At 66.1% G+C, this 57671-nt stretch carries 45 protein-coding genes and 4 tRNA genes (1 of these 49 running past the window's edge); 19 read left to right on the plus strand and 30 right to left on the minus strand.

Annotated features, from left to right (window positions below; translation table 11 throughout):
- Positions 1-127: 127 nt before the first annotated feature.
- The 6 genes from QRN11_RS14075 to QRN11_RS14100 all read right to left on the minus strand — a co-directional run bounded on the left by QRN11_RS14075 (position 128) and on the right by QRN11_RS14100 (position 4498).
- Positions 128-203 (minus strand) — tRNA-Glu (locus QRN11_RS14075).
- A 138-nt stretch (positions 204-341) separates the two neighbouring features.
- A tRNA-Gln gene (locus QRN11_RS14080) sits at positions 342-413 on the minus strand.
- Positions 414-574: 161 nt separating this feature from the next.
- Positions 575-1312, minus strand: a complete 738-nt coding sequence (locus tag QRN11_RS14085) for an HAD family hydrolase (RefSeq protein ID WP_285313260.1) — start codon at positions 1310-1312, stop codon at positions 575-577.
- On the minus strand, positions 1312-2826 hold the full coding sequence (gltX, locus tag QRN11_RS14090; protein ID WP_285313261.1) for a glutamate--tRNA ligase: 1515 nt from the start codon (positions 2824-2826) through the stop codon (positions 1312-1314). Before gltX ends, QRN11_RS14085 begins: the two co-directional genes overlap by 1 nt.
- 48 nt (positions 2827-2874) lie before the next feature.
- Positions 2875-3651: a fumarylacetoacetate hydrolase family protein gene (locus tag QRN11_RS14095; protein WP_091415848.1), complete on the minus strand. Its 777-nt coding sequence runs from the start codon at positions 3649-3651 to the stop codon at positions 2875-2877.
- Between the two features lie 43 nt (positions 3652-3694).
- Positions 3695-4498 (minus strand): MBL fold metallo-hydrolase, encoded by an 804-nt coding sequence (locus tag QRN11_RS14100; protein ID WP_285313262.1) that lies wholly within the window; start codon positions 4496-4498, stop codon positions 3695-3697.
- Positions 4499-4586: 88 nt separating this feature from the next.
- On the opposite strand from QRN11_RS14100, the gene QRN11_RS14105 reads away from it, so the two are divergent.
- Entirely contained in the window at positions 4587-5195 is a 609-nt protein-coding gene (locus tag QRN11_RS14105; protein WP_285313263.1) for a hypothetical protein, read from the plus strand.
- A gap of 102 nt (positions 5196-5297) precedes the next feature.
- On the opposite strand, the gene QRN11_RS14110 is transcribed toward QRN11_RS14105, so the two are convergent.
- From QRN11_RS14110 to ilvD, 10 genes are all read right to left on the minus strand, one after another.
- Positions 5298-6410, minus strand: coding sequence for a branched-chain amino acid aminotransferase (locus QRN11_RS14110; protein ID WP_091415840.1), 1113 nt, complete (start codon positions 6408-6410; stop codon positions 5298-5300).
- 103 nt (positions 6411-6513) lie between these two features.
- Positions 6514-7566 carry a 3-isopropylmalate dehydrogenase gene (locus QRN11_RS14115; RefSeq protein WP_285313264.1) on the minus strand — a complete coding sequence of 351 codons (1053 nt, stop codon included), beginning with the start codon at positions 7564-7566 and terminating at the stop codon, positions 6514-6516.
- A 70-nt stretch (positions 7567-7636) separates the two neighbouring features.
- Complete coding sequence (metG, locus tag QRN11_RS14120) at positions 7637-9196, minus strand: methionine--tRNA ligase (protein WP_285313265.1); 1560 nt, start codon at positions 9194-9196, stop codon at positions 7637-7639.
- Positions 9197-9229: 33 nt separating this feature from the next.
- The gene (locus QRN11_RS14125; RefSeq protein WP_091415831.1) at positions 9230-9985 is read right to left on the minus strand and encodes an ABC transporter ATP-binding protein; all 756 of its coding nucleotides are present in this window, start codon (positions 9983-9985) and stop codon (positions 9230-9232) included.
- On the minus strand, positions 9982-12780 hold the full coding sequence (locus QRN11_RS14130) for an ABC transporter permease (RefSeq protein WP_285313266.1): 2799 nt from the start codon (positions 12778-12780) through the stop codon (positions 9982-9984). The genes QRN11_RS14125 and QRN11_RS14130 overlap by 4 nt, the downstream gene beginning before the upstream one ends.
- Positions 12781-12991: 211 nt before the next feature.
- Complete coding sequence (serA, locus tag QRN11_RS14135) at positions 12992-14581, minus strand: phosphoglycerate dehydrogenase (RefSeq protein WP_142057899.1); 1590 nt, start codon at positions 14579-14581, stop codon at positions 12992-12994.
- 128 nt (positions 14582-14709) lie between these two features.
- Positions 14710-15735, minus strand: coding sequence for a ketol-acid reductoisomerase (gene ilvC / locus QRN11_RS14140; RefSeq protein ID WP_091415822.1), 1026 nt, complete (start codon positions 15733-15735; stop codon positions 14710-14712).
- Positions 15736-15822: 87 nt separating this feature from the next.
- The gene (ilvN, locus tag QRN11_RS14145) at positions 15823-16335 is read right to left on the minus strand and encodes an acetolactate synthase small subunit (protein WP_050054685.1); all 513 of its coding nucleotides are present in this window, start codon (positions 16333-16335) and stop codon (positions 15823-15825) included.
- Positions 16336-16337: 2 nt separating this feature from the next.
- The gene (locus QRN11_RS14150) at positions 16338-18245 is read right to left on the minus strand and encodes an acetolactate synthase large subunit (protein WP_142057897.1); all 1908 of its coding nucleotides are present in this window, start codon (positions 18243-18245) and stop codon (positions 16338-16340) included.
- Between the two features lie 359 nt (positions 18246-18604).
- Positions 18605-20326, minus strand: a complete 1722-nt coding sequence (gene ilvD, locus QRN11_RS14155; RefSeq protein WP_285313267.1) for a dihydroxy-acid dehydratase — start codon at positions 20324-20326, stop codon at positions 18605-18607.
- Between the two features lie 328 nt (positions 20327-20654).
- On the opposite strand from ilvD, the gene QRN11_RS14160 reads away from it, so the two are divergent.
- The 3 genes from QRN11_RS14160 to QRN11_RS14170 all read left to right on the plus strand — a co-directional run bounded on the left by QRN11_RS14160 (position 20655) and on the right by QRN11_RS14170 (position 23113).
- Positions 20655-21815: a sunset domain-containing protein gene (locus QRN11_RS14160; RefSeq protein WP_285313268.1), complete on the plus strand. Its 1161-nt coding sequence runs from the start codon at positions 20655-20657 to the stop codon at positions 21813-21815.
- 43 nt (positions 21816-21858) lie between these two features.
- Positions 21859-22923 (plus strand): PQQ-dependent sugar dehydrogenase, encoded by a 1065-nt coding sequence (locus QRN11_RS14165; protein WP_502935036.1) that lies wholly within the window; start codon positions 21859-21861, stop codon positions 22921-22923.
- A gap of 114 nt (positions 22924-23037) precedes the next feature.
- A tRNA-Lys gene (locus tag QRN11_RS14170) sits at positions 23038-23113 on the plus strand.
- 548 nt (positions 23114-23661) lie between these two features.
- Here the strand turns inward: QRN11_RS14170 and QRN11_RS14175 are convergent.
- Positions 23662-24120, minus strand: a complete 459-nt coding sequence (locus QRN11_RS14175) for a MarR family winged helix-turn-helix transcriptional regulator (RefSeq protein WP_091416069.1) — start codon at positions 24118-24120, stop codon at positions 23662-23664.
- Between the two features lie 96 nt (positions 24121-24216).
- On the opposite strand from QRN11_RS14175, the gene bcp reads away from it, so the two are divergent.
- The 8 genes from bcp (at position 24217) to QRN11_RS14215 (ending at position 34306) form a co-directional block, all read left to right on the plus strand.
- Positions 24217-24690 (plus strand): thioredoxin-dependent thiol peroxidase, encoded by a 474-nt coding sequence (gene bcp, locus QRN11_RS14180; RefSeq protein ID WP_091415811.1) that lies wholly within the window; start codon positions 24217-24219, stop codon positions 24688-24690.
- 116 nt (positions 24691-24806) lie between these two features.
- Positions 24807-24888 (plus strand) — tRNA-Leu (locus QRN11_RS14185).
- Between the two features lie 275 nt (positions 24889-25163).
- On the plus strand, positions 25164-25856 hold the full coding sequence (locus tag QRN11_RS14190; RefSeq protein WP_285313270.1) for a fasciclin domain-containing protein: 693 nt from the start codon (positions 25164-25166) through the stop codon (positions 25854-25856).
- A gap of 177 nt (positions 25857-26033) precedes the next feature.
- Complete coding sequence (locus tag QRN11_RS14195; RefSeq protein ID WP_285313271.1) at positions 26034-27704, plus strand: ABC transporter substrate-binding protein; 1671 nt, start codon at positions 26034-26036, stop codon at positions 27702-27704.
- Between the two features lie 79 nt (positions 27705-27783).
- Positions 27784-29286 carry a malate:quinone oxidoreductase gene (locus QRN11_RS14200; RefSeq protein WP_285313272.1) on the plus strand — a complete coding sequence of 501 codons (1503 nt, stop codon included), beginning with the start codon at positions 27784-27786 and terminating at the stop codon, positions 29284-29286.
- A 69-nt stretch (positions 29287-29355) separates the two neighbouring features.
- Positions 29356-32568, plus strand: coding sequence for an efflux RND transporter permease subunit (locus QRN11_RS14205; protein WP_285313273.1), 3213 nt, complete (start codon positions 29356-29358; stop codon positions 32566-32568).
- A gap of 116 nt (positions 32569-32684) precedes the next feature.
- The gene (locus tag QRN11_RS14210) at positions 32685-33845 is read left to right on the plus strand and encodes an LLM class flavin-dependent oxidoreductase (protein WP_285313274.1); all 1161 of its coding nucleotides are present in this window, start codon (positions 32685-32687) and stop codon (positions 33843-33845) included.
- A complete protein-coding gene (locus tag QRN11_RS14215) occupies positions 33845-34306 on the plus strand; it encodes a MarR family winged helix-turn-helix transcriptional regulator (RefSeq protein WP_091415795.1) in 462 nt (153 codons plus the stop codon). Before QRN11_RS14210 ends, QRN11_RS14215 begins: the two co-directional genes overlap by 1 nt.
- A 10-nt stretch (positions 34307-34316) precedes the next feature.
- On the opposite strand, the gene QRN11_RS14220 is transcribed toward QRN11_RS14215, so the two are convergent.
- Positions 34317-35123, minus strand: coding sequence for a transglutaminase-like domain-containing protein (locus QRN11_RS14220; RefSeq protein ID WP_091415792.1), 807 nt, complete (start codon positions 35121-35123; stop codon positions 34317-34319).
- Positions 35124-35197: 74 nt separating this feature from the next.
- The gene (locus QRN11_RS14225) at positions 35198-36013 is read right to left on the minus strand and encodes a hypothetical protein (RefSeq protein WP_285313275.1); all 816 of its coding nucleotides are present in this window, start codon (positions 36011-36013) and stop codon (positions 35198-35200) included.
- 133 nt (positions 36014-36146) lie between these two features.
- Here QRN11_RS14225 and QRN11_RS14230 point away from each other — a divergent pair, with 133 nt between their 5' ends.
- Positions 36147-36833, plus strand: a complete 687-nt coding sequence (locus QRN11_RS14230; RefSeq protein WP_091415788.1) for a DUF1684 domain-containing protein — start codon at positions 36147-36149, stop codon at positions 36831-36833.
- 59 nt (positions 36834-36892) lie between these two features.
- The gene (locus QRN11_RS14235; RefSeq protein ID WP_091415785.1) at positions 36893-37741 is read left to right on the plus strand and encodes a fumarylacetoacetate hydrolase family protein; all 849 of its coding nucleotides are present in this window, start codon (positions 36893-36895) and stop codon (positions 37739-37741) included.
- Between the two features lie 30 nt (positions 37742-37771).
- On the opposite strand, the gene QRN11_RS14240 is transcribed toward QRN11_RS14235, so the two are convergent.
- Genes QRN11_RS14240 through QRN11_RS14260 form a run of 5 tightly spaced genes read right to left on the minus strand, consistent with a single transcriptional unit; the run spans position 37772 to position 43750 of the window.
- Positions 37772-38926 carry a cysteine desulfurase family protein gene (locus QRN11_RS14240; RefSeq protein WP_285313276.1) on the minus strand — a complete coding sequence of 385 codons (1155 nt, stop codon included), beginning with the start codon at positions 38924-38926 and terminating at the stop codon, positions 37772-37774.
- A 4-nt stretch (positions 38927-38930) separates the two neighbouring features.
- Complete coding sequence (nadC, locus tag QRN11_RS14245; RefSeq protein WP_285313277.1) at positions 38931-39863, minus strand: carboxylating nicotinate-nucleotide diphosphorylase; 933 nt, start codon at positions 39861-39863, stop codon at positions 38931-38933.
- A complete protein-coding gene (locus QRN11_RS14250) occupies positions 39856-41739 on the minus strand; it encodes an L-aspartate oxidase (protein ID WP_285313278.1) in 1884 nt (627 codons plus the stop codon). Before QRN11_RS14250 ends, nadC begins: the two co-directional genes overlap by 8 nt.
- A complete protein-coding gene (gene nadA, locus QRN11_RS14255) occupies positions 41739-43043 on the minus strand; it encodes a quinolinate synthase NadA (protein ID WP_285313279.1) in 1305 nt (434 codons plus the stop codon). Before nadA ends, QRN11_RS14250 begins: the two co-directional genes overlap by 1 nt.
- Entirely contained in the window at positions 43040-43750 is a 711-nt protein-coding gene (locus QRN11_RS14260; protein WP_142061982.1) for an NUDIX hydrolase, read from the minus strand. The genes nadA and QRN11_RS14260 overlap by 4 nt, the downstream gene beginning before the upstream one ends.
- 282 nt (positions 43751-44032) lie before the next feature.
- Here QRN11_RS14260 and QRN11_RS14265 point away from each other — a divergent pair, with 282 nt between their 5' ends.
- From QRN11_RS14265 to QRN11_RS14275, 3 genes are all read left to right on the plus strand, one after another.
- Positions 44033-45436 carry an amino acid permease gene (locus tag QRN11_RS14265; protein WP_285313280.1) on the plus strand — a complete coding sequence of 468 codons (1404 nt, stop codon included), beginning with the start codon at positions 44033-44035 and terminating at the stop codon, positions 45434-45436.
- A gap of 67 nt (positions 45437-45503) precedes the next feature.
- Complete coding sequence (locus tag QRN11_RS14270; RefSeq protein WP_285313281.1) at positions 45504-46331, plus strand: alpha/beta fold hydrolase; 828 nt, start codon at positions 45504-45506, stop codon at positions 46329-46331.
- Positions 46332-46426: 95 nt separating this feature from the next.
- A complete protein-coding gene (locus QRN11_RS14275) occupies positions 46427-47074 on the plus strand; it encodes a phosphoribosyltransferase (protein WP_285313282.1) in 648 nt (215 codons plus the stop codon).
- Positions 47075-47154: 80 nt separating this feature from the next.
- Here QRN11_RS14275 and QRN11_RS14280 read toward each other — a convergent pair whose 3' ends face one another.
- A complete protein-coding gene (locus tag QRN11_RS14280) occupies positions 47155-48486 on the minus strand; it encodes an MFS transporter (protein ID WP_091415765.1) in 1332 nt (443 codons plus the stop codon).
- Between the two features lie 244 nt (positions 48487-48730).
- Here QRN11_RS14280 and QRN11_RS14285 point away from each other — a divergent pair, with 244 nt between their 5' ends.
- Positions 48731-49465: an IclR family transcriptional regulator gene (locus QRN11_RS14285; RefSeq protein WP_091415764.1), complete on the plus strand. Its 735-nt coding sequence runs from the start codon at positions 48731-48733 to the stop codon at positions 49463-49465.
- Positions 49466-49495: 30 nt separating this feature from the next.
- On the opposite strand, the gene QRN11_RS14290 is transcribed toward QRN11_RS14285, so the two are convergent.
- The 4 genes from QRN11_RS14290 to QRN11_RS14305 all read right to left on the minus strand — a co-directional run bounded on the left by QRN11_RS14290 (position 49496) and on the right by QRN11_RS14305 (position 56252).
- Positions 49496-50785 (minus strand): MFS transporter, encoded by a 1290-nt coding sequence (locus QRN11_RS14290; RefSeq protein ID WP_285313283.1) that lies wholly within the window; start codon positions 50783-50785, stop codon positions 49496-49498.
- 190 nt (positions 50786-50975) lie between these two features.
- Positions 50976-54077 carry an AAA family ATPase gene (locus QRN11_RS14295; protein ID WP_285313284.1) on the minus strand — a complete coding sequence of 1034 codons (3102 nt, stop codon included), beginning with the start codon at positions 54075-54077 and terminating at the stop codon, positions 50976-50978.
- Positions 54074-55258, minus strand: a complete 1185-nt coding sequence (locus QRN11_RS14300) for an exonuclease SbcCD subunit D (RefSeq protein WP_285313285.1) — start codon at positions 55256-55258, stop codon at positions 54074-54076. Before QRN11_RS14300 ends, QRN11_RS14295 begins: the two co-directional genes overlap by 4 nt.
- A gap of 67 nt (positions 55259-55325) precedes the next feature.
- A complete protein-coding gene (locus tag QRN11_RS14305; protein WP_285313286.1) occupies positions 55326-56252 on the minus strand; it encodes an aquaporin in 927 nt (308 codons plus the stop codon).
- Positions 56253-56445: 193 nt separating this feature from the next.
- On the opposite strand from QRN11_RS14305, the gene QRN11_RS14310 reads away from it, so the two are divergent.
- Complete coding sequence (locus QRN11_RS14310; RefSeq protein WP_285313287.1) at positions 56446-57528, plus strand: ADP-ribosylglycohydrolase family protein; 1083 nt, start codon at positions 56446-56448, stop codon at positions 57526-57528.
- Here QRN11_RS14310 and QRN11_RS14315 read toward each other — a convergent pair.
- Positions 57509-57671: the end of a DUF4395 domain-containing protein gene (locus tag QRN11_RS14315; protein WP_285313288.1), read on the minus strand. It continues 317 nt past the right edge of the window; the window shows 163 of its 480 coding nt (coding positions 318-480); its start codon lies beyond the right edge, outside the window; its stop codon occupies positions 57509-57511. The two genes, QRN11_RS14310 and QRN11_RS14315, sit on opposite strands and share 20 nt — an antisense overlap.

A 57671-nucleotide genomic window follows, 5' to 3' on the forward strand; every position in this document is an offset into this window, starting at 1 on the left:
GGCGGACGACGCAGATGACACGCCCAAGCCGTACACACATTTTGGCCGCTAACCCTGAAAGAGGGCACGCACAGGTTCTCGCGGGAAACGCAAAACGGTCCCGGGCGTTTACCCGGGACCGTTTCGTTGGTGACCCCAGCGGGATTCGAACCCGCGTTACCGCCGTGAGAGGGCGGCGTACTAGGCCGCTATACGATGGGGCCGTGTACTTTACCGTACTTCTGACCGGCGTTTCCGCTGGTCAAGCTCAGTGATTGTTTCATACACTTCGCTGTGGTTTCAAATCGGCGGACCGGCTGAAACCGTCTGCTTTCCTGCCCGTTAGCGGGCTCTGAACAGAGCTGGGATACCAGGACTCGAACCTAGAATGACGGTACCAGAAACCGTAGTGTTGCCAATTACACCATATCCCAATGATACTTTCGGGCCGGATTTCAGGGCTTTTGCCCTGCTCCGTGCCCCTCAGCACGAGAAATTACTTTACCCGAGACTTCCGGCTCGCACAAATCGGCCCCTCCCCCGGGGCAGTGGCGTGTGCGGGCCGCCGTCTCCGGCGGCACGCACACACCAAGTCCTAAAGGATCAATTCCTGGAGCGAAGACACCGAGTTGCCCTCGAATCCGTGCACCAGCTCCCCCGCCCGGTTGAGCCAGACGCCAAGGAGGCCGGCCGCCGTCGAGCCCTCAGCATCGAGCAGGCGGTTGTCACCGACATACAACGTGTGGGCAGGGTCCGTGCCCAGCAGCCGGACTCCTTCGAGGTAAATCGCCGGATCAGGTTTAGCCACGCCCAGGGTGTCTGTTCCCACGAGGCGGCGCACGCGTTCAAGTCCTGCCCCATCAAGCTTTGCCCGCTGGTAGTCATGGACGTTGTTGCTGACCGCACCGTACGGAATGCCTGCCCGGTCCAGCCTGTCCAGCAGCGGCATCACATCCGGAAATTGCTTCACGTAGGCGGGCTGTTTCTCCATGTACGCGTTCAGCCACTGGTGGGATTGCTCCCCTTCCCCCAGCTCCACCCCGAAGTGTCCCAGCGCAGCGCGGCCGCGGAGCAGCCTCTGTTCGTTGAACGTCAATTCACCGGCCAGGTACCTGTCGTAATAGTGCGTGGTTTCGTGCGTGAAGATCCGCCCGAACCGCTCCCACCCGGCCTGGTCGAGGCCGGGCAGGAGGTGTTCGCTGACCTCGCGCAGGGCGGTGGTCATCGAATATTCGAGGTCAACCAGGGTGTCGTCGATGTCGAACAGCACCCCGCGGACTGCGCCGAAGGGCGTCTCCAGGACGGCGCCCTCTGCCTGGCTGGGAGCTGTCATCAGCCGCGGAAGCTCTTGAGCCGGCGGAGGGAGGACTCCTTGCCGAGGATCACCATGGACTCGAACAGCGGCGGCGAGATGCGCCGGCCGGAAACGGCGGTCCGCACGGGCCCGAAGGCAAGGCGGGGCTTGAGGCCCAGCTCCTCGACCAGTGCCTGCTTCAGGGCAGCCTGGATGTTGTCCGGCGTCCAGTCCTCCACGGGTTCGAGGACAGCGATAGCAGCGTCCAGGACCTCGGTCAGGTTCTGCGGCAGGCCCTTCAGGGCGTCAGCGGCGACGTCGATGGCGTCATCTGCCTTGAAGAGGAAGGCCAGCATTTCGGGCGCCTCCCCCAGCAGCGTGATGCGCTCCTGGATCAGCGGCGCGGCCTCGGTGAGGATCTGCTCTTCCCGGTCGGTCAGGATCTCGCCCACGAGATCCGCGGCGCGCAGGTACGGCGCCAACCGCTCCCGGAAAACCTCCGGTGCAAGCATCCGGACGTGCGTTCCGTTGATGGCTTCGGCCTTCTTGAGGTCGAAACGCGCCGGGTTGCCCAGGACATCGTGGATGTCGAAGTGCTCCACCAGCTGTTCAACGGTGAAAATGTCCTCGTCAGCGCTGAGCGACCAGCCCAGCAGGGAGAGGTAGTTCAGCAGGCCCTCGGGGATGAAGCCGCGCTCCCGGTGCAGGAACAGGCTGGACTCGGGATCGCGCTTGGAGAGCTTCTTGTTGCCCTGCCCCATCACGTACGGCAGGTGGCCGAACTCCGGCATGTACTGTGCCACGCCCACGGCGTAGAGGGCACGGTACAGGGCGATCTGCCGGGGCGTGGAGCTGAGCAGGTCTTCCCCGCGGAGCACGTGGGTGATGCCCATCAGGGCGTCGTCCACGGGGTTGACCAGGGTGTACAACGGCGCGCCGTTGGCACGAACCACTGCAAAGTCCGGCACGGATCCGGCGCGGAAGGTGATGTCGCCGCGCACCAGGTCGGTGAAGGTGATGTCCTCGTCCGGCATGCGGAGCCGCAGGACAGCGTCGCGGCCTTCGGCCTTGTACTGGGCGAGCTGCTCGTCCGTCAGGTGGCGGTCAAAGCCGTCGTAGCCCAACTTCGGATCACGGCCCGCGGCGCGGTGGCGGGCCTCGATCTCCTCGGGAGTGGAATAGGACTCATAAATGAATCCGCCCTCGAGCAGCTTTGCGATCACGTCCTGGTAGATGCCGCTGCGCTGCGACTGCCGGTAGGGTTCGTGCGGGCCGCCCACCTCAACACCCTCGTCCCAGTCGATGCCCAGCCACTTCAGCGCATCGAGCAGCTGGTGGTAGCTTTCCTCGCTGTCACGGGCTGCATCGGTGTCCTCGATCCGGAACACCATGGTGCCCTTGGTGTGGCGGGCGTAGGCCCAGTTGAACAGGGCGGTACGGATCAGCCCCACGTGCGGGGTGCCGGTGGGTGAAGGGCAGAAGCGCACCCGTACGGGCGTCTCCGCGGTGACGGGCGGGATGGAGGCAGCATTCGACGCAGAAGCAGTAGTCATAGTGGCTTCAACTTTACCGTCTGCCGCCTGCCGCCACCGCGGCAGGGGTCAGCGGCGGACGATGGGGTTGGACAGGCGGCCGATGCCCTCGATCTCCACCTCAATGCGGTCGCCGGCACTGACCAGGCCAACCCCTGCCGGTGTTCCGGTCATGATGACGTCGCCGGGCAGGAGGGTGAACGCCTGGGAGACCAAGGACACGAGTTCCCGCACGCCCCTGATCATCTGGCTGGTGCTGCCGTCCTGCCGCAGCTCACCGTTGAGCCGGGCCTGGATCTGCACGTCCTCGGGATCAAGTTCCGTCTCGATCCAGGGCCCCAGCGGCGCTGAGGTGTCAAAGCCTTTGGCGCGGGTCCACTGGAGGTCGCTTTTTTGGACATCCCGCGCAGTGAGGTCATTGCCGCACGTGTAGCCGAAGATGACGTCATCAACGCGTTCCTCCGGCACGTCCTTGCAGATCCGGCCGATCACCACGCACAGTTCCGCTTCAAAGGAGACTTCCTCCGAGAACTCCGGGAGCACCACGGGATCGTTCGGGCCCACGACGGCGGTGTTGGGCTTAAGGAAGAGGAGCGGCTGGGCGGGAACTTCGTTGCCGAGCTCGTGCGCGTGCTCCACGAAGTTGCGGCCTACGCCCACTACCTTGCTGCGGGGGATGATGGGCGCCAGGAGCCGCACATCTTCCAGCTTGTGCCGGACGGAGGTGCGCTCTACCCCGTTGAAGAAGGGGTCTCCTTGGATAACAGTGACAACTTCACTGCCTGGGTCACCTTCGACGACGCCGTACAGGGGATCAGAATCAACAACAAACCTGGCAATACGCATGGCTCCTACCCTACCGCCTCGCCCTATCCCCTCCGGGGCAGCGCTACTGCCGCGCCGCTTCGCCGCGCAGGTAGTCAAGCTGCGCCGCAACAGAGGTCTCAGCGGCCCGCCGGACGGAACGGTCGACGTCGGAATAGACGGCGTCTGTCACCTCACCCACGGCTGCGTCCCGGCCCAGTCCGTCAAGGACGGCGCGGATCTGCGCCAGCCGTTCGAGGCGGTGGCTGCGATAGGCCCGGGCGATGTCCACCAGGGACGGCAGCACCGGACCATGGGCGGGAAGGACGACGGCGGGTCCCAACTCCTCCAGCCGGTCCAGCGACGCGAGGTAGTCAGCCAGTTTGCCGTCAGGGTAATCAAGCACGGTGGTGCCGCGGCCAAGGATGGTATCCCCGGAAAGCACTGAACCATGCGGGCCGTCACCGGGAAGGTGGAAGCACACTGAATCGGAAGTGTGCCCCGGCGTGGCCACAACCCTGATTCCGAGCCCGCCTGCCGAGATTACCTCGCCGCCCTGCAGAGCCGTGCCGCTTCCGTGGCAGTGGGTGGGATCTGCGGCACGGACAGGAGCCCCGGTGAGCTGGTGCAGCCGCGACGAACCGGCGGTGTGGTCGGCGTGGCGGTGGGTGATGAGGATGAGTTCCACGGGCCCCGCTGCGGCAAGGGCTTGGAGGTGCGGCTCGTCCAGCGGCCCCGGGTCCACTACCACGGCACCGGGGGATCCGGGGGCACGCAGGATGTAGGAGTTGGTTCCCTCCAGGCTCATGGGCCCGGGGTTGGGGGCCAGGATGAACTGCGTGAGGGCCGAGCTGCGCTGAAGGACGGGGCCGGAAGCTGAAGTCACCATCCCATCTTTGCAGTCCGGCGGAATAAGCGGGACCCTGCGGCGGGTTGTGGCTACAGATCACCACCTCCCTACCGAAAGCACCGCCATCATGAGCACCGCACCATCACCCGCCCTGTCAGAGCTCCTTGCCGGTGCTGCCGCGGCCGGAAACGACCACGCAGGAACCGAGAAGAACACCGGCCTCCGGCACATCCACAACCACGCGACCGGCGCCGTGGTCTGGTTCCCCACCTGGCAGGCATTCCGCCGTACAGAAGACTGGGCGGAGGCGGTGGCCGAACAGGAAGCCGTGCTGGCCAGGGCCACCGAGGAGGGGACGTCAGTTGCAGAGGCAGCCGCGGAACACCTGGAGCAGCAGCTCGAGATCCTGCTCGAGAGGGCTGCCGTATCCGCCGACCCGAACGCGTTTGTGGGAGCCAACCTGGTGCCCCACCTGACCGAAACGTGGGCGCTAGCGGATGCCGTGGCCCGGTCCTCCGGGGAACAGCTTCCTAACGGCACTCCCCCGGCCGGGTTTGCCTCGTATCCCTATGAGTTGTACACCCAGGACGGCGGAGTTTTCGCTACCGCACTGTGGAACGACCTCCTTGATGCCCGGCGCCGGCGGGCCCTGGAGGAGGAAGCGGCCAGGAAGGCCCTGAAGCCTGTTTCCCGCAAGGCGTTGAAGAATGCCGCACGGAAGGCTGCCCGGCGCTAATCTTCCCCGGGCTGGTCCTCCACATTGCAATGAAAGACGACGGCGCCTGCCGGGAATGAGCCCGGCAGGCGCCGTCGTAATTTGCAGTCAGGAAAAAGCGGACTAGGCGAGGCGGGTGAGCCAGCCGTGGGTATCGGGAACCGCTCCGGTCTGGATGCCGAGCAGCTGTTCGCGGATGGCCATGGTGGTCTCCCCTGCCTTGGCATCTTCTGAGCCGATGAACTCGGTGGCGTCCTTCAATACACCGATGGGCGTGATGACTGCCGCCGTGCCGCAGGCGAAGACTTCCGCGATGTCACCGGAAGCAACGCCGTCGCGCCACTCATCGAGGGTGATCTTCCGCTCGGTGACTTCGCGGCCCATGTCCTTGGCCACCTGGATGACGGACATCCGGGTGACGCCTTCGAGGATGGTGCCGGTCAGTGCGGGGGTGACCAGTGAGCCGTCCTTCATGACGAAGAAGACGTTCATGCCGCCCAGTTCTTCGACGGCGTCGTCATTGAAGTGGTCCAGGAAGAGGACCTGCTTGCAGCCATTGGCTTCAGCCTCCTGCTGGGCGATGAGCGAGGCCGCGTAGTTGCCGCCGCACTTGGCATCGCCTGTTCCGCCGCGGCCGGCGCGGGCGTATTCACGGGAGATCCAGATGGACACGGGCTTCAATTCGCCGCCGAAGTAGTTGCCGGCCGGGGAGGCGATCACGCGGAAGGAGACCTCGCGGGCTGCACGGACACCCAGGAACGCTTCGGTGGCGATCATAAACGGCCGCAGGTACAGTGCCTCGCCGTCGCCGCTGGGAACCCATTCCTTGTCGGCTGCGACCAGTTCCCGGATGGCGCCCAGGAAGTACTCCGCGGGCAGCTCGGGCAGGGCAAGCCGGCGGGCGGACTTGTTCAGGCGGGCGGCGTTGGCCTCGGGCCGGAAGGTCCAGATGGATCCGTCGGCGTGGCGGTACGCCTTGAGCCCCTCGAAGATCTCCTGGCCGTAGTGGAAAACAGCGGCGGAGGGATCCAGTACGATCGGCCCGTACGCTTCAATCCGGGCGTTGTGCCAGCCGCCGTTGCCGTGCTCGTCCACGCGGTAGTCGACGATGGCGGTGTTGTCGGTGAAGTAGTTGCCGAATCCCGGGTTCGCCAGGATGGCTGCACGCTCTTGCGCAGATTTCGGGTTGGCCGAAAGCTGCTGGCTGAATTCGACGCCGTGGGCAGTCTGGGTCATGGTTCCTCCACGATCGGCCGCCCTGGCTTCAGCGTTGAACGGCAAGGCGGCATTTGGTGATTCGAGACAAGCTTACGCCCGTTGCCGGCCGGCCCTGGCGCGGCTAGAGGCCTGCGGCGATGGCGTCGCCCACAGCGCTGGTGCTGCGCGCAACGCCGTCGCGCTTTTCGACGTCGGCAACCACTGCTGCCTCGATCCTGCGGGCCGCGGTGGTGTAACCGAGGTGGTCCAGCAGGAGGGCCGCGGAGAGGATCGCCGCGGTGGGATCTGCCTTGCCCTGGCCGGCGATGTCCGGTGCGGATCCGTGGACCGGCTCGAACATGGACGGCGCGGTGCGGTCCATGTTGATGTTGCCGGAAGCGGCCAGGCCGATGCCGCCGGTAATGGCCGCGGCGAGGTCGGTGATGATGTCGCCGAACAGGTTGTCGGTCACGATGACATCGAAACGGGACGGGTCCGTGACCATGAAGATGGTGGCCGCGTCCACGTGCAGGTAGTCGTGGGTGACCTCCGGGAATTCCTGGGCCACCGCTTCGACGGTGCGCTTCCACAGGTGTCCGGCGAAGACCAGGACGTTGTGCTTGTGCACCAGGGTGACGTGCTTGCGCTCCCTTGCGCTTGCCCGGCGGAAAGCGTCGCGGACCACGCGCTCCACGCCGTGGGCGGTGTTCAACGAGACCTCGGTGGCAACCTCGTGCGGGGTTCCTGCGCGCAGGGTGCCGCCGTTGCCGACGTAAGGGCCTTCGGTTCCTTCGCGCACCACGATGAAGTCTATGGTGCCCGGGTTGGCCAGGGGGCTGCCGACGGTGCCGTAGAGCCGGGAAGGCCGCAGGTTGACGTAGTGGTCCAGGCTGAACCGGAGCTTGAGGAGCAACTCACGCTCGATAATTCCGGACGGGATCCGGGTGTCGCCGGGTGCCGCCCCCACGGCGCCGAAGAGGATGGCGTCGCGCGTCTTCAAGTCAGCCAGGACCTCATCCGGCAGGGTCTCGCCGGTGCGGAGCCAGTGCTCGGCGCCGAGTTCGTAATGCGTTGGCTTGAGCTCCACGCCCTCCGCGGCCACAGCCTTTTCCAGCACCTTAAGTGCCTCCGCGATGACTTCGGGGCCGATGCCGTCGCCGGGGATAACTGCAAGATCGATGGAGGATGCGCTCATGTTTTCAGGGTAGCCAAGACATCCATATGCTGGTCAAGCTGTCTCATTATGCGAACACGGCAGCACCGCTTCAGGACTCGGCCGGCTCCTCGTACTTCGGGAACACCGGTGCCGGTGCCGGCAGTGCCGTCCCGGCCGCAATGGGCGTACCGATGGCGGAGAACTGGCGGGCTTCCCCTTCGGCCTGGCCCAGGGTGTCCAAAAGTGCAGCAGTTGCCGTGGGCATTACCGGCTGGGCCAGGATGGCCACGATGCGAAGGACTTCCAGGGTGACGTACAGCACCGTATTCATGCGTTCGACGTCGGTCTTCCGCAGCACCCAGGGGGCCTGCTCGGCGAAGTAGGCGTTGGTGTCGCCCAGCACGGCCCAGATTGCTTCGAGGGCGCGGCTGAATTCCTGCTTGTCAAAGGCGGCCCGTGCAGCTTCAAGGAGGCCGCCGGCCTGGGCAAGGATTGCGTTGTCTTCGGCGGTGAACACGCCGGGAACGGGCACCTTCGCATCGCAGTTCTTCGCCACCATGGACAGTGAACGCTGTGCCAGGTTCCCGAAGTTGTTGGCGAGGTCGGCGTTCATCCGGCCAACGATCGCCTCATGGTTGTAGCTGCCGTCTGCGCCGAACGGCACTTCACGCAGGAAGAAGAACCGCACCTGGTCAAGGCCGTACTGTGCAACGAAGTCGGCCGGGGCCACCACGTTGCCCAGCGACTTGGACATCTTCACGCCGTTGTTGTGCAGGAACCCGTGGATCATCACGCGTTTGGGCAGCTCCAGCCCCGCGCTCATCAGGAAGGCGGGCCAGTAGATGGCGTGGAAGCGGGAGATGTCCTTGCCGATGACGTGGACATCGGCCGGCCAGAACTTCCGGAACTTCTCGGATTCGACGTCGGGGTAGCCCACACCGGTGAGGTAGTTGGTGAGCGCGTCCACCCAGACGTACATGACGTGCTGTTCGTTGCCCGGGACGGGGACGCCCCAGTCGAACGTGGTGCGGCTGATGGACAGGTCCTCCAGGCCGCGCTTGACGAAGCTGATGACTTCATTGAAGCGGTACTGCGGGGCGCCGAACTCCGGCTGCGCCTCGTAGAGCGCCAGGAGCTTGTCCTGGTAGGCCGAAAGCCGGAAGAAATAGCTCTCCTCGGCCGTCCAGGTCACCTCGGTGTCCGTCTCCTTGGAGTAGCGAACGCCGTCGTCCTTGACCACGGTGTCATCCTCGCCGTAGAACGCCTCGTCCCGGACGGAATACCAGCCCTCGTACTTGGACAGGTAGATGTCCCCGTTGGCCTCCATCTTTTTCCAGATGGCCTGCGAGGCGGCGTAGTGGTCCTGGTCGGTGGTGCGGATGAAGCGGTCGTAGGTGATACCCAGGGCGGAATGCGCGGCCTTGTAGACCTCAGCGTTGCGGTCCACCAACTCCTTGGGAGTGATGCCTTCCTTCTCCGCCGTCTGGGCGATCTTCATCCCGTGCTCGTCCGTGCCGGTCAGGAACATCACGTCATAGCCGTCCAGCCGCTTGAAGCGCGCCATGGCGTCGGTGGCTATGTACTCGTAGGCGTGGCCGATGTGGGGCACGCCGTTGGGGTAGGTGATGGCCGTGGTGATGTAGAACGGCGTTTTCTCTGAAGCAGTCACGGGAGGACGTTACCTTCGGTGCGGAGGGACAGGCTAGATCAGTTCAGTCAGGGTATCGCTGAGCCGGACGAGTTCGTGGTCGTGAGAGGCAACCAGTACCGCGATGCCGTCCGACGTGGTGTCCTTCAGGATGCTGATGATGCGGTTGGCGGAGGCACGGTCAAGGCTCGCCGTGGGTTCGTCCACCACCAGGACCCTGGTGCCCAGGATCAGTGCCCGGGCGATGGCAACACGCTGGCGTTCGCCGCCGGAGAGCTGGGCGGGGCGGTGCCGCATGCGGCGGCCCAGGCCCACCAGGTCCAGCAGGTCCTTGGCCATGTCCCGGCGCTGGTCCACTTCGCCGTCGGGAACGGCCGGCAACAGCACGTTCTCCAGCGCGCTCATGCCGTCGATCAGGGCTCCACCCTGGTCCACGTACCCGATGAGGGCACGACGGCGGTCGGCGATTTCGTCGTCGCCCATGCTTTCGAGGGAGTCGCCTTCCCAGAAAACGCGGCCCGACGTCGGCAGGGTCAGGCCCGCGCTGACGGTCAGGATGCTGGTCTTGCCGGAGCCGCTTCGGCCGGCGACGCAGTGCATCTCCCCCGCGTGCAGCGTCAGGTCGAAGCCTTCCACCACGCTGACGGCTTCGGCACCGCCCTTGCCGCCACCGTAGCGGATGGTGATGTCGCTCAGTTCCAGCGGCGTCCCGTGGTCAGCGGCCTTGACGATGGTGTTGGCGCGCGTCTGCAGGGGGACGTCGCCGGAGCCGGACCGGCGGCTCCGCTGGACATTCGTCTGGTTTGTCATTGGACCACTTTCGTTGCAATCGGTATCCAGCAAAGTACAGCCACAAGCCCGGCCACGCCTGCCCACAGGGCGGCGTAGGGGGCCAGCAGCAGGCCGATGCCCAGGGCGCCCAGCACGCCCAGCGGCAGGGCCACGGTTCCCACCAGCGCATTCTCGAACAACCGGACCTGGCGGAGCATGTCCGGGTTCCAGCCCATGGCTTCGAGGATGCCAAGGTACTGGCGTTTGGCATTGAGTTCAAAGCGTCCGGTGACCAGGGTCAGCACCAGTCCCACCACCACGCCGGAGAGCGCCAGGAGGATGCTCGGCAGGGCCACGCTGGCGGCCGCGAGGCCGCTCAGTGCGCTGGCACCGGCTGCGCGGGGAATGTCGATCAGCAGCGCGATCAGCCCGCCCACGGCGGCGCCGAAGACGCCCACCGCAACGGCCAGGGACAAGGTATTGAACTTGTTGGTGCCCAACTGCCGGTTCGCAAAGGTCAGCGGCGAGTCCACCGGGATGAGCCTTTCGTCGTGCTGCGGCTCCTGGTCAATGACGTCGCGGTGGCGCAGCTGCTGGGCGGCGAAGAAGGCCGCGGCAGCGTAGAGGACCAGGACGGAAACGGACACCAGTGCAGTGGCGACGCTCCAGCTGACGAGGCTCAGGACCACGCCGGCCACGGCCAGCAGGACAGCGCCCACGCCGAATTCCTCCAGCACCCAGCTGCGGATCCTGCGCTGGGTCCAGCCCATCGCGCGGAGGGTCCCGGCTTCGGACCGCCGTTTGCGGATGTAGCTGACGGTGGAGGCGCCGGTCAGGAGTGCGGCTCCGCACAGCGTGAGGAAGAGCAGCGTGACGTTGGTTCCCGAGAGGGACCCCGTCACGGCCTCGGCAGCGTTCTGCCGGACCCAGGACTGCTGGACCGTACCCAGGGCAGATTCCTTGCCGGCGTCGTCCTTGGAGTAGCCGGGAACGAAGATGCTGGCATCTTCACGGGCGGAGCCGGCCACGATGGTGGCTTCCAGTCCCATGCTGCGGATCTCGGCGGCCAGCTTTTCCACCTCCGGCTGCGCCTCCTTCCAGCTTCCGGGAGCGTCTGCGCGGACACGCACGGCGTCGATGACCGAGGCGTTTTGCGTATAGCCGCGGGCAGCCGCGAGGCCGTAGTAGTCGGTGATGGCGCCGGCGGACTGGCTCGCAAGGCCCGTGGCACTCAGGGAAGGCTTCAGCTCCGCGGCCGAAACGTCCTTGCCCTCGGGGTCCTTGACGAGGCTGAACGGAGTGGGGTCATAGCCGCCCAGCGGAAGCCTGTTCACGTCACCGGCCGCCTTTGACACAGCGGAGGGGTCGAAGGTTCCGTAGACCATGGCCAGCGGGGCTGCGACCTTCTTCCCGCCGGTCTCGAGGTTCTCGCGGTAGGACCGCTCGTCCACGGGTTCGCGCTGGGTCTGGTCCACGGGGGCGCCATTGGCGCTCTTTTCGGGCAGCCGGTTTACGGTGACCCATTCGCCGGGGACCGCTGCCTTGTCCACGGCTCCGTTGGAGGCAGTTTTGCCGTCGGTGTACTTCGGGGCGGCAGCAAAGTCGGTGCTCCACTGAGCGGGCGTGTAAAGCCCCTGGTTGAAGTTGCCCGTGGCGCCCAGAAGGGACGTGTGGTCCGTGGAGCCGGGCCAGGAGAGGACGAACGGGTCCTTCGAGACGAACGGCAGGTAGTCCTGGCCCAGGGACCTGGAAACTGTTCCAACGTCCTTGACCACCTTGCCGGCGTCGTCGATTTCCTCGATCTTGACGTTGTACTTCAGGTCCAGGGACGTGCCCGAGCGGACCACCAGGGGTATGGCCTGGGACTCGGCGGTGAGCTGGCCGGTGCGCTTGGCCTGCTGGTACTGGGTCATCAGCGGTGCCCAGTATTTGAGCTTCACACCCAGGAAGTCGGGTCCTTCCTTGAGCTGGTCCAGGCCGATGCCGTTGGTGAAGAGGCCTTCCAGGTACCGGCCCACGGCGCCGGCGTTCCGGGCGTCGGCGGGCGGGGCCTTTTCCAGCGGGGCAAGGAAGTCCCCGGCGGATCCCAGCAGGGCGCGTTCGGCGGCAGGATCGACGGCGACCACGGACTCGGTCACTTCCGGTGCCAGGGGCAGTGACACTGACAGGTTGAAGAGGTTGTGCTCGGAACCGCCGGCAGGCGCCGGGAACTTGATGCCCGTTTCACCTGACGGGGCGGCAATGCGGATGCTGCTGCCGCCGGCGGCCTGTTCCTCAACGAGTTTGGCCTTGCCCAGAGTGCCTTCTGCGGTGGACTTGAACAGGGTCTGCTCTGATACCCCGTCGGAGCTCACGGCACTTGCCGTCAGGCGGTACTTCTTTGCCTGGTCGCTCAACACGGACTCTGCCGCGGGCCACTGGGCCGGGGCGGTGGCACCTGCGGCCTGGTCCGCCGTCGCGGTCCCTGCCAGCCCGGCGTTGTAGCCCAGGTAATCCATGGCGTCCAGCCGTGGAGCCTCGAGGTTCTGCGTCACGCGGGACACCAGGCTGATGGGCGCTGCCACGGACGTGCCGGACAGCTTCCTGATGGCTTCCAGCTGCTCGAAGGTGATGCCGCCCGTGCCGTTGGCGATCTCCGGCTGCAGCATTGCAGCCGAGGGCGCCTTGGCCTGCACCAGGACGTCGTAGAGGCCCCGTGAATTTTCGTCCACGGTCCGGCTGAGCGCCGCCTGCGACTGGCTTTGGACGATGACCGACAAGCACATGGCTGCGATCAAGATGGCCGCGGTCAACAGCAGCACCCTGCTTCTGATGAACCTCTGGACGGCGTTCATTGAACTCCCTGAAACCTGGATTGCGTGCGCACATTCGAGTCCGCGCGCGGCGGACGTGGGCGATTACGGACGGATGTGCAAAAGGTATTGGCCGGCCTGCCGGCATGGTCCCGAGTAAGGACCCAGCCATTGTAAGCAGACCGGCCAATCATACGTGGCCCCGCCCGGACGCGCCGAGCGGGGGCCGACGCTTCGGCGTTTCCCCTGGGGCTTAGTCCTCCAGGTCCACTTCCCGGACCATTTCGGCGCCGATGCCGGCCTTGATGGCATCGAGCACCTGCTGGGGCACGGAGCTGTCGATGGTCAGCAGCGCCAGGACCTGTCCGCCCTGGTCGTGGCGTGCCACCTGCATGCCGGCGATGTTGATGTTGTTCATGCCCAGGATGTGGCCGATGGTGCCGATCACGCCGGGGCGGTCGGTGTAGGCGACCACCACAAGGTGCTCGCTGATGGGGATTTCAACTTCGAAGCCGTTGATGCCCACCAGCTTTTCGATCTGCTTGGGACCGGTCAGGGTGCCGGCCACGGAGATCTGGCTGCCGTCGCTGAGTGCCCCGCGCAGGGTCAGGACGTTGCGGTAGGACTCGGTCTCCGGGGTGGTGATCAGGCGGACGTTGATGCCGCGCTGCTCGGCGATGACCGGGGCGTTGACGTAGGACACCTGTTCGGTGACGACGTCGGCGAAGATGCCCTTCAGTGCCGCCAGTTCCAGGACCTTGACGTCCAGGGAGGAGATCTCGCCGGCCACCTCGACGTCGAACTGCGTCAGGGAGTCGTGGGTGAGGGCCGTGAAGATCCGGCCCAGCTTCTCGATCAGCGGGATGCCCGGGCGGACGTCCGGGGCGATGATGCCGCCGGCGACGTTGACGGCGTCGGGAACCAGCTCCCCTGCGAGGGCGAGGCGGACGGACTTGGCCACCGAGACGCCTGCCTTTTCCTGGGCTTCGTCCGTGGAGGCGCCGAGGTGGGGGGTGACCACCACGTTGTCCAGCTTGAAGAACGGAAGGTCGGTGCTGGGCTCCTTGGCGAAGACATCCACGCCGGCACCGGCGATCTCGCCGTCCTGCAGGGCAGTGAAGAGGGCTTCCTCGTCCACCAGGCCGCCGCGGGCAACGTTCACCACGTAGGCGGTGGTCTTCATCTTCTTGAACGCATCCGCGCCGAGCATGCCCACGGTTTCAGGAGTCTTGGGCATGTGGATGGTGATGAAGTCGGACTGCGCCAGGAGCTCGTCCAGGGTGACCAGCTGCACGCCGAGCTGCGCTGCCCGGGCTGAGGTGATGTAGGGATCGTAGGCAAGGATCTTGGTGTCGAAGCCCTTCAGGCGGGCTGCCACCAGGGCGCCGATGCGGCCGAGGCCGATGATGCCGATCTTCTTTTCGAACAGTTCGATGCCCGTGTACTTGGAGCGCTTCCACTCGCCGTCCTTGAGGGCGGCGCTGGCCTGCGGAATGTGGCGGGCCAGGCTGAGGATGTGGCCCACGGTGAGCTCGGCGGCGGAGACGATGTTGGACGTGGGGGCGTTCACCACCATAACGCCGGCCTGGGTGGCGGCCTTGATGTCCACGTTGTCAAGGCCTACACCGGCGCGGGCGATGACCTTCAGGTTCTTCGCTGCAGCGATGGCCTCGGCGTCCACCTGGGTGGCGGAGCGGACCAGGATCGCGTCAACGTCACCGATGGCAGAAAGCAACTGGGAGCGGTCAGCGCCGTCGGTCTGGCGGATTTCGAAGTCCGGGCCGAGGGCCTCAATGGTGGCGGGGGAAAGTTCTTCGGCGAGCAGTACTACGGGTTTTGACACGGCTGATCCTCTGCGTTGCAGTCCTGGGGATGGAAACAAGTCTAGGCCGATAGAAAGGCCGGGCTCACATTGTTAAGTGTGAACCCGGCCTCACTGCTGCCTTTATGGTGGCGCCTCAGGGGCAACCTTTAGCGGGCGGCGGAACCTTCAACGTAGTCCACGTCCTGCTGCTGCCAGGAGAACAGGGAGCGCAGTTCGCGGCCAACAGCCTCGATGGGGTGCTGCTCGGCCTTGGCACGCAGTTCCTTGAACTCCACGCCGCCGTTGTCCTGGTCTTCGATGAAGCGCTTGGCGAACGCACCGGACTGGATGTCGGCGAGGACCGCCTGCATGTTTTCCTTCACCGCGGGGGTGATGACGCGCGGACCGGAGACGTAGTCGCCGTACTCAGCGGTGTCGGAAACGCTCCAGCGCTGCTTGGCGATGCCCCCTTCCCACATGAGGTCAACGATGAGCTTGAGCTCGTGGAGTACCTCGAAGTAGGCGATCTGGGGCTGGTAGCCGGCTTCGGTCAGGGTTTCGAAGCCGTACTGGACGAGCTGGGACACGCCGCCGCAGAGGACAGCCTGCTCGCCGAAGAGGTCGGTTTCGGTCTCTTCGGTGAAGGTGGTCTTGATGACGCCGGCGCGGGTGCCGCCGATGGCCTTGGCGTAGGACTTGGCCAGTTCCCAGGCGGCGCCGGAAGCGTCCTGTTCGACGGCGATGATGTCCGGGATGCCGCGGCCGGCTTCGAACTCGCGGCGGACGGTGTGGCCCGGTGCCTTCGGGGCGACGAGGATGACGTCAACGCCCTCCGGTGCCTGGATGTAGCCGAAGCGGATGTTGAAGCCATGGGCGAAAGCAAGGGCCTTGCCCGGCTTCAGCTTGTCCTTGATGGAGTCGTTGTAGATCGAGCGCTGGTGCTGGTCCGGTGCCAGGATCATGATGACGTCTGCCCATTCGGCGGCGTCGGCGACGTTCTTGACGGTGAAGCCGGCGTCCTCGGCCTTGGCGGCTGACTTGGAGCCGTCCTTCAGCGCGATAACAACCTCGACGCCGGAATCGCGAAGGTTCAGTGCGTGGGCGTGGCCCTGGGAGCCGTAGCCCACAATGGCAACCTTGCGGCCCTGGATGATCGACAGGTCGGCGTCGTCGTCGTAAAACATTTCAGTCACTTGCGTAACTCCTCTTGAGTGGATTGTAGATAGGTGTTCGGTGGTGCGGTTACGGGCGTCGCGTTTGCCGGGTAGACCCCGCGGGTCCTAGGCGGAACGCAGCGCCCTGTCACTCATGGAGCGGGATCCCCGTCCAACGGCCAGGGTGCCGGACTGCACGATTTCGCGGATGCCGAAGGGCTCCAGCACTGAAAGCAGTGCCGTGAGCTTTTCGGGATGGCCGGTTGCTTCAATGACGACGGAATCGGTGGAGACGTCGACCACTGAGGCGCGGAACAGGTCTGCAGCCTGGGTCACCTGCAGACGAGTTGCGGCATCCGCACGTACCTTGACCAGGATGTGGTCACGCTGTACGGAAGATTCGGAGGTCAGCTCAACGATTTTGATGACGTTGATCAGTTTATTGAGCTGCTTGGTGACCTGCTCGATGAGGTCGCCATCGGCGTCGACCACCACGGTCATCCGGGAGATGCCCGGAACCTCGGTGGGGCCAACGGCCAGGGAGTTGATGTTAAAGGCCCGGCGGGCGAAGAGGCTTGCAACCCGGGTCAGGACGCCCGGTTTGTCTTCAACCAGGACAGAGAGTGTGTGGCGGCTCATGGTCAGTCCTCTTCTTCCCATTCCGGGGTCATGTTGCGGGCAACCTGGATCTGGTCGTTGCTCACGCCGGCGGGCACCATCGGCCACACCATGGAGTTGGGGCTCACCACGAAGTCGATGACCACCGGGCGGTCGTTGATTTCGAGGGCCTTCTGGATGGTTGCGTCGATGTCCTCGTCGCGTTCGCAGCGGAACGAGGCGCAGCCGTAGGCCTCCCCCAGCTTGACGAAGTCCGGGATGCGGACGGTGTCATGGCCGGTGTTGAGGTCGGTGTTTGAATAGCGGCCCTCGTAGAAGAGGGTTTGCCACTGGCGCACCATGCCCAGCGAGGAGTTGTTGATGACTGCAACCTTGATGGGGATCTTGTTGATGGCGCAGGTAGCCAGTTCCTGGTTGGTCATCTGGAAGCAGCCGTCGCCGTCGATGGCCCAGACCACGCGGTCCGGCTCCCCCACCTTGGCACCCATGGCGGCCGGGACGGCGTAGCCCATGGTGCCGGCTCCGCCCGAGTTCAGCCAGGCGTGCGGGCGCTCGTACTTGATGAACTGCGCCGCCCACATCTGGTGCTGGCCAACGCCCGCCACATAGATGCCTTCCGGTCCGGTCAGGGCACCGATCCGCTCGATGACCCTCTGCGGGGCGGTCAGTCCGTCTTCCGGTTCGGTCCAGCCCAGCGGGTAGGTTTCCTTCAGGTTGTTCAGGAATGCCCACCACGTGGTGAGGTCCGGAGTCCCTGATGCCTCGAACTGGGTGCGCACGGCGTCGGTCAGCTCAGGGATGATCTCCTTGACCGAGCCCACGATGGGCACGTCCGCCGTGCGGTTCTTGGAGATTTCGGCCGGATCGATGTCGGCGTGGATGACCTTGGCGTTGGGGGCGAATGTCTTCAGCACACCGGTAACGCGGTCATCAAACCGGGCGCCGAGCGTGATGAGGAGGTCCGACTGCTGCAGGGCGGTCACGGCCGAGACGGTCCCGTGCATGCCCGGCATTCCCATGTGCTGCGGGTGGGAGTCGGGGAAGGCACCCTTTGCCATCAGCGTGGTGACAACGGGGGCTCCGGTTGCTTCGGCAAGTGCCAGCAGCTCTGCGGAGGCATGTGCCTTTACAACACCGCCGCCCACGTACAGGACCGGCTTGCGGGCTGCGGCGATCAGCTTGGCAGCTTCGCGTACCTGCTTGTTGTGACCGCGGGTAACAGGACGGTAGCCGGGCAGGTCCACCCGCGGCGGCCAGGAGAAGGTCATCTGGCCCACCTGGGCGTCCTTGGCCACGTCCACCAGGACAGGACCCGGACGTCCGGTCGAGGCCAGGTGGAAGGCCTCCGCCATCACATGCGGGATGTCGTTGGGGTCGGTCACCAGGAAGGAGTGCTTGGTGATGGGCATAGTGATGCCCACAATGTCCGCTTCCTGGAAAGCGTCGGTGCCGATCACACCGCTGGACACCTGGCCGGTGATGGCCACCAGCGGCACGGAGTCCATGTGGGCATCCATGATGGCGGTAACGAGGTTGGTGGCACCGGGGCCCGAGGTGGCGATACAGACGCCCACCCGCCCCGTGACCATGGCGTAGCCTTGCGCGGCGTGGCCGGCTCCCTGTTCGTGACGGACCAGGACGTGATTCATGCTGGAGGCCATCAAGGGGTCGTAGGTGGGCAGGATTGCGCCACCGGGCAAACCGAAAATATCGTCGACGCCGAGTTCTTCGAGCGAGCGGACAATAGCTTGCGAGCCGGTCATCACCGTTGGGGGTACAACGTTGTTCGGCCCAAGGACAGGAGAGGCGGCAGCAAGGTCGGCGACGACGACGGCGTGTTCAGCCGTGCGGTCGGCGCGTTCCGGAGCCTTGGGGGCTCCAGCGGACTTGGTAGCCATCAGCGAGGGGCTGATCGGCGATCCTTTGCTCATCGGACTCTTCCTTGTGGATCATCTGTGTTACATGGAAACTGCGGGAAATAAAAAAACCCCTCAGCCTGGCGGCTCTTCGAGGGGTTTGCGCGTGACGGTTCGTTACCAGGGCTAATGTGCCACGCGCTTGGCAAGGACGACGACTGCATCTGCAGCGGCGCAGCTGGTAACGAAAGTCATGGGTTCAGTTTTCCCTCTGGTGAGATACGTGTCAACGAGCCGCTACCCGATCTCACCATGTGGACTCCATTGTCCACAAACTGGCCCCCTCCCCAACTAGGTAGCAGCAAGTGTCGTTTTGAGCGTACAAAGCGACACTTAGCGCTACCTGGTTGGGTCGGCCATCCTTTGCGGGGGTGCTACCCGCAATATGCACCTGTACTCGCGCTGTGCACCAGCTTGGCGTACTTGGCGAGGACACCTTTGGTGTACCTGGCGGGCAGCGGCTCCCAGCCCACCTTGCGGGCTTCGAGCTCCGCCTCGTCCACCAGGAGGTCGAAACTGCGGGCTGCGATGTCCACGCGGATCCGGTCGCCGTCCTTCACGAAGGCGATAGGGCCGCCGTCGACCGCTTCCGGGGCGACGTGGCCGATGCACAGGCCGGTGGTGCCGCCGGAGAACCGTCCGTCGGTGAGGAGCAGGACGTCCTTGCCCAGGCCCGCACCCTTGATGGCGCCGGTGATGGCGAGCATTTCGCGCATGCCCGGCCCGCCTTTGGGGCCTTCGTACCGGATGACCACAACGTCGCCGGCGTGGATCTTGCCGTTGTCCAGCGCGTCGAGGGCGCCCTGTTCACGTTCGAAGACACGCGCTGTGCCTTCAAAGACGTCGGCGTCAAAGCCTGCGCTTTTCACCACTGCGCCTTCGGGGGCCATGGTGCCATGCAGGATGGTGATGCCGCCGGTCTTGTGGATCGGGTTGTCCAGTGCACGCAGGATCTTGCCGTCAAGGTCCGGCGGGTTGATGGCTTCGAGGTTTTCGGCCACGGTCTTGCCCGTGACGGTGAGGCAGTCGCCGTGCAGCAGGCCGGCGTCGAGCAGTGCGCGCATGATGACGGGCACGCCGCCGATCTTGTCGACGTCGGTCATCACGTAGCGGCCGAAAGGCTTGAGGTCACCCAGGTGCGGAATCTTGTCGCCAATGCGGTTGAAGTCGTCAAGGGTGAGCTCCACCTCGGCCTCGCGGGCGATGGCCAGCAGGTGCAGGACGGCGTTGGTGGAACCGCCAAAGGCCATGGTGACGGCGATGGCGTTCTCAAACGCCTTCTTGGTCATGATGTCGCGGGCGGTGATGCCTTTGCGCAGCAGGTTGACTACCGCTTCGCCGGACTTCCTGGCGAATTCATCACGACGGCGGTCTGCCGAGGGCGGGGCGGCCGAGCCGGGCAGGGACATGCCGAGGGCCTCGCCGATGCAGGCCATGGTGTTCGCCGTGTACATGCCGCCGCAGGCGCCTTCGCCGGGGCAGATGGCTTTTTCGATGCGGGTCAGGTCTTCCATGCTCATCTTGCCGGCGGCGCAGGCGCCAACGGCTTCGAAGGCGTCAATGAGCGTGACTTCCTTTTCAGAGCCGTCCTCGAGCTTGACCCAGCCGGGCATGATGGAGCCGGCGTAGAGGAAGACGCTGGACAGGTCCAGGCGGGCCGCGGCCATCAGCATCCCCGGAAGGGACTTGTCGCAGCCGGCCAACAGGACCGAGCCGTCGATGCGCTCGGCCTGCATCACGGTTTCCACGGAGTCGGCAATGACTTCGCGGGAAACCAGTGAGAAGTGCATGCCTTCGTGGCCCATGGAGATGCCGTCCGAGACTGAGATGGTGCCGAACTGCATGGGGAAGCCGCCGCCCGCGTGGACGCCCTCCTTGGCGCCCTGGGCCAGCCGGTTCAGGGAGAGGTTGCACGGGGTGATTTCGTTCCAGGAGCTGGCAACACCCACCTGGGGCTTGGCGAAGTCGTCGTCGCCCATGCCGACGGCCCGGAACATGCCGCGGGCGGGAGCAGCGTGAATGCCGTCAGTAACTACCCGGCTCCGCGGCTTGATGTCAGGCTTGTTGTCGGTTCCCACCTGGGTGTCCTCACTCATAGGGGAAAGTCTATGGCTCCGCGGAACGGCGCGACGACAGACCCGGGCCGGTTAAGCGCAAAACCGGGAATATTTCCGATCAGATAGTGGACTGGCATCTTGGATATTGAGATGACCCCCTTCGTATCCCTTCGACTTTTCTGGTTTGGCGCAACCGTGTGTCCGGCACGCCTGCTGAAGGGCATCGTGTTGCCGCCTCGCCCGGAGCGAGCGCCACCTGCGGTGGCCGCGGCAAACGGCGTCGCGGCAGGTCAAAGTGCTGGACAGCGATCTGGACCCGACGTAGCGTCGGGCAAAGGAGCTTGCCCAACCGACTGAAGGGATTGCCATGGAAGCTGTCTTCTTGATCATTCTGCTCGCTGTTTTGGCTGGTGTTGTGTGGTGGCGGCTGAACGCCAAAAAGTCCGCTGCCGCCCGGGAGCCGTCCGCGGACCGCAGCGGCGGGCAGGCGGACAGGCCCGGCGTCGACGGTAGTACCCGGACTGACGGTGCACTTTCCGGCGGCAGCGCGGCAGCTTCCGCCGAGGCCGCGGGCACCACTGGTATTGCCAGCGCGGCCGGATTCGGCCGCCCGGCAGAGCCCGCCGCGCCGACCACTGCGGAGGAGCCGGCCGAGTCGGTGGCCAGGCCGGACAGGTCCCCTGTTGACGAGGCACAGCACAGCGGTACCGGCTCGTCCGCACTTGGCACCGCAGGCGCGGGAGGCGGAGCAGGCGGCGGAGCGGGCGCCGCCAACGGGGAAGGCGCCAAGGAAGAGCGCCGGATCCAGGATGCTGCCGAATGGGAAACCCAGTGGTCTGAGGCATCAGGTTCAGCCCCTGCCCGCGAAAGTGCGACCCACCGGGAAGGGACGGCCCCGCAGGCCGGGTTCGGGGCTGGGTCTTCCGGAACCACGGATGAGGGTGCCGCGGACGCGCAGCCGGTTCACCATGCCGAATACACCGCACCCCAGGCCCCTACCCTTCCCGGGGCTGAGACGGCGGCAGTCGAAGAACCGGAGGACACCGGCACCGCAGCCGCAGCCCATCAGCCGTTGCCGGCCGGCACCGGCCACACCGAAAACGCATCAAACTCCGACGTGGCGCCTTCCCCAGGCGGCGCAGGCATGGGACTCCCCACCGACGCCGCCGCAACCGAAACGCATGACCGGGCGCAGTCCTCTGCGCTGGTGGAAACCGGCGCGGACCATACCCAGGACCAGCCGTCGGCCATGCCCGCGTTCGGAACAGGACCTTCAGCCACAGAGGCCGCTGCAACGGAACCAACCGGGCACCTGGCTGCGGACGAGCCTTATGGTGCGGGGTCGGCGTCGGCCGCGGCTGACGGAAGCGGCCCGGCGGACTACACCGTCAAGGGTGACGCCGGCTCCATGGTCTACTACGAGGAGGGACACCCCGAGTATGAGCAGACAAGGGCTGACGTGTGGTTCGAGTCGCCTGCCCATGCAGAGGCTGCCGGCTTCAGGGCGCCGCGGCGGAGGCGCATCTAGCAGAGCCGGCTCCCGACGGCGGGCGCACCCGGCTGCACACGTTATGGCGGCCGCTGGTGCGTGCCTCGCCCTGCTCCTGTCTGCCTGCACGGGTAACCCGGACGGAATACCTACGGGAAGCCGGCCTTCACTGAGCACGTCGGCAGGGCCGGTGCCCGGAACGCCGCAACGCCTGGATCTTCAGCTGCAAATCCCGTGGGCCGCGGTGTTCCTTCCGGACGGAACAGCCGTGATCTCCGAGCGCGACACCACCCTCCTCAAAGCAGTCCGTGACGGCGCCGTCCGCGAACTGGGTGCAGTTCCAGGCGTGGTTCCGGGAGGAGAAGGCGGCCTGCTGGGACTTGCGCTGTCTCCAAGCTTCGCCACGGACCGCTACCTCTACGTGTACTTCACCTCCGGGCAGGACAACAGGATTGCCCGCCTCCGCCTGCCGGCGGCCGGCGACGGCACGCTTTCCCTCGGAGAACCGGAAGTGATCTTCACAGGAATTCCGAAAGCCTCCACCCACAACGGCGGCAGGATCCGGTTCGGGCCGGACGGCTTCCTGTATGTGGGCACCGGCGACTCCCAGCGCAGGGAGCAACCGCAGGACCCCGAGGCGTTGGGCGGGAAGATCCTGCGCCTGGCAGCCGACGGCGCCCCGGCACCAGGCAATCCGTTCGGGAATGCCGTGTACAGCCTCGGACACCGGAACGTCCAGGGATTGGCCTGGGACGCAGAGGGGCGGCTGTGGGCCAGCGAGTTTGGGCCTGACGTCAATGATGAACTGAACCTGATTGTGCCGGGCGGCAACTACGGGTGGCCCGCTGTGACCGGAGCACCGCACCGCCCCGAGTTCCGGGACGCAAAAGTCGTCTGGCCGGCAACAAGCGAGTCCTCGCCCAGCGGCCTGGAAATTGTGGGCTCAACGGCGTACTTGGGTGCACTGCGTGGCCAGCGGATGTGGACCGTGCCCCTGGCCGGCGAGGAAGCAGGCTCGCCTGTGGCCTATTTCACAGGGGAATACGGGCGGATCCGGGATGTGGTCCACGCTCCGGACGGCGGTTTTTGGCTGCTGACAAACAATGAAAACCCCGACTTTGTGCTGGTTTTACCCCCTCCGGGCTGACGGGACCCCGACTGCCGCCGTCGATTTCACATGCACCAAAAGTTCGTGTAGAGTTTCATGTCGTTGCGGAGATCAACCGGGAAAGAAAAAGCCCAAACGATCGAAACAAAAGATGCACCTCTAGCTCAATTGGCAGAGCAATTGACTCTTAATCAATGGGTTCCGGGTTCAAGTCCCGGGGGGTGCACCACTGGGAAAACAGCCTCCGGCTTGCGGAAACGCAAACCGGAGGCTGTTTTGTTTTCCCGGCACCTCAAGCATTCGGGATTAGCGGCCCGGCATTCGCATTGCTGGAGTCTGGAACAAAACGCCCCATCACCTCCTGCAGCTTTTCGTGCATCGCTCCATCAGTTTCCTGTGAGGTCCGACGGCGGCATGCTGCGGCAGCGTGCGCCAAGTGATGGAGCGCCAGCTGATTGGTTGCAGAAGCTGATGGAGCGTCGGCCGATTCATTTCAGTAATGAGCGCGCGATTCCAACCTGGCGGCCATAAGTGATGGCGCGTTCCCCGAGTCGTTGCAGGACGTGATGGCGCGTTCCCCGAGTCGTTGCAGGACGTGAGCGCGCGATTCCAACCTGGCGGCCATAAGTGATGGCGCGTCGGCCGGTTCATTGCCGGACGTGATGGCGCGTTCCCGTAGGTGGGCGGCAGGTGCAGGGCAAAAATAGAGCGTGACCGCAGCCTGTAATAGCTGGGATCACGCTGAAGGCCGGCAGTGCCGGCCGATCGGGTGTGGCCCTACGGCGTCATGGACGGATTCTCGACCAACGCCGCGGTGGCGGTGGTGCCGAACTGGCTTGCCAGCTCGCGGACAACAGCCTTGAGTTCCTGCCGCAGGGCGTCGGGGTCAATGGTGGCCGCTGCCAGGACCGTACGTTCCATCTCGACGGCGGCGGCGACGGCTTCCTTGCCCCGCTCAGTCAGGGACACCACATGGCTGCGGCGGTCAGAGGTGCTGCGGACCCTGGCGATATGCCCGTGGGCTTCGAGGCGGCTCAGGGTTTTGCCCATGGTCTGGGCCTGCACGCGCACATATTGGGCAAGCTGCGCCTGGGTCATGGGGCCCTGCGCGTTAAGGACCTCTATGGCGATAACACCGGCGTGGGTGAGACCGATAGCGCCGAGTTTTTCATTCCAGGAGTGTTCAACGAGGCGCGCAGCAGTGGACAAGAGGCGCCCTGTGGGCCATTGATCCATATCAGGCATAGCAGCAAGTATAGCCAAGTGCCGATTAGCACTGTTCCGCACCGCTTACTAGGCTGATGTGTCCCGCCTGCAACAAGGAGAAAAACAATGGCTGACCGACTCGTAACAGGTGACGACGCACCGCAATTCACCCTGAAAGACTCGACGGGGAAGGACGTCAGCCTGGCACCGAGGCCGGGGCGCCAGACCATCGTCTACTTCTACCCCGCCGCGGCAACCCCCGGCTGCACCAAGGAAGCGTGCGACTTCCGGGACAACCTGTCCTCGCTGCAATCGGCGGGCTATGACGTGCTGGGCATCTCCCCCGATCCCGTGGAAAAGCTGGCCAAGTTCGCCGCCCAGGAATCCCTCACCTTTCCGCTGCTCTCTGACGAGGACCATGCAGTGGCGGAGGCCTACGGGGCTTGGGGCGAGAAGAAAAACTACGGCAAGACCTACGAGGGCCTGATCCGGTCCACCGTTGTGGTGGATCCCGACGGAAAAGTGGCCCTGGCCCAGTACAACGTGCGCGCCACGGGCCATGTGGCCAAATTGCGCCGGGACCTGAAACTGGACGCCTGACCCGGCCACCGCTGACGCAGGTCCCGCCTGCGCAACGCTACAATAAAGACTGGCATCCGCCGTCGTACATTCCTGGCCCTGACACAGGCGCCTGAACGTGCGGCGCCGAAGGCCAAGCGCGAGTGGTGAAATTGGCAGACACGCAGGATTTAGGTTCCTGTGCCTTCGGGCGTGGGGGTTCAAGTCCCCCCTTGCGCACTGCCTGTCAAAGATCCCCCGGCCTTCGTGACGTTGTCACAGGCCGGGGGATTTTTTGTTTCTTTGCCGCCGCCTGGCGGTCATCAGCCCCCGGATATTCCCGGGAATCACCAGTGCGCTGAAAAAGTCCTTGACGTCGACCCATCCATGTTTCCGCAGCGGCCGAATACCCACTGAGACACCAGCCAAGGCAGGTGCCCACCAACCGGAAGCAATCAGCGCCGCGGACATCCCGTTCACGGCCAGGCGACATGTTCAACCCAAGGAGAACCACAATGCAGACCATCAAGCGCACCACTTTGAGCGTCGCAGGCGTTGCAGCTGCAGCTCTGCTCAGCCTGACCGCCTGCGGTGGCTCAGCAGGCACGTCCAGCTCCTCCGCTCCGGCCGCCGCGCCGTCATCCTCCGCTTCGGCGAAGGCCACGACGATGGCCCCGTCACCGTCTGCCAGCTCCTCCGCAGCCATGATGGATCCGGCCGCCAACCTGGTGGGCAGCGGCTGCGCAGCCTACGCCAAGCAGGTACCCACGGGCGCAGGTTCGGTGGAAGGCATGGCGCTGGATCCCGTGGCAGTGGCAGCATCCAACAACCCCATCCTGACCACCCTCACGGCTGCCGTGTCCGGCAAGCTGAACCCGAAGGTTGATCTGGTGGACACCCTCAACGGCGGCGAATTCACTGTCTTCGCGCCGGTGGACGACGCCTTCGCCAAGATCGACCCCGCCACCATCGAAACACTGAAGACCGATGATGCCCTCCTGAGCAAGATCCTGACCTACCACGTGGTTCCCGGCCAGATCACCCCGGACAAGATCGCCGGCACCCACGCCACCGTCCAGGGCGGCTCCGTCACGGTCACGGGCAGCGGCGACACCCTTAAGGTGGATGACGCCAGCGTGATCTGCGGCGGCGTCAAGACCAAGAACGCGACGGTTTACCTCATCGATTCCGTGCTGATGCCCAAGTAATCCCGGCTGCAAGCAGCCAGGCCCGGGGCCCGTTCCGACAAGGACGGGCCCCGGGCCTTTAAGGCGGCGGCGAACAGGCGGCCGCCCTGGGCCTCCCGGAAGCGCACCACCAGGTCAACTAGACTGGGTCCCGGCCCGCAACCGGCGGTGCCGGCAAGATCCCGAGGTGATAAACGCGTGCCCAGCAGTCCATCCCGGCGGACGGTCCTGACGACCGGTGCCGCCCTCCTGGCGTTGAGCGTCACCTCATGCACCGGCATACCGGCCCCGTCGCCGTCACCTGCTTCCCCTTCCCCCGGCCCGACGGCGGAGCCCACCGCAACCTTTAACTTCGGCACAGCGGTGCAGCCACTGGGCCTGGACCCGGCGCTGTCAAGTGATGTTGAGTCCCAGCGGATCACCCGGCAGATCCTCGAAGGACTGGTGGGGGTGGACCAGACAACCGGGAAACCCACTCCGCTGCTGGCCACGGAGTGGAGCGAAACCAACGAGGGCCGCTCCTACACCTTCAAATTGCGCAGCGGTGTGAGCTTCCACGACGGAACCCCCTTCAATGCCGAAGCGGTGTGCACCAACTTCAACCGTTGGTTTGCGTTCCCGGAGAACCTCCGCCGGCAGGCCCCCGGCAGCTCGTTCAAAGGTGTGTTCAAAGCGCACTCGGACCAGCCGGAGCTGTCCATCTTCAAAAGCTGCACCGCGGTGGCGGCCGATACCGTGCAGATCGACCTCACCCAGCGCTTCACCGCATTCCTGCAGGCCCTGACCCTGCCGGCCTTCGCCATCGCCTCCCCCGCTGCGCTTGCGGCAGGCAATGCCGACGTGCTGGACCAGAACCGCGGCGGCCAGGCCGTGTCCGTCTTCGGCGCCAATCCGGTGGGCACCGGCCCCTTCACCCTGCAATCCTGGGAGGAAGGCAGCGTGACCTTGGCCAGCAATACGTCCTACTGGGGAGAGCGTGGCCAGATCGCCACCATCAACTTTGTGGCCTACAACCACCCCCAGGCCCGCCTCCAGGCCCTGCTGGACGGGAAAATCGACGGCTACGACGCCGTGACGGTGGGTAACTTCGACCAGCTGGTGAAGCGCGGCAAGCAGATTGTGCAGCGGGACCCGTTCTCTGTTATGTACTTAGGGCTCAACCAGGAGATCCCTATCCTGCAGAACCAGAAAGTGCGGCAGGCCATCGAACTGGCCATCGACAAAGAAACGCTGATCCGCAAGTTCTTCATCGACAACACCGCCGTGGCCACCCAGTTCGTCCCGCCGAAGATCAGCGGGTTCAACAACGACGCCCCCGCACTGGGGCACGACCCCGCCAAGGCCAAGGAGTACCTCAAGGAGGCCGCGTACGCCGGTGAGGAGCTGAGGTTCTACTACCCGCTGAACGTCACCAGGCCCTACCTGCCCACTCCTGAGAAGGTGTACGCCGAGATCAGCCGCCAGCTCACCGCCGTCGGCTTCAACGTCAGGCCCGTCCCCGTGGACTGGTCTGAGGGGTATCTGCAAAAGGTGCAGTCCCCGGGAGACCACGCACTCCACCTGCTCGGCTGGAACGGGTCCTACTCGGACGCCGACAATTTCGTTGGCCCCCTTTTCGGTGAGAAGAACGGCGAGTTCGGCTACCAGGATCCCCAGGTCTTCTCCAAGATCAACAGGGCCCGCGGGATGCCCGAGGGGCAGGAGCGGGATGAGCAATATCACACCATCAATGCGCAGATCGCGGCCACTGTTCCAGCGGTTCCGGTGGCCTTCCCCATCTCGGCACTGGCCTTGTCCGACCGTGTGGTGAGCTATCCGGCGTCGCCTGTCTTAAATGAAGTTTTCACCAAAGTACAACTGAAGCCTTGACGGGCCAGCCCAATTTCAGTAGTAGGGCTGCGCGGGGATATTCTGTGACAGCCAGAGCCGCTGCAATCGGAGACTGATCGTGACCTTCATTTCCAAGACCCCTCATGCCGACGTCGTCCTGATTGGCGGCGGCATCATGAGCGCCACGCTGGGGGCATTCATCAAGCAGTTGGAGCCGGACTGGACCATCTCCATGTTCGAGCGGCTGGACGAGCCTGGGCTTGAAAGCTCCGGTCCGTGGAACAACGCCGGAACCGGCCACGCTGCCCTCTGCGAACTCAACTACTCCCCCGCAGCCAAAGACGGCTCGGTGGACCCCGCCAAAGCACTGCTCATCAATGAGCAGTTCCAGCTTTCCCGCCAGTTCTGGTCCCACCTGGTGGACCAGTCGCTGATCGGATCGCCCAAGGGCTTCATCAACACCGTGCCGCACATGAGCTTTGTGATCGGCGAAGAGAACACCCGGTTCCTGAAGACCCGGTATGAAGCACTCAAGCCGCATTCCCTGTTCCGCAGCATGGAGTACTCCGAGGACCACGGCAAGATCGGCAAGTGGGCTCCACTGATCGTCAAGGGCCGCGATCCCAAGCAGCGGATCGCCGCCACGCGCGCCGCCGAAGGCACCGACGTGGACTTCGGGGCACTCACCCGCGAACTGACCACCTACCTCGGGAACAACGGCGTCGAGATTAACTACGGCCATGATGTTACCGGCATCTCCAAGGCGTCCGACGGCGGCTGGAACCTTTCGCTGAAGCACCCCCGGTCAGGCGAACACGGCAAGATCCACGCCAAGTTCGTATTCGTGGGCGCCGGCGGCGGAGCCCTGCACCTGCTGCAGGCCTCCGGGATTCCGGAAAGCAAGGGCTACGGCGGTTTCCCGGTTTCCGGGCAGTTCTTCCGCTGCACGGACGAAACCCTCGCTGCCCAGCACAGCGCCAAGGTGTACGGCCAGGCGTCCGTGGGCGCCCCGCCCATGTCCGTGCCCCACCTGGACACCCGGTACGTCAACGGCAAGCGTTCGCTGCTGTTCGGCCCGTACGCAGGCTTCTCCACCAACTTCCTGAAGAACGGCTCCTACCTGGACCTGCCGCTGTCCATCCGGCCAAGCAACATCATCCCCATGCTGGCCGTTGCCAAGGACAACATGGACCTCACCGCGTACCTGGTCAAGGAAGTGGCCAAAAAGCACGCCGACAAGGTGGAAGCCCTGCGCGAGTACTACCCGGAGGCCAAGGCGGGCGATTGGGAACTCATTACGGCCGGCCAGCGTGTACAGATCATTAAGAAAGACCCGCAGAAGGGCGGCATTCTTCAGTTCGGCACTGAAGTCATTGCCGGCCGTGACGGTTCCATCGGCGCACTCCTGGGTGCATCCCCCGGAGCCTCCACTGCGGTACCCATCATGATCGAACTGCTCAAGAAGGCCTTCCCGAAGAACTTCAAGGGCTGGCAGTCCAAGCTCAAGGACATGATGCCCGGCTATGGCGTCAAGCTCGACGACAACCCGGAACTTGCCGCGGAGCTCGAGAAGGCCACCGCCAGGTCCCTGCAGCTGGAAAGCGTTACCGCCAACCACTGACCCTGCCGGGGCCGGTGGCCGGCTGCTTGGCCCGCAACAGTCAGTCACAACCCCACAGGAGACCATGCGATGTTCCGGCTGGCACAACTTTCACTGGCAAACCGGGCTCTGATCGCACTCATCACGGTCTTCGCCTCCGTCTTTGGCGTGATCACCATGTCCTCGCTTAAGCAGGAGCTCATCCCGTCGATCGAGTTCCCGCAGATCACGGTGCTCACCGCAATGCCCGGCGCCTCGCCGGAAGTGGTGGACAAGCAGGTGAGCGGGCCGCTGGAGACTGCGTTGAACGGCGTGGAGGGGCTGGAGTCCACCTCCTCCACGTCGCGCAACGGCGTCTCCCAGATCACCATGGTCTTTACCTATGGTTCCAACCTGGACCGTGCCCGGAACCAGATTGACCGGGCCATCTCCAACGCCAAGCGGAACCTCCCCGAGGACGTCCAGCCGCAGGCCATAGCCGGAAGCATCAGCGATTTTCCCATCGTGTTCCTGGCGGTGTCCTCCGACAAGTCCCTGAGCGAACTGAACGCGGACCTGCAGCGGCTGAGCGTGCCCCGGCTGCAGAAGATCGACGGTGTCCGCGGCGCCGACGTGACCGGTGGCGCCACACAGCACATCGAGATCCTCCCGCGCACCGATGCCATGACGGCGTCCGGAGCCAGCATCACGTCCATCCGGGATGCCCTGGGGAACAACGGCGCGCTGGTACCGGCAGGCACCCTCCAGGAGCAGGGGAAGACCCTCTCCCTGCAGATCGGCAGTCCGGTTGATTCCCTGGACGCCATCAAGGCCCTGCCGCTCTCCGGGGCAAAAAACGCCGCCACCATCGGAAGCGTGGCCGACGTCTCCGTCAAGGATGACGAACGGACTTCCATCACGCGGACCAACGGGGCGGAAACCCTCGCGGTCTCCGTCACCAAGAAGCCCGAAGGCGACACGGTGGCCATTTCGCACGCGGTCCGTGACACCTTGGACGAGCTTGAGGCAGAACTGGGATCCAACGCCAAGTTCACCCCGGTCTTCGACCAGGCCCCGTTCATCGAAAAATCCATCAAGGACCTCACCACCGAAGGACTGCTGGGGCTGGGCTTCGCCGTGGCTGTCATCCTGGTGTTCCTGATGTCCGCACGCTCCACCCTGGTGACGGCGGTGTCCATCCCGCTCTCACTCCTGATCACCTTCATCGGCCTGTCCGCTACCGGTTACTCGCTGAACATCCTCACCCTCGGCGCGCTCACCATCGCCATCGGCCGGGTGGTGGATGACTCGATCGTGGTCATCGAAAACATCAAGCGGCACCTCAGTTACGGCGAGGACAAGGTCACCGCCATCCTGACCGCCATCCGCGAAGTGGCCGGCGCCATCACGGCCTCCACGCTGACCACGGTGGCCGTCTTCCTGCCCATTGCCTTCGTGGGCGAACTCGCGGGCGAGCTGTTCAGGCCGTTTGCCCTCACCGTCACCATGGCGCTGCTGGCCTCACTGCTGGTTTCGCTGACCATCGTTCCCGTGCTGGCCTACTGGTTCCTGCGCAATCCCGGCGTCGGCAGCGAGGCAGCCCGCCGCAATGCCTCCGAGGCCCGCGCCAAGGCCCAGGAGGCAGAGCAGCGCAACAGGCTCCAGCGCGGGTATCTTCCCATCCTCACCAGGACCCAGAAGCATCCGGTAGTCACCCTGGTTGCCGCCGCCCTGGTCCTGGGCGGCACCGCGGCCATGGCACCCTTGCTGGCAACCAACCTGCTGGGAAATTCCGGGCAGAACAGCCTGACCGTCCGGCAGGTGCTGCCCGCCGGCACCAGCCTGGCTGATACCAGCGCCGCCGCCATCCGCCTTGAGGGGGTCCTGCGCGGGATCGACGGCGTCCGCGACGTGCAGGTGACCAGCGGCAATGCCCAGGCCGGGTTTGCCGCCATCACCTCCACCGGATCCTCCAACTCCACCTTCACAGTGGTGACCGATGAAAAGGCGGACCAGGAGCAGCTGCAGGAAACCGTGCGGAACGAGCTGGCACAGGTGCCCGATTCAGGGAAGGTCTCCGTCGGTACCCAGCAGGGCGGCTTCGGAACGTCCTCTACGGTGGACATCACCATCAAGGCGGCCACCACCGCGGACCTACAGGCTGCCAGCGACGCCATGGTCGAGGCCATGACCGGCGTCCCCGGCACCAGCGAAGTGGCCACCAACCTCGCCGCCAGCCAGCCGGTGGTCCAGGTGAAGGTTGACCGTGCCAAGGCCGTCGCGGCAGGACTCAACGAGGAACAGGTGGCGGGCGTCCTCGCGTCAACCATCAGCCCCATCCCTGCCGGGACTGTGCGGATCGACACCAACGACTTCCCGGTCCAGATCGGCAAGGGCACCAGGTTCACCAGCATCGACGCCGTCCGCGCGATTCCACTGCCCGCCGCCGGCGCTCCTGTAACGCTCGGCAGCATTGCCGCGGTGGAACAGGTGGACGTCCCGGTGTCCATCACCGCCAGCAACGGCCAGCGCACCGCGCGGGTGTCCGTGACGCCGTCGGGATCCAACCTCGGCGCCGTGAACACCGAAGTCCAGAAGCGCCTCGCAGAGGTCCAGCTGCCGGCCGGGGTCACCGCCGAAATCGGCGGCGCCACCACCCAGCAGCAGGAGTCGTTCCAGCAGCTTGGGCTTGCCCTGCTGGCGGCCATTGCCATCGTCTACGTGATCATGGTGGCCACGTTCAAATCGCTCATCCAGCCGCTGATCCTGCTGGTCTCGGTGCCGTTCGCGGCCACCGGCGCCGTGGCACTGCTCCTGGTGACCGGGGTTCCGCTGGGCCTGCCGTCACTGATCGGCATGCTGATGCTGGTGGGCATCGTGGTCACCAACGCCATTGTGCTGATCGACCTCATCAACCAGTACCGGCAGCCGCGCGACGGCCGGCCCGGGATGAACGTGGCGGATGCCATCACCCACGGCGCGCGGCAGCGGCTCCGCCCCATCCTGATGACCGCCCTGGCCACGGTGTTCGCCCTGACTCCGATGGCCCTCGGGCTGACAGGCGGGGGCGGCTTCATTTCCCAGCCCCTGGCCGTGGTGGTCATCGGCGGTCTCGTCTCATCAACCGCCCTGACCCTGGTCCTGGTTCCCGTCCTCTACCGCCTGGTGGAGGGGCGCCGGGAGAAGAAGGCGCTGCTGCGGGAACTGCATGAGCGCCCGGAATTCGGCCCCGGCGCCGACGTCGACGATGAGTTCCGCGACTGGACCACGGGCATGGTGCCCAAGGTCAGCGGGCGGCGCGCAGCACCCGGAAGCCCCGAGTAAAAACTGCGGAATATTTTCCGTGCGGCAGCGTTGTATCCGGCGATAGATGCAAATGCATCTAAATTGGCCTATACTGGAACCAAGGCCAGCAAGTCCAAGCAACGGAAAGGCACATCATGCAGATCGGTGTTTTCAGCGTCAGTGACATCACCACGGACCCCACCACGGGCCGCACCCCCACCGAGAACGAGCGCATTAAGGCCTCCGTCGCCATCGCGAAGAAGGTCGAGGAAATCGGCATGGATGTCTACGCCATCGGCGAGCACCACAACCGGCCCTTCTTCTCCTCCTCCCCCACTACCACCCTTGCCTACATCGCGGCGCAAACCGAACGGATCATCCTGTCCACGGCCACCACGCTGATCACCACGAATGACCCGGTCAAGATTGCCGAAGACTTCGCCATGCTCCAGCACGTCGCCGACGGCCGCGTGGACCTGGTCCTGGGCCGCGGCAACACCGCTCCGGTCTACCCCTGGTTCGGCAAGAACATCCAGGACGGCGTGGAACTCGCCATCGAGAACTACAGCCTGCTGCGCAAGCTGTGGGACGAGGACACGGTGAACTGGTCCGGCAAGTTCCGCACCCCGCTGCAGAACTTCACGTCCACCCCGCGCCCGCTCGACGGCGTGGCCCCGTTTGTGTGGCACGGCTCCATCCGCACGCCCCAGATCGCCGAAGTGGCCGCGTACTTTGGCGACGGCTTCTTTGCCAACAACATCTTTTGGCCCAAGGAGCACTACCAGCAGCTGATCAGCCTCTACCGTGAGCGCTACGAGCACTACGGCCACGGCAAGGCAGACCAGGCGATCGTGGGCCTGGGCGGCCAGTTCTTTATGCGGAAGAACTCGCAGGACGCCGTCAAGGAGTTCCGCCCCTACTTCGACAACGCTCCGGTCTACGGGCACGGGCCCTCATTGGAGGACTTCACCTCGCAGACCCCCCTGACCGTCGGCAGCCCGCAGGAGGTTATCGAAAAGACCCTGACCTTCCGGGAGTACTTCGGCGACTACCAGCGGCAGCTGTTCCTGATCGACCATGCCGGCCTGCCGCTGAAGACCGTGCTGGAGCAGCTGGACCTGTTCGGCGAGGAAGTCCTGCCTGTCCTGCGCAAGGAGTACGCCGCCCTCACTCCGGCCCACGTTCCCGAACCGCCTACCCATGCCAACCGGGTTGCCGCTGCACTGGCCGCCCAGGAGGCGCAGGCAAGGCAGGAGGCGCAGACAGGGCAGGGCCAGGACGCGGCGGGCGCTGAAAAGTCTTCCGTGGAGGCATGATGGCCGGCAACAGTTCAGAATCACCGGTGCGGCTTGCAGCCGAGACCTGGGAGTCGCTGTTCCGGGCCCAGGTGGCCGTCATGCGCAAGCTGCAGGCAGGTCCGGCCTTCCGGAAGCTGGCCGTCAACGAGTATGACGTCCTGTTCACGTTGTCACGCTGCCCCACGGGTTGGCTTAGGCTCAACGAGCTGAACGACAACGTCCTCCTGAGCCAGTCCAGCCTCAGCCGGATGGTGGAGCGGCTGGAGAAACGGGGGCTGGTGGCCAGGATGCCGGCGCCGGAGGACGGCCGGGGCGTGCTGTTGAAGCTGACGGAGGAAGGCCGGGAGCTGCAGAAGGAGATCGGCCGTGAGCACGTCCGGGACATCTCCACTCTGATGGGTCCGGCCCTGACACCTGAAGAGCAGAAGGAACTGCGGCGGCTCACGGAGAAGCTGCGGAGTTCGCTGGGTCCCCGCTGACCGGAGGTGGTCAGCCCAGCTGCATAAGGCGGGCAGGATCCTCCACGGGCAGGACGCCGTTGACAACTGCGGTGACCTGCAGCTGGTGGAGGATCAGGCTCCCGCCCACCGTGGACAGGAAGGCGGTATCGGCGGAGTCCCGGCCGGCGGTGATCCGAAGCATCGATTCCCGCGGGGCCAGCCCCGTGGGATCGATGACGTGCCAGGCACCCTCCACGTAGGCCTCGGCCACGGCGTGGAAATCCATCGGCGACAGGCCGGGAGCGTAGACGGCGGCGAGCCTGGCGGGGATGTCCTTTGAGCGCAGCAGTGCGATGGCCAGGTGCGCGAAGTCCCGGCACACCCCGCGGCGGCTGAGCAGGGTTTCCACTGCACCGTCGGTGCCCCGCGATGATCCGCTGAGGTAGCGCAGTTCCCCGTTCACCCAGTTCCTGACGGCGTGCAGCAGGCCGGCGCCCTGGACCCCCTCGAACTCGGCGTAGGCGGTGGGCAGGAGCCGGTCTGATTCTGCGTACCGGCTGGGCCGGACGTAGCGGATCCGGTCGGCAAGCTCCGCCTCTTCCGGTTCGGCTTTTCCGGCCACCGTGGCGGAGTATTCCACCGTCACCTCCGCCGGATCGGCGAACTCCATGTAGTGGAACCGGCCTCCGTGGTGGTCGGCCACCTCGGTCAGCGGGACCTGGCCGCCCCCGGCCGTGACGGACAGCGACTCCTCAAAGGAGGAATAGCCCCCGTTCCTCGCCACCGCGACGGCCATCGCCACCTTGGTGTTGGCTGCGGTTTTGAAGACCAGTCGTGCGGAAACACTGCGTTCCATGGCTCTTTCCGGGTTGGGTGCGGTGGAAGAAAAGTCACCGCTTGTCGCAGCACGCGGGCCGGGAACGGGACTAACTAGTTTTTGATCTTCAGAGACATTAGCATCCGCTGGACATTGGCGAATTCGCTGCCCTCATTGGCGTACCGGGCGGCCTGGTCAAGGGTGTCGAATGCCTTGGCGGGGGCCACTTTTTCGTCCGGGGCAAAGGGGCGTACGGAGACGACGTCCCCGAACGAGTAGTCGCCCTTTCCGGCGGGACCCCGCAGGATGTTGCGGAGCTCGCAGGCCTGGCCGTCCGTGCCGCCCGCAACGTTCGTAACGCCGTAGGAACCAAAGTATTTGTACCCCTGGATCACACGGAACACCACCCTGGGCGGTATGGTCCCCTCCCCGCCTGCGGCGGAGACCTCCACCGGCACACTGCTGACCACGGTGTAGGCCCGCCGGGATGCTTCCGGACATTCCGCGGACGACGGCGGCAGCCCGGTCCGCAGCGCTGCCATAAAGGTGCCGTCGGGCTTCTTCACTTCGATCTTCAGGGCACCGGGCAAGGTGCCTTCCTCCGGCGTGACGGACTGGGCGATCCAGTCCTGCGGCAGGTCGAAGCTGACGGCCTTGCCAGGGTCCGAGAATGACTTCCAGGCCGACGCCGTAGCCACTGCCTGCGGGGCGCCGGATGAGGCGGAGCCGGGAGCTGCGCCATCGGAAGCCGCCGTTGAGGAGGCATCCGGGGATGCGGGCGCGGAAGCACTGGAGCCTGCGGCACCGGACGGACCCGGCTGCGCAGTCCAGCCCGGCTGGACCGGCCCTGCGCTGGAGCAGCCGGCCAGGAAGGCGCCCGCCACCAGGAGTGATACACCGGACCGCACCCTCGTTGCCATGCCTCTCATGCAGCCAGCCTAACCGGACCGGGGCGGCATGCCGGGCTGGGCGGGAGCGCGTTTCCCCCCGGCGGGGGCAGGCACCGGAGGTCCGTGTCGCCGTCGGGCGGGCGCGGTACGGTGCGGGGACTAGGCTGGGGTTATGGCGCACGATCAGCAGCACGGCACAGCCGAAGAAACCCTGGGCGGAGCCGACGATACCCTGGCGAACATCTCCGCCGTCGACATTGCCGACTGGCGGTTGCGGACCTTCGCCCTCTACGCCAATGTCCGGAAGCTGGCGCTCGAGAACCCGTCCGAGGCCCACTCCTACTGGCGCCACCAGCGGGACCTGATGTTTGCCACGCACCCTGCCTCCGCCCTCACCGCTCAGGACAAGGCGCGCTTTTCCGGGCTCAAAACCGCAGACTACGATCCCATCTACCGTTTCCACGTGCCCCTGACCAAGGAGGGTGCGGGGCGGGAGATGAACGTGGAGACCGCCACGGACGGCGTGGTCCGGTTTATCCGGCTGGGAACCTTCGACCTGCCCGAGATGGGCCAGCTCGGGGTGTGGAAGCTGCACGGCTACGGCGGCGGCATTTTTGTGCCGTTCCGTGATGCCACGGCCGGCCAGCCCGGCGGCAGCTACGGCGCGGGACGGTATTTGCTGGACACCATCAAAGGCGCGTTCCACGGCGTCGATGGGACCGGTCCGGATGCCGCTTTTGTGCTGGACTTCAACTTCGCCTACAACCCGTCCTGCGCTTACAACGAGGCCTGGGCCTGCCCGCTGCCCGGGCCGTCCAACCGCCTGGCTGTCGAGATTCCGGTGGGCGAGCTCTACTGACGGAATCGCCACCGGCTTCCCGCCAGGTTCGATTCACAACGCCCCCCTAGGATTCCCTTATGCCTGCCCTCCCCCGCCGCATTGCGCGCGTCCGTCCCCTGTCCCCTGCCCATCCAGCGGAACAGTTTTTTGTTGCCAGCGATGCAGTGGACTTTGGCGGGGCGGACGGCAGCACGTGGACAGTTACTGGCAGCCCCTTTTGGGGTTCACCCGCCAACGCCTCCAGCCACCCGCGGGAGGGGTGGCAGCCAGGGGACCGGGTGAAGGAGCATTCCTTTACATTCCTCGCTCCCAGCGTGCCCGCCAATGTCCTGGGGATGGCGCACAACACCGGCCAGTCCGGGCGGGAGCTGCCGCCGCAGGCGTTCCACAAGGCGGCGACCAGCGTCATCGGGCCTGGAGACGCGATTGAACTGGCGCCGGGAATGCGGCGGGTGGATCCGGAGGCGGAGCTGACCATTGTGATCGGCACCAGGTCGCGGGGCCTGACCCCAGAGAATGCCCGCGGCGCCGTCCTGGGCTTCACTATCGGCAACGACGTCACCTGCCGGGATCTGCAGAAAACTGATGAACTCTGGATCAGCGCCAAGAGCCAGGACACGTTCACGCCCGCGGGACCGTGGATGGTGACCGGCCTGGACGAGTCACACCTGGCCGTGGACGTGGTGCACAACGGCACTCCCCTCCAGGCCGCCAGCACCGCTGACCTCGGCTGGAAGGTTGATGAGATCCTCGTGTACGTGACCTCGTTTATGACCCTCCACCCGGGCGACCTGGTGCTGACCGGTTTCCCGGCAGAGTGCGTTCCGCTGGCCCCGGGCGACACGGTGGTGTGCCGGGTCGAAGGGATCGGTGAGCTCGTGAATCCTGTGATTGCCTCGCCCTGGCCCGCACCTTCCAGCGGCTGAGGCGGCAGCGCCTTCGGGGCGTTGGTGCAGTCAGGCGCCGAGCGCCCTGACCCGTCCGACGGCGGATTCCACCGCGGCTGCCGCCGCTGCCAGGTCCGCTTCGGTCACCCTTGCATCGAAGCTGAACCTGACAGCCGTCTGGGCCACCTCGGGCGCAATGCCCAGTGCTGTCAGCACCGGCGAGGGCGCGTCCGAGCCCGCCGCGCAGGCTGAGCCGCTGGAGCAGACCACGCCCTGGCGTTCGAGCTCAAGGAGTACTGACTCGCCGCTGGTTCCGGGGAAGCAGAACGACGCCACGGAAGGCAGCCGTTCAGCCGGATGCCCGGTGAGGACTGCGCCCGGAACACCGGTGACCACAGCGCTGATGAACGTGTCCCGCAGCGCGGTGACCCGGCGTCGTTGTTCTTCCTGACCTGCGTGCGCAAGCGTCAGGGCGGTGGCCAGGCCCACGGCGCCGGCCACGTTCTCTGTTCCTGACCGGCGGCCGCGTTCCTGCCCGCCGCCGTGGATCAGCGGCTCGAGTTTGGTGCGCCCCCGGACGAACAGCACCCCGCATCCCTTGGGCGCCCCCAGCTTGTGCCCCGAAATGCTCATCGCATCCACACCCAGCACCTTCGTGTCCAGCGGCAGCCACCCGGCTGCCTGGACGGCGTCCGTGTGGAAAGGGATGCCCAGTTCGTGTGCCAGCGCTGCCAGTTCGGAAATGGGCTGGACCGTTCCCACTTCATTGTTGGCGTACATCACGCTGGCCACCGCTGTTTCCGGCGTCAGCACTTTTTGAAACGCCTCCGGGGTCACCAGTCCGGTCCCGTCAACGGGGACCACATCAATGGCGAAGCCATGGAAGCGCTCCAAATACCGTGCCGATTCCTCCACAGCGGGATGTTCGACGGCGCTGATCACCACCCGGTTGAGCTGCGGGTCAGCAGCCTGCCGGGCCAGCGCGATGCCCTTCACCGCCAGGTTGTCCGCTTCCGTTCCGCCGGAGGTGAAGGTGATCTCGCCCGCCCGGCCGCCCAGCACCGCTGCCACTGTCCGCCGCGCGTCCGCGAGCGCGGTGGCTGCAGCCTCGCCGAGGGTGTGGTGGCTGGAGGGGTTCCCGAACTCTCCGGTCAGGTACGGCCATATGGCGTCCAGCACTTCACGGCGGACGGGGGTGGTGGCGGCGGCGTCGAGGAAGATCATGGGTTCATGCCACCGTCAGTTCGACATCCAGCCCGAGGTCCAGGGCGGCCACCGTGTGCGTCAGGGCGCCGATGGAGATAACGTCCACTCCTGTGGCGGCGATTCCGGCCACGGTGGCCAGGTTCACATTCCCACTGGCCTCAACACGTGCGCGTCCGGCCACCAGCGCCACCCCGGCCCTCAACTCCTCAGGAGTGAAATTGTCCAGCATGATGGTGTCCACCCCGGCGGCGAGCACGGGCTCGATCTGGTCCATCCGGTCCACCTCAACTTCGAAGTGGGTGGTGTGCCCCAGCTGTGCCTTGGCTGCGGCGAGCAGCCCGGTGAGTTTGGCCGGGTCCCCTCCTGTCATCACGGCAAGGTGGTTGTCCTTGGCGAGGACGGCGTCGGAGAGGCTGTACCGGTGGTTGGCGCCGCCGCCGCAGCGCACGGCGAACCGTTCCAGGATCCGCAGCCCGGGAGTGCTCTTGCGGGTGTCGGTGATCCGGGCGGACGTGCCTTCGGTCAGTTCGACGAATTCGGCGGTCTTCGTGGCGATGGCGGACATCCGCTGCACGAGGTTCAGTGCCACGCGTTCTGCGAGCAGCACCGACCGGGCACGTCCGCTGACCCGCGCGAGGTGCGTGCCGGCGTCGAATGTGTCCCCGTCGGCGAGCAGCAGCTCCACGTCCGTTTCGGGGTCCACCAGCAGCATGGCGTCCCGGAACACGGTGGCACCGCTAAAGACGCCGGGGACCCGTGCGTTCAGTACAGCGGTGGCGCGCGCGTCGGCGGGGATCAGCAGCTGGGAGGTGATGTCCCCGGCAGGAGCGTCCTCGGCGAACGCCCGTTCCAGGATGTCCCGCACGGGTGCCGACGGCAGCGTCAGGTCCAGGCTGCGGACGCCGGCCCGTGCTGGTGCGGTCACGGGATTTTCGGTGGTGGCCAGTTCACTCATGGAGGAGGCTCGCTTTCGGGCGGGTTCGGGAAGATTCTTCAATTTCGGCAGCGATGCCGGCTGCGTCCTTGGGGTCATCGCTGCGGTAGTGGGCGCCCAGGGACTCGGTGCGCTGCCGGGCGGCAGCCACCAGCAGCTGCGCGGCCAGCAACAGGTTCCGGTCCTCATGCAGGCGCGTGTCCGTGCCGGCGGAGAGCGTGTCAGGACGTACGACGGCGGCCCACCGCCCAAGCGTGTCCCCCGCCTGGGCCAACAGTTCCCCCGAGCGCAGCACCCCAGCTTTGGCAGTCATCAACCGCCGAAGTGCATCCCGCGAGAACGGCTCACTCCCCCCATCCCCGTCCCCACCGAAGCTGGCCAGCCGACTCCCACCGTCAGAACCGGCTGCGTCCGCCTCACCGGTTTGAAGCCCTCCTGAAGGTGACCTGACCTCGTCGACTGACGGGGCTCCGGAAGCGTACGTCAAGGGGAGGCCGCCCGCGGCCGAGACAGTACGCGGAGGAGCGACGTCAGGCGACACCCAACCAGAGGAGTCACCAAGGAGGAAGTCTTCAACAGCGCGGCGGCCGAAGACGAGTCCCTCAAGGAGGGAGTTGCTGGCCAGCCGGTTCGCACCTTGGACGCCGGTGCACGCAACTTCCCCGGCGGCGTAAAGCCCGGGCACAGTGGTCCGGCCATGGAGGTCCGTGGCTACTCCGCCCATCCAGTAGTGGGCTGCGGGGGCAACCGGGACCAGGTCCCTGGTCCAGTCGATGCCGGCGTCGAGCGTCCGTTGCGTGAGGGTGGGGAAGCGCTTCGCCAGGAAGCCCGGGCCCTTGACCTGTTCGATGAGGCGCGCGTCGAGGTAGACGTGGCCGTTGGGGTCGCCGAGCTTGGCCAGGTGCAGGGCGATGCTGCGCGAGACGACGTCGCGCGGGGCCAGTTCGGCGTCCGGGTGGTAGGCACGCATGAACCGCTTGCCGTTGCCGTCAACGAGGATGGCTCCTTCGCCGCGGACGGCTTCGGAGATGAGGAGCGGGTCCCGGTCCAGCCCGGTCACTGTGCCCGGGTTTGTGCCGCTGACCCCGGGCACCAGGCAGGTGGGGTGGAACTGGAAGAATTCGAGGTCGGCCGCTGCCGCCCCGGCGCGGACGGCGAGCGCCAGGCCGTCTGCCGTGGCCACCGCGGGGTTGGTGGTCTGTCCAAAGAGCTGTCCTGCTCCGCCGGTGGCCAGCAGCACTGCGTCCCCGTGCAGTGTGTGGGCCCGGCCGTCCTGCAGGAACTCGACGCCGGTGGCGTGGCCGTCCTGCAGCAGGAGCGCTGTGGCGTGGGCACCGGTGTGGATGGTCAGGGTGCCCTCCGCGCGGCGGGCAAGCACGGCCTCGATCAGGCCTGCCGCGACTTTCGCGCCGGTCGCGTCGCCGCCCGCGTGCAGGATGCGGGGGGCGGAGTGGGCAGCCTCCAGCCCCAATGCGGGGCCACCGCCGGCACCGGGATCGAAGCGCACGCCGAACCGTTCCAGCCCGGCGATGTCCAGGCGGGCCTCGGTGCACATCAGCCGGACCGCCGCTTCATGGCAGTGCCCAGCGCCCGCCTGCAGGGTGTCGGCGATGTGGGCTGCAACCGTGTCCCCGGGGGCGGGTTCGTCCAGTACTGCCGAAATACCGCCCTGGGCGTACCAGGTGTTGCTCTCGCGCAGCTGGCCTTTGCTCAGCAGGACAACATCGGCGCCGGCGTCGGCCACCAGCAGTGCGGCGTACAGTCCGGCGATACCGCTGCCAACCACGATCAGCCGGCGCGGGGATCCGCCGCCGGCCCTGGCGCCCCCGAAGGGCAGGGCGCCGGGTTCGAATGTTCCACCGCCCGCAGAGGGAGGAATGATCGGCTGCCGGTTCATTACGGCCTGGCGGCGAGCATGCGCTCGAGCGCGGTGCGGGCGTTGTCCTGCACGGAGTCCGCCACGGTGATCCGGTTGACGATCCGCCCGGCAACCAGCTCCTCGAGGACCCATGCCAGGTAGCCCGGGTGGATGCGGTACATCGTGGAGCACGGACAGATCACCGGGTCCAGGCAGAAGATGGTGTGCTGCGGGTACTCGGCTGCGAGCCGGTTCACCATGTTGATTTCGGTGCCGATGGCGAAGGTAGTGGGCTCGGTGGCCGCGGCGATGGCCTTTTTGATGAAGTCGGTGGAGCCGGCCGAATCTGCCGCATCCACCACCTCCATGGGGCACTCGGGGTGCACGATCACCTGGACGCCGGGGAAGTCGGCCCTGGCCTTTTCGATCTGCGCCACGTTGAAGCGCTTGTGCACGGAACAGAACCCGTGCCACAGGATGACCCGGGAATCCAGGAGTGCCTGCTCGTCGTTGCCGCCGAGGTCCTTGCGGGGATTCCACATGGGCATCTGCTCCAGCGGCACACCCAGTGCTTTGGCCGTGTTGCGGCCCAGGTGCTGGTCCGGGAAGAACAGCACCCGCCGGGCACGCTGGAACGCCCACTCGAGGACGGTCCTGGCGTTGGAGGAGGTGCAGACGATGCCTCCGTGCTCGCCGCAGAATGCCTTCAGGGCTGCGGAGGAATTCATGTAGGTGACGGGGATGACCGGAACCCGGCCGTCGGCGTCGGGTTCGGTGCCGAAGATTTCCTCAAGCTGCTCCCAGCACTCGGCTACGGAGTCGGCGTCGGCCATATCCGCCATGGAGCAGCCGGCTGCAAGGTTGGGCAGGATGACGGCCTGTTCGGGCGCTGAAAGGATGTCGGCGGTTTCGGCCATGAAGTGGACGCCGCAGAAGACGATGGCCTCTGCGTCCGGGCGGGTGAGCGCGGCATTGGCCAGCTGGAAGGAGTCGCCCACGAAGTCCGAGTACTGGATGACTTCATCGCGCTGGTAGAAGTGCCCCAGGATGACGGCCCGGTCCCCCAGCGCAGCCTTGGCGGCGAGGATCCTTTCACCCAGCTCGGCGTCGCTGGCGAGCTTGTACTCTTCGGGCAGCTGCCCCTGGCGCGGCGTTGCGGCGGGGGCCACGTCCGCACTGGAGGCACCGGGGCCGTAGGCGGGAACGCCCGCGAGCGCCTCGGCAAGGTCGTAGTCCCACGGGCCCTTGGCCAGGGCCGGGCTGCAGGTGCTGCCCTTTGCCGCCGCACCGTTCTCGGCCTGTTCGCGCGTGATCAGCTGGATTGCTGTGTTGACGCTGCTCATAGTGTGCTCCTGTTATCTGGGTCAAGGCCGGGCCGGCCGGTAAAGCGGTAGAGGCGGGGCGGGCGGTGTTTGCCGCCCTGGAGGTATTCCCCGGTTTCCTCGATTTCCGGGGTGGATTTGAGCTGGCGCCGGAAGTTTGCCGGGTCCAGTTGGCGGTCCAGCACAGCCTCGTAGACTTCCCGGACCTGGGCCAGGGTGAAGTACTCCCCCAGCAGGTGGTAGGCCACGGATCCGTAGGCCAGCTTGTTCCGGAGCCGCCAGAGCGCGTAGTCCACAATGGCGTTGTGGTCGAAGGCGAGTTCGCCGAGCCGGTCCGCGCGGAACCATCTGACGTTCTCGGACTCGTCTGCCAGGGCGGCTTCGGTCGGCTGGACCAGGGCCCAGTACACAATCGAGACCACCCGTTGCGTGGGTGAACGGTGGAGGCCGCCGAAGGCGTAGAGCTGCTCGAGGTAGCTCGGGGCGAGGCCAGTGGTCTCCCGCAGGTTGCGCGACGCCGCGTCCTGCAGGGACTCCGAGTGGCTCAGTGGGCCACCGGGCAGCGCCCAGAGGCCTTTGAACGGCTCCCGGATCCGCCGGACCAGCGGCAGCCAGAGCGTGGGCCGTCCGGAGCGTTCGCTGGGCCGGAGCGCGAAAATGACATTGGAGATGGCGAGCGATGGCGGGGCAGCCTGGCGCTCGGAGACGTTGGCCGAGCTCAAGTACATTTCCCACCACCTTCCCAACCTGCCGGGCTCCCTGTGGGAGCCTGGATCCTTCGGTCTCCATAGTTATGGTCAACTTGACCATAACTGATTCTACGGGCAACCGCCCCTCAATTGCCAAATGTTTCTCCTTCCTGCCGGCGCGGAAGTCATGGGGAGGGATTGCCTGGTGGCGGGGAGCGCGGCGCCGGGAGCCCCGGATGCGGGCAGCATGGCCGGGAGAAGGTAAATTCAAGAGGTCCCACGAGGAGCCACCATCCAAACCCCAAGAAGGTTCAGCAGCAGATGACAATGAAGTCCACCCAGGCGCGTCCGCAAGACCATCTGGGCCACACCATGAAGCCCCGCCAGCTCACCATGATGGGCTTGGGCAGCGCGATCGGCGCCGGCCTCTTCCTTGGCTCCGGGGCAGGAGTCCAGGCGGCCGGCCCCGCCGTGCTGATCTCCTACCTGGTGGCCGGCACCCTGATCATCCTGGTGATGTGGGCACTGGGCGAAATGGCCGCCGCGAACCCGAACAGCGGCGCGTTCTCCGTCTATGCCGAACGGGCCATGGGCAAAACGGCCGGGGCCACCATTGGCTGGCTGTGGTGGCTGCAGCTGGTGGTGGTGATTGCTGCCGAGGCCTTGGGCGCGGCCGGGCTCCTCTTCACTGTCTGGCCCGTGGTCCCGGTCTGGGCGCTCGCCCTGATCTTTATGGTGGTCTTCACCGCCATCAACCTGGCTGGAGTCCGGAACTTTGGTGAATTCGAGTTCTGGTTCGCCATCCTCAAGGTCGCGGCCATTGTCCTGTTCCTGGTGATCGGCGCCGCCCTGCTCCTGGGCCTGCTGCCGGATGTGGCATCCCCCGGCCTCGCCAACCTGACTTCCGATTTCGCCCCCGCGGGACTCGGCGGAATTGCCGCGGCGCTTTTTGTGGTTATCTTCGCTTTTGGCGGCACGGAGATTGTGTCCGTCGCGGCGGCCGAGACCGAAGACCCGGAACACAGTGTGGGCAAAGCCATCCGGACGGTGGTGTGGCGCATCCTGGTTTTCTACATCGGCTCCGTCTTTGTGATCGCCGCCGTCCTGCCGGCAACATCGGAAAGCCTGGCGTCACCCTTTGCCGGCGTCCTGGACGCCGCCCGCATCCCCGGCGCCGCAACGGCAATCACGCTCGTGGCCGTCGTCGCCCTTCTCTCCGCACTGAATGCCAACCTCTACGGCTCGTCGCGGATGGTCTACTCCCTTGCCCGGCGCGGCGAGGCCCCTCGCTTCCTGGCCCGCCTGAGCGGTGCCAGCGTGCCCATGCTGGCCGTCGGCGTGTCCGTCGCCTTCGGTTTCGTGGCCACAATCCTGGAGCTATTGTTCCCGGAGCGCATCCTCCCCGCCCTGTTCCAGCTGGTCGGATCAACCTGCCTGGTGGTGTGGGGCAGCGCGCTGGTCTCGCAGCTGGTCCTGCGGCGCCGCGCGGACAGGGACGGCACTCCCCTGCCGCTAAGGATGCGGGGCTTCCCGGCCCTGACGATTGTGGGCCTCGTCCTGCTGGGCCTGATCTTCGCGGTGGGCTTCAGTGCCGAAAGCAGCCGTGTCCAGCTGTTCAGCACCTTCGGCCTGATCGCGGCAATCGCAGCAGCCTGTGCAGTGGGTGCCCGGCTCAGCGCCAGGACCCGCGAGCCCAGGCAGGTGGCGGCAAGGCAGGTAGAGTAACTTTCGAAGCACGAGGTTCCGACGCGCCGGGTCTCCCTGGGCGCCGTAGTTGATGAGGACTGACACCATGAGCGGCAGGCACACCGGCGAGCAGCATTCGCACACCGTGGAGGGCACCGACCCCCAGCTGTATGTGGCGGTGCATGATCCTGCTGTGGACGCCGGGCTCCGCCCCGTCCTGCTCCTGCATGGCTTCTCGTCGTCCAGCAAACTCAACTGGGAGGACACCGGCTGGCTGGCAGCGCTGCTTGATGCCGGCCGGCGGGTCATCATGGTGGACCTGCCCGGGCACGGCCGCAGCGGCGCCCCGGAGGACCGCGATTCCTACTCCCCCAGCAGGATCCGCGCGGACCTGCTGCAGGTTGCGTTCGACGCCGGCGTGCGGCCTTTGCAGGCCGGTGACCCTGCCAGCGGGCTGGACGTGGTGGGTTATTCCCTGGGTTCCCGGCTCGCCTGGGAGTTCGCCGCCACCCAGCCCGAAATAGTGCACCGGATTGTCCTGGGCGGCCCGAATACCGCGGACCCCCTGGCTGAGTTCGACCTCGTGGCCGCCCAGGACTACCTGGCCGACGGCACCCCTATTGCGGATGAGTCAACGGCCAGGCTGCTCAAAATGGCGCTGCTGCTGCCGAGCAACAACATCTTCGCCCTGCTGTCCCTGGTGGAAGCGATCAAGGCCGAACCCTACGACCCCGCCGAGGCGGTCCCGCACGTGCCGGTCCTCCTGGTCGCAGGCGACCAGGACGAGCGCGCCGGCAGCCTGCCGCAGCTCGCCGAGCTGGCCCAGGGCGTCGGTGCCCTGGCCGAACAGCTGACGCTGCCGGGCCGCAACCACACCAACGCCGTCACCAGCCGTGCCTTCAAGCAGGCTGCCATCTCCTTCCTCGCGGTCTGATCCGGCTGCAATATTGCCCGGCCACCCAGGCTCTCCTGCCGTTGGCTTCCCGGCGGTAGGCTGAAAGGGAAGGCTGGACCAGCCGGGAGGACTACATGGATATGCGTTTCGAAGACCGCACAGAGGCCGGCGAGCGGCTGGCTGCGGTTTTGACGCAGTTCCGCGAGCGCACGGGCACCGTTGTGATGGGCCTTGCGCGCGGTGGAATCCCCGTGGCGGCGGCCGCAGCGAAGGCCCTGTACCTTCCCCTGGGTGCCGTCCTGGTGCGCAAGCTCGGCATTCCCGGGCATGAGGAAACCGCGTACGGAGCCTTGGCGTGGGCCCGCGGACGGACTGTGCGCCTGCTCAACAAGCCGTTGCTGGACCGCGTCCTGGAACATGGGGTCCGTGAGGAACTCCTGCGTCAGGTGGAGCAGCGCGAACGCGTCGAATTGCTCCGCCGCGTGGACCTCTACCCGGGAGCAGACCAGGAAATCTCCGGCAAGACCGTCCTGCTGATTGACGACGGGCTGGCAACCGGAGCCACCATGAGGGCCGCCGTCGAGGCCGTCCGTGAGGGTGGGGCGGAGACGGTGGTGGCCGCCGCTCCCGTGGGCTCCATTGAAGCCGCCGCGTCCGTGGAGCGGGTGTGCGACGCCGTGCTGTGCCTGCACTTGCCCGGCAAGTTCCGCGCGGTGGGCAGTTTCTACCGGCACTTCGAACAACTGACGGACGAAGACGCCATCAGCTTCCTGAAGCAGTAGCAACCGTTGACGCCAGCGGGCCCGGACCAATATGGTCCGGGCCCGCTGCTGCGTTATGGGCTTTCCTTGTGACGGTGCGGCTAGTGGTGGCTGACGCCCAGCGGCCTGCCCTTGGTTTCCTTGGCCAGGACCACGCCGATGGCCGAGATGACGCACAGCACCATGATATAGATGCCGATCGATCCGGCCCACTTGGTGGTCTGCAGCAGCGTTTCGGCGATGGTGGCGGCGAAGGCGCCGCCCAGGATTGCGCCGAAGGCGTAGCCGATGGAAATGCCGGAGTACCTGACACTGGCCGGGAACATCTCCGCGTACATTGCGGACATCGGGCCGTAGGAAAGGCCAAGGCCGATGGTGAGGACAAACAGTGCAACGCCGTACAGCCAGATGTTCCTGGTGTCGATCAGGGCAAACATGGGAATCATCCAGGCGAACACAATCGCGTAGCCGGTGAGGAAGGTCTTGACGCGGCCAATACGGTCGGAGAGCCAGCCGCCCACCAGCGTGAAGATCAGCCAGCCAAAGGATGCGAGCGTGGTGGCCAGGAGGACCTGGGGCGTGGGCATCTGCAGCGTCCGGGTGGCATAGGAGATGAAGAACGCAATCAGCAGGTACCCGGCAGCGTTGTTGCCGATGAAGATCATGGTGGAGTACAGCACCGGCTTTTTGTGGCTTCGGACCAGTTCACCCAGGGGCGCCTTGCTTTCTTGCTTCCGCATGGCCATCTCCTGGAAGACCGGGCTTTCTGCCACGGCACGCCGGATCAGGTAGCCCACTACGATCAGGACGATGGAAAGCAGGAACGGCATCCGCCAGCCCCAGGCCGCGAAGTCTTCCTTGGACATGCTGCTGTTGAGGAAGAAGAGCAGGCCGGTGGCCAGGATCATGCCCACCGGCACGCCGATCTGTGGGTAGGCACCGAAGAGCCCGCGCTTGTTCAGGGGCGCGTGTTCCACGGCCATCAGTGCTGCCCCGCCCCATTCGCCGCCTGCCGAGAAGCCCTGGATGATCCGGAGGAGGATCAGCAGCACGGGCGCCCAGGCGCCGATCTGGGCGTAGGTGGGCAGCATGCCGATGAGGGCGGTGGCCGCTCCCATCATCACCAGGGTGAAGACGAGCATGGCTTTGCGCCCCAGCCGGTCGCCAAGGTGGCCTGCCACCACGGCGCCCAGCGGCCGGAACAGGAAGCTGATGCCGATCAGGGCGAAGGAGAGGATCTGCGCCAGGCCCGGGTTGGACTGGTTCAGCGGTGCCAGGAACAGCGGCGACAGCAGCGTTGCCGTCAGCTGGGCAAAGATAAAAAAGTCGTACCACTCGATGGTGGTGCCCACCAGGGTACCGGCCAGGACTTTGCGCTCCTCCCGCCGGGTGCTGGGACCGGAGAGCGTATCCACCTTGGAAGGTGTGGTCATTGAAACTCCATTGTTTGTGGCAGCGGGGCTGCCAGGACGCCTTCAGGATTACCGACAGAACGGTCAGTTAGTTAGTAGGGTACTACGAAAATGTGAGGTGGGACACGGATTCTCCGAATCTGATGCCTCAGGCGTGGAAGTCGGACGCGCTGAGCTGGCGCGACCTTGCAAGAGCCCTGGTCAGCAGGTTCTATATGTGAACCGGCGCTTCGCTATCCGGACGCTCCGGCCTAGGATGGAAACCATGACTTCCAGCGCTGCAGCCCCGGCCGGAGCCGCGCCGGCGCAGGCCTCACCCTCCCAGACGCTTTCCCGGGGCATCCGTGCTTTGGAAATCCTTGCTGCCGCGCCCGGCCCGCTGACGATTGCCGAACTCGCCGATGCCATGGGCGTCCACCGTTCTGTGGCCTACAGGATCCTTCGCACGCTGGAGGACCACTCGCTGCTGGTCCGCGACGACGCAGGGCGGGTCCAGCCCGGCCCCGGACTGGCCGTCCTTGCCCGTGGCGTTTCAAGGAACCTGCAGGGCGCAGCCCTGCCCGAACTGACGCATTTGGCCAACACCTTGGATATGACTGCTTTCGTGGCATTGTGGGACCACCACGACTGCATCACGCTCGTGACCGTGGAACCACGGCACAGTGGGGCTACGGTGGCGCAGCATCCCGGCACCCGTCACCCCATCAACGCCGGAGCACCGGGCATTGCCATTCAGTCGGCCCTCACCGAAGCCGAATGGGACCGCCTCGAGACCGGCATCCCGTACCGCCCGGAGGCGGCGGAGGCCCGGCGCGCCGGATACTCCGCCAGCCATGACGAAGTCATCGCCGGCGTTTCCTCGCTGGCGGCACCGGTCCGGGTTCCCGGCGGACGGCCGGCAGCGCTCGCCGTCGTATATATCCGCTCAGCCCACGATCCGTCAGAGGTGGGCGCCGCGCTGGCCCAGAGTGCGGCCAGGATCGAACGCCAGCTGGCCTGAGCGCGCCCTGCTGAGGCGAGTTGGAACAGGTCAGGCGCGGCGGCGCTGCAGTACGACGGCGGCCGCGGCACCGAGGAGCGCCAGTGCCGCTGCCGCACAGGCGGGGACGAGGAATGCCGCCGAATAGCCGTGGTCCTGAGCCAGCCGGCCGCCTACTGCTGAACCAATCGCCGTACCGGCAACAATTCCACTGGCCAGCGCCGTCATCACGGTTCCCAAGCGCCCGGCCGGGGCCACTGCCCCACCCACGGCAAAGACAGTAACCATCACCGGCCCCACCGGGAGCCCCAGAATCAGCAGCACCAGCACCATTGAGCCCAATGACGCGGGAACCAGCAGGAGCGCTGCTAGCGCGGCCATCAGCGCAGCAGACGCCACCCAACGCCAGGACAGCCCGAATCGCTGCGGCCAATAGGCGACCGACAGGGCGGCCGCGGCGGAACTGAGCCCCATCACGGCGTAAAGCAGTCCAGCGATTTCCGAAGTGGCGTACTGGGCGGAAAAGGAGCTCAAGGCCGCTTGCGCGGACCCGAAGAACATCCCCATGCAAACCATGGCCACCACCGGGACGGCAACGGCGGCGGGCAGGCTGCGCCTTGCAGTTCCTCGTTCCGACGTTCGTTCTCCTGCCGGTCGCCGGGTCACCGGGACCGCCCGGTGGGTGTGGTGAGTCGCGAAGGCGGGCACCAGCGTGATGGTCATCGCCGCCGCCAGCGCCAACGGCAGCCAGGGCGCCAGGAGGCTGGCCAGGATTCCTACGAGGGCAGGGCCCAGCACGAAGGTGATTTCATCGGCGGTGCTCTCGTAGGACAGTGCCGTGTCCAGGTCGCGCCTGTTGTCCGGCGCGCTCCCCTGTGATGTGAGTGCCATCCACCTCACCCGCGCCAGTGGTCCCACCTGGGGGCAGCTTGCCCCGGAAAGGAACGCGGCGGCCAACACTCCGGCAGTAAAACCACCGGATGTGCCCAGGAGGGCAGCCGCAAGGATCAGCGCCGCCACCGCTGCGGTGTTAAGGGCAGCTGCGAAGAGCAGCACCGGGCGCTGGCCGCGTCGGTCCGCAAGGGTTCCCAGGATCGGCGCGCCCAGGGCGGACCCAATGCCTACTGCTCCTGCCGCGGTGCCCCCCAGCGCATAGGAACCGCTGTTGGACGTCACCAGGGTCAGGGTTCCCACCGTGAGCATGGCCAGGGGAAGGCGGGCGAAAATGCCGAGGGGAAGAAAGCTGCGGCCTGCAAGCCGCGGAAGCCTGGCGAAACGGCTGCCTGACGGGCTGCCCGGGCCGCCGGCAGAACCGCCATTCGTGGCCGGAGAATCGGGCATGGCAGGTGCAGGAGCATGCGGGGAAGACGAAGGCTGGTCGGGAGAAAGGGAGGTCGAAGATGTCAATTCCGGGCTCGTTCAGTAAGTGCGCATCGTCCCTCCTCCCGATGCGCCGAACCCGGTAACTGTCCAAGTATATCCGGCGTTCCCCATAGGCCCCGGGAGCATGGATCTACTCCTGTCCGCGCAGTCAGACCGGGGCCTCGACAGCCTCCGATATCCGCAGGGTGGAGCCGTTTCGTCCCTTGAGCACCTGGAGCTGCATGCCGATCCGCTGCTTCATCTCCGCTACATGGCTCACGAGTCCCACCACCCGGCCGCCATCCCGCAGGCCTTCGAGGGCATCCATCACCTGTTCCAAAGACTGCTCGTCCAGGCTGCCGAAGCCTTCATCCACGAAGAGGGTTTCGATTTCCACGCCGCCGGACTCCTGCTGGACGACGTCGGCCAGTCCGAGCGCCAGGGACAGCGATGCCATAAATGATTCGCCCCCAGAGAGGGTGGACGTATCCCGGCGGTGTCCGGTCCATTGATCCACCACTTCCAACCCCAGCCCGGATTTGGCACCGCGCGCCGCCTTGGCGTCGGTGTGCTGCAGGAGGTACCGCCCGTCGCTCATGGCCACCAGCCGTTCCGAGGCGGCCAGGGCCACCTGCTCCAGCCGCGCTGCCAGGACATAGCTGTTCAGGCTCATCCGGTAAGTGTTGTCTCCCCGGCCTGCCGCCGCATCCGCCAGGCCGGACAACATCCGGGCATGCTCGGCGGGACCGCGGGCCGAACCGGCAAGCCCGTCATAGCTTGCAGCGATGCTTGTCAACGATTCAAGGCAGCGCGATGCCAGCCCCACCGCCACCTCAGCGTCGCGCGCGGCCTGCAGGGCAGCGGCTGCGTCAGCCTGGAGGGCCGGCAGGCGCTGCTGGTCCATCTCAATCCCGTCGGCCGCTTCCTTCACGGCGAGCACAACTTCGTCCGACGCGAACAGCTCGGCAACCTTGGCAGCCTCGTCGTGGACCGAGCGTATTTCAGCTTCGAGTGCAACAGCGTCATTGGCGGCCAGCAGGTGTGCCCGGGCTTCCTCCGAGGAATCAAACCCCGCTTCCGGCAAGGCCAGTTCCAGGTGCTCCCGGGCCTCCGCCGCCTGGGCGTTGGCGGTGGAAAGCGCAGCCTGGGCTTCGACGGCTTTAGACAGCATGGCGGCCGCGTTTTCGAGGGCGCGCAGCCGCTGGGCAAGGCTCGAGCGCCCTGCCCGCAAGTCCGCCAGTGCCTGGTCAAGGGTCGATGACTGTTCGGCGAGGTCGCCCAGGGAGGATACAACGGTCGCGAGCTCGGCCTCCGCGCTGGCCCTGGACGCCTGGGCTGACGTTACACCCGCTTCGAGTGTTTCCAGCCGCGCCCGCGCCGCCGCGAGTTCCTCCACGGCCTGGGCGGCGTCGTCCGCAGCCAGGCGAGCTTCCTCAGCCCCATTGAGGGCCTCTTCCACGGGCGTCCCGCCGCCTTGGCCGGCCAGGACCGCCACCAGTTGATCTGCCTCGGCCAGCCGCTGGCTGGCACCGGCGAATCCTGCTTCCGCGGCCTCATACACCTGATGGGCTGCTTCCTCTTCCTGTTCGAGGCCGGAACCGCCCCCGTTACCGGCCGGCGGTGAGGGATGCTCCGTGCTGCCGCACACGGGGCAGTGTTCCCCCTCCACGAGTTTGGCGGCCAGTTCGGCAGCCGCGTTGGCGAGCCGCTGCTCCCGTACATCGAGCCAGCGGCGTTTGGTTTCCAGCTGGTGCTCGAGTGACTTGTCGTGAACCAGCTTCGCCGCATCCCGCGCGGCAACGGCAGCACCGTAGCGCCGGACCACGTCCAGCAGTTCCCCGGCGGCGGTTGCTTCCTTCGCGCGCAGCGCTGCCGCCCCGGCCCGTCCTTCCAGTGTTTCCAGGCCCGAGGTGAGGCGGATCCGCTCGTTCAGCAGATCCTCCACGCGGCGGTCCAGGGCGGCATTGGACGCCGTGAGCTCCTGCTGTTTTGCCAGCAACTGCCGGTGCTTTGACCGGAGCACCTTCAGGCGGTCCTCGTCCGGAAGCCGCGCCTCCACAACAGCCAGGAGGGACCGGAGCCGGTTCAACTCATCTGCCGCGCCGGGAAACACCGCCGGTCCGTCGATGTCCCGCGGGACATGGTTCCTGGGTCCCAGGTCCAGCTGGCCGAGTTCCGGGTCTTCGTCGGCGGCCAGGCGAAGCAGGGTGAAAGCCGATTCCATGGCGTCAGCCGCCCGCCGGACCTTGGCAGCCCCGGCATCAACGCTGCGCAGCTGCCCGGCAAGGACCTCTGCCTGGCGGTGGCGGCCCAGCCGGCGGGCCAGGTCCTCCAGCCGCGGAAGGGTTTCCTGCACGGCGGCCTGCCTGGCTGTTGCTTCCTCGAGCCTGCGGTGGCGTTCACGCAGTGCAGTTTCCGCTGCAACGGCGCGGACCCGTTCCTGGTGTTCCGACTCCGCAGCCAGTGCGAGCTCCGAGAGTTGGCGTTGTCGTTCCGCGGCACGTTCTTTCAACCACTCGAGCCGCACTGACCGGGTGTCCGCCACAGCATCTGCCGCCGGGATGTCCTCCGGCGGCGCGTCAGTCTCCTGGAGCTGCAGCGCTTCTGCTTCCGACTCGGCCCGCGCCGCCAGGAGTTCCAGTTGGCCGTTGAGGCCAGCCACTTTCTCCTTTGCTGCCTGCGACTGCTGCGAGAGTTCCTGCTCCACGGCTTCAAACCGCTCCGTGCCGAAAAGTTTCTGCAGAAGCTCCAGCCGGTCGGTGGCTTTGGAGCGCAGGAAGGCGGCAAAGTCACCCTGCGGCAGCATCACCACACGGGTGAATTGCTCCCGGTCCATTCCCAGCAGGGCGAGTATCTCGGCCCCGGCTTCATCGTTGCGCGTGGATTTCTCCACCCACGTCCCGTCCACGCGTTCGCGCAGGAGGGTTTTGGCCTGTTGCGTGGTGAAACCGTTCTTGCCCCTGGCGCTCGGCTTTTCCCAGGCGGGCGACCGGGTGACGTCAAACCGCCTGCCCTGCGCCGAGAATTCACAGCTCACCGCAGGTTCCTGGCCGGGCTCAGCGTGGTCGCTGCGGAGCCGCTTTCCGTCCTGGCGGGCACCCGGCACTGAGCCGTAGAGTGCAAAGCAGATGGCGTCGAGAACACTGGTTTTACCCGCGCCGGTGGGCCCATTGAGCAGGAACAGTCCATGCGCGCTCAAGGCGTCGAAGTCGATCTCCTCGGTACCGGCAAAGGGACCGAATCCGGAGATGCGGAGGCGGTGGATCCTCACAGCGAGGCCTCCTGCAGCCGGACGTTTTCGAGGGCGGCGGCGAGCGCCGCCTTTTCGGCATCATCCGGAACACGGCCGCGGACGTGCTCCAGGAAGCCGCAGCATACAGCGAGGTCATCCGGTGCTTCAGCCAGCCTGCTGCTGTAGGTGGAGGTGGTGCCCGCAGGGCCACCCTCGGGGTCGAAGCTGAGGACCAGCGTGTCCGGGAAGCGTGCCCGCAACTGGTCCATGGCCCGGGCGGGACGCTGGGCGTCGGTCAGGGTCACCTGGCAGTAGGCGGCTTCGGCCCACGAGTATTCGGAGGACTCAAGCAGTTCGGACAAGGGCCCCCGGAGCACCGCCAGGGTGCGCGGGGCGTCCCACAGGACTTCCTGGACTGTAGTCACGCCGCCGGCATCGATGTCGATGAGCCACGCCCCCTTCTGGTGGGACGCTTCGGAGAAGGAGTACGCCAGCGGTGAGCCGGAGTAGCGGACCCGCGGCGACAGGGACTGCCGCCCATGCAGGTGGCCCAGGGCCGTGTAGCTGAAGCCGTCGAAGAGGTCCAGGGGCACTGCCCCCACGCCTCCGATGCTGAGGTCGCGTTCACTGTCAGAGCTGATCCCGCCGCTGGCAAAGGTGTGCGCCAGTACCACCGAATGGACGGTGGCCGTGGCCGAGCGCCTTTCAATGTCCTGCCGGATCAGCCCTGTTGCCGCCCGGGTCACCTCGAAGTGGCTGGCGGTCTGGACACCCAGTTGATCGGCCACCAGCCGTGGTTCGAGCCAGGGTATGCCGTAAATGGCAACCACGGCAGTATCAGCTGCGCCGGCAGATGCTCCACCGACCGGGAGCACCAGGGGCTGGTCCAGGCCGTCCAGCCTGGTCCGCAGGTGCACGCCGCCGCGCTCCAGCAGGCGCGAAGCAAATCCGAGGCGGATGGCGGAATCGTGGTTGCCGCTGGTCAGCACTACCTGCGCCCCTGCCGACGTCAGCCGGACCAGGGCATCGTCCAGGAGATGGACCACATCCACCCCCGGGAGGGCGCGGTCGTAGACGTCGCCTGCGATGAGCACAACATCCACCGCATGGCGGGCAACGGCGTCCACCAGCTGGTCGACAAAAGCCTGCTGTGCATCCAGCATGCCAACGCCGTGGAAGGAGCGGCCCAGATGCCAGTCCGATGTGTGAAGTAACCTCATGCTTCTACGCTATCGGCTGCCACTGACAGTTCCGGCAAACGCCGCAGCTGCCGCATCACCGGCAGGTTCAGCCGCGCTTTCCGTCGAAGAATTCCTGGGCCTCGCTGGCTTTGGTCTTTGCGTCCTTGGTGGCCGGTTTTGGGTCCGCCTCACGGGCTGCCACGAACTCCTCAACCGCCGGGACCTGGTCGCCATCGTTGCCCGCCGCCGCGGCTTCAGCGGAGGCAGCGGACACGGCTGGAGCGGCATTGAAAGTGCGGAACGCCAGTCCGGCGATGACGGCGCCTGCCAAGGGAGCGGCAACAAATACCCAGAGCTGTTCAACAGCCCACCCCGAGCTGAATACTGCGGAGGCAACGGCCCTGGCCGGGTTGAACGGCAGGTTGCCCACCGACAGTCCCAGCTGCAGAAGGACGGCGAAGGACAGGCCAACGGCAACCGGCGCTGCGCTTGGGCCGCTGCTGTCCTGGCGGGCTGTTCCCAGGAACACGGCGGTGATGATCGCGGCCCCGATCATCTCCAGCAGCAGCACGGCCGCCAGCGGGGCCTGGATGATGGAGTGTTCACCGAAGCCGGCGGTAACGGTGTCGAAGGCCGTCCGGCTGTCCGCGATCCCTGGGAGCGTGCGCAGGATTCCGTAGAGAGCGAGCGCGGCTACCATTCCCCCGGCTGCCTGGGCCACGGTATAGGCGGCAGCTGCCCCCAAGCGGATCCGGCCGGCCACGAGGTGCCCGGCCGTGATGGCAGGGTTGAAATGCGCGCCTGAAACGTGGGCGAAAGCAAGCATTGCCGCCGTCACCGCGAGCCCGGCAGCAAGGGCGGCAGGCAGCGGGCTGGACTGCGGAAGGCTGAACAGCGGCACACCGAGCCCGGCGAGCGCCAGGAAGAAGGTTCCAAACGCCTCGGCGGCCAAACGTGGCAGAAGCCGTGGCTGGGCTGCAACAGCACCGGACGGCTGGACTGCATCGTGACGGGCCGGGACGGGCGTGCTCATGGTGATGACCTTCGATGTAGGCGGAAACGGACATTGCGATCAGGCAACCCCGGCATTATTCCAGTGCAGACTGTGCGTTCGCTGGACGCCAGCCGACATCAGCTGGCACAGCAGCGGAGCCAATGCCGGCAACGCTGCTGCGCCCGCCCGCTGCGGTCGGCCCGCCGCTGGCAGCCACGGTAAATTTGCAACCATGAGTATCGAGCCGGACGCTTCCATCCCCTCCCCTAAGTCCCGTATCCACGGATCACTCCTGGGCGGCGCCCTCGGCGACTCCCTGGGCTACGCCGTGGAGTTCGACACGATTGAGCAGATCCGCGCCCGCTACGGCGCGGCCGGCCTGACGGGCTTCGAAGCCCTGGCGGGCCCCGGCCGCTTCTCCGATGACACCCAAATGACCCTGTACACAGTGGACGGCCTCGTCGAGGCGCTGGAGTGGGCAAACTCGGGAGTCGGCGCCGACGCCAACGCCTGCCTGTGGCTGGCGTACCTGCGCTGGTATGCGACCCAGGGGGAAACAGCGCCCGCCTCGGCCCCGGTCCCCCAGCCACGCTGGATTGACGCCCAGGAGGTGCTCCACCAGCGGCGGCATCCTGGTAAAGCCTGCCTTTCCGGACTTGCCACCGGGGAAATGGGCACCTCGTTCCGGCCCGTGAACCCTGACTCCAAAGGCTGCGGGACGGTGATGCGCTCGGCCCCGTTCGGGCTCATCCCGCACATCACGGCCGACGCCGTCTACAAACTGAGTGCCGACGCCGCCTCGCTCACGCATGGCCACCCGTCCGCCCGCCAGAGCGCGGGTACCTTCAGCCTGCTCATCCACCATGTGGTGGCCGGCGCCGGGCTCCGGGAAGCGGCAGCCGAGGCGCTGTCCCATACCGCAGGCCTCGACGGCGCAGCCCCCGAGCTGCTGGAACGGCTGGAGGCCGCACTCCGGCTGGCGGGAAAGGGAGTGGTGAAACCCGAGGAAATGGTCCAGGCACTCGGTGAGGGCTGGGTCGCTGAAGAAGCCCTCGCCGTCGCGCTTTACTCCGTACTGGCCACCCTCCCGGATGCCGCCCCGGCGGAACCGCTGCAGCATTTCCGTCATGCTGTTGCCTTGGCCGTCAACCACAGCGGCGACAGCGATTCCACCGGTTCCATCGCCGGGAACATCCTCGGTGCCTTCTACGGTGAGGCCTGCCTGCCCTCGGAATGGCTTGCGGTGCTGGAAGGGCAGGACGTGATCCGCGGCATGGCCGGCCAGCTGGTGAAGGTCACAACCGGCGAAGGCTGATGTTGTTGCAGGCCTCGCAGACTTCCTGCGGAATCAGCCCGCGCCGCTGCAGGAATCCGAAGATCACGCAGCCGAGGCAGAAGGCGGCAAACGCTTCAAGCGACGCCGCCACGATCAGGATTGCCAGCATGGTCCAGGCGGCA

This window comes from Pseudarthrobacter sp. fls2-241-R2A-168 (assembly GCF_030209335.1).
GTDB lineage: Bacteria > Actinomycetota > Actinomycetes > Actinomycetales > Micrococcaceae > Arthrobacter.

Excerpts from the sequence above, each read along its gene's own strand:
- QRN11_RS14085 (WP_285313260.1), bottom strand. The coding sequence starts at position 1,312 with ATGACAGCTCCCAGCCAGGCAGAGGGCGCCGTCCTGGAGACGCCCTTC.
- gltX (WP_285313261.1), bottom strand. The coding sequence starts at position 2,826 with ATGACTACTGCTTCTGCGTCGAATGCTGCCTCCATCCCGCCCGTCACC.
- QRN11_RS14095 (WP_091415848.1), bottom strand. The coding sequence starts at position 3,651 with ATGCGTATTGCCAGGTTTGTTGTTGATTCTGATCCCCTGTACGGCGTC.
- QRN11_RS14100 (WP_285313262.1), bottom strand. The coding sequence starts at position 4,498 with ATGGTGACTTCAGCTTCCGGCCCCGTCCTTCAGCGCAGCTCGGCCCTC.
- QRN11_RS14105 (WP_285313263.1), top strand. The coding sequence starts at position 4,587 with ATGAGCACCGCACCATCACCCGCCCTGTCAGAGCTCCTTGCCGGTGCT.
- QRN11_RS14110 (WP_091415840.1), bottom strand. The coding sequence starts at position 6,410 with ATGACCCAGACTGCCCACGGCGTCGAATTCAGCCAGCAGCTTTCGGCC.
- QRN11_RS14115 (WP_285313264.1), bottom strand. The coding sequence starts at position 7,566 with ATGAGCGCATCCTCCATCGATCTTGCAGTTATCCCCGGCGACGGCATC.
- QRN11_RS14125 (WP_091415831.1), bottom strand. The coding sequence starts at position 9,985 with ATGACAAACCAGACGAATGTCCAGCGGAGCCGCCGGTCCGGCTCCGGC.
- QRN11_RS14130 (WP_285313266.1), bottom strand. The coding sequence starts at position 12,780 with ATGAACGCCGTCCAGAGGTTCATCAGAAGCAGGGTGCTGCTGTTGACC.
- ilvN (WP_050054685.1), bottom strand. The coding sequence starts at position 16,335 with ATGAGCCGCCACACACTCTCTGTCCTGGTTGAAGACAAACCGGGCGTC.
- QRN11_RS14150 (WP_142057897.1), bottom strand. The coding sequence starts at position 18,245 with ATGAGCAAAGGATCGCCGATCAGCCCCTCGCTGATGGCTACCAAGTCC.
- ilvD (WP_285313267.1), bottom strand. The coding sequence starts at position 20,326 with ATGAGTGAGGACACCCAGGTGGGAACCGACAACAAGCCTGACATCAAG.
- QRN11_RS14160 (WP_285313268.1), top strand. The coding sequence starts at position 20,655 with ATGGAAGCTGTCTTCTTGATCATTCTGCTCGCTGTTTTGGCTGGTGTT.
- QRN11_RS14165 (WP_502935036.1), top strand. The coding sequence starts at position 21,859 with ATGGCGGCCGCTGGTGCGTGCCTCGCCCTGCTCCTGTCTGCCTGCACG.
- QRN11_RS14175 (WP_091416069.1), bottom strand. The coding sequence starts at position 24,120 with ATGGATCAATGGCCCACAGGGCGCCTCTTGTCCACTGCTGCGCGCCTC.
- bcp (WP_091415811.1), top strand. The coding sequence starts at position 24,217 with ATGGCTGACCGACTCGTAACAGGTGACGACGCACCGCAATTCACCCTG.
- QRN11_RS14190 (WP_285313270.1), top strand. The coding sequence starts at position 25,164 with ATGCAGACCATCAAGCGCACCACTTTGAGCGTCGCAGGCGTTGCAGCT.
- QRN11_RS14205 (WP_285313273.1), top strand. The coding sequence starts at position 29,356 with ATGTTCCGGCTGGCACAACTTTCACTGGCAAACCGGGCTCTGATCGCA.
- QRN11_RS14210 (WP_285313274.1), top strand. The coding sequence starts at position 32,685 with ATGCAGATCGGTGTTTTCAGCGTCAGTGACATCACCACGGACCCCACC.
- QRN11_RS14215 (WP_091415795.1), top strand. The coding sequence starts at position 33,845 with ATGGCCGGCAACAGTTCAGAATCACCGGTGCGGCTTGCAGCCGAGACC.
- QRN11_RS14220 (WP_091415792.1), bottom strand. The coding sequence starts at position 35,123 with ATGGAACGCAGTGTTTCCGCACGACTGGTCTTCAAAACCGCAGCCAAC.
- QRN11_RS14225 (WP_285313275.1), bottom strand. The coding sequence starts at position 36,013 with ATGAGAGGCATGGCAACGAGGGTGCGGTCCGGTGTATCACTCCTGGTG.
- QRN11_RS14230 (WP_091415788.1), top strand. The coding sequence starts at position 36,147 with ATGGCGCACGATCAGCAGCACGGCACAGCCGAAGAAACCCTGGGCGGA.
- QRN11_RS14235 (WP_091415785.1), top strand. The coding sequence starts at position 36,893 with ATGCCTGCCCTCCCCCGCCGCATTGCGCGCGTCCGTCCCCTGTCCCCT.
- QRN11_RS14240 (WP_285313276.1), bottom strand. The coding sequence starts at position 38,926 with ATGATCTTCCTCGACGCCGCCGCCACCACCCCCGTCCGCCGTGAAGTG.
- nadC (WP_285313277.1), bottom strand. The coding sequence starts at position 39,863 with ATGAGTGAACTGGCCACCACCGAAAATCCCGTGACCGCACCAGCACGG.
- QRN11_RS14250 (WP_285313278.1), bottom strand. The coding sequence starts at position 41,739 with ATGAACCGGCAGCCGATCATTCCTCCCTCTGCGGGCGGTGGAACATTC.
- nadA (WP_285313279.1), bottom strand. The coding sequence starts at position 43,043 with ATGAGCAGCGTCAACACAGCAATCCAGCTGATCACGCGCGAACAGGCC.
- QRN11_RS14260 (WP_142061982.1), bottom strand. The coding sequence starts at position 43,750 with ATGTACTTGAGCTCGGCCAACGTCTCCGAGCGCCAGGCTGCCCCGCCA.
- QRN11_RS14265 (WP_285313280.1), top strand. The coding sequence starts at position 44,033 with ATGACAATGAAGTCCACCCAGGCGCGTCCGCAAGACCATCTGGGCCAC.
- QRN11_RS14270 (WP_285313281.1), top strand. The coding sequence starts at position 45,504 with ATGAGCGGCAGGCACACCGGCGAGCAGCATTCGCACACCGTGGAGGGC.
- QRN11_RS14275 (WP_285313282.1), top strand. The coding sequence starts at position 46,427 with ATGGATATGCGTTTCGAAGACCGCACAGAGGCCGGCGAGCGGCTGGCT.
- QRN11_RS14280 (WP_091415765.1), bottom strand. The coding sequence starts at position 48,486 with ATGACCACACCTTCCAAGGTGGATACGCTCTCCGGTCCCAGCACCCGG.
- QRN11_RS14285 (WP_091415764.1), top strand. The coding sequence starts at position 48,731 with ATGACTTCCAGCGCTGCAGCCCCGGCCGGAGCCGCGCCGGCGCAGGCC.
- QRN11_RS14290 (WP_285313283.1), bottom strand. The coding sequence starts at position 50,785 with ATGCCCGATTCTCCGGCCACGAATGGCGGTTCTGCCGGCGGCCCGGGC.
- QRN11_RS14300 (WP_285313285.1), bottom strand. The coding sequence starts at position 55,258 with ATGAGGTTACTTCACACATCGGACTGGCATCTGGGCCGCTCCTTCCAC.
- QRN11_RS14305 (WP_285313286.1), bottom strand. The coding sequence starts at position 56,252 with ATGAGCACGCCCGTCCCGGCCCGTCACGATGCAGTCCAGCCGTCCGGT.
- QRN11_RS14310 (WP_285313287.1), top strand. The coding sequence starts at position 56,446 with ATGAGTATCGAGCCGGACGCTTCCATCCCCTCCCCTAAGTCCCGTATC.